57 protein-coding genes (1 of these 57 only partly in view) are annotated in these 56,822 nt (G+C 67.9%); 5 read left to right on the top strand and 52 right to left on the bottom strand.

From position 1 onward, the window contains the following. The 4 genes from glgX to glmS form a co-directional block, all read right to left on the bottom strand. On the bottom strand, positions 1-563 hold the 5' end (the start) of the coding sequence (gene glgX / locus Q0747_RS11965; RefSeq protein ID WP_298254920.1) for a glycogen debranching protein GlgX. Its footprint begins 1,624 nt before the window's first position; only the first 563 of its 2,187 coding nucleotides appear in the window; the start codon lies at positions 561-563; its stop codon lies off the left edge, out of view. 138 nt (positions 564-701) lie between these two features. Next, complete coding sequence (locus Q0747_RS11960; RefSeq protein ID WP_298254918.1) at positions 702-2,255, bottom strand: bifunctional ADP-dependent NAD(P)H-hydrate dehydratase/NAD(P)H-hydrate epimerase; 1,554 nt, start codon at positions 2,253-2,255, stop codon at positions 702-704. A gap of 44 nt (positions 2,256-2,299) precedes the next feature. Further along, positions 2,300-2,671, bottom strand: a complete 372-nt coding sequence (locus Q0747_RS11955; RefSeq protein ID WP_298254916.1) for a holo-ACP synthase — start codon at positions 2,669-2,671, stop codon at positions 2,300-2,302. Between the two features lie 51 nt (positions 2,672-2,722). Continuing rightward, on the bottom strand, positions 2,723-4,663 hold the full coding sequence (gene glmS / locus Q0747_RS11950; RefSeq protein WP_298254914.1) for a glutamine--fructose-6-phosphate transaminase (isomerizing): 1,941 nt from the start codon (positions 4,661-4,663) through the stop codon (positions 2,723-2,725). A gap of 61 nt (positions 4,664-4,724) precedes the next feature. Here glmS and coaA point away from each other — a divergent pair, with 61 nt between their 5' ends. Then, the gene (gene coaA, locus Q0747_RS11945) at positions 4,725-5,702 is read left to right on the top strand and encodes a type I pantothenate kinase (protein ID WP_298254913.1); all 978 of its coding nucleotides are present in this window, start codon (positions 4,725-4,727) and stop codon (positions 5,700-5,702) included. Positions 5,703-5,704: 2 nt separating this feature from the next. Continuing rightward, the gene (locus Q0747_RS11940; protein WP_298254911.1) at positions 5,705-6,526 is read left to right on the top strand and encodes a D-alanyl-D-alanine carboxypeptidase family protein; all 822 of its coding nucleotides are present in this window, start codon (positions 5,705-5,707) and stop codon (positions 6,524-6,526) included. 563 nt (positions 6,527-7,089) lie between these two features. On the opposite strand, the gene glmM is transcribed toward Q0747_RS11940, so the two are convergent. The 5 genes from glmM to Q0747_RS11915 form a co-directional block, all read right to left on the bottom strand. Continuing rightward, complete coding sequence (gene glmM, locus Q0747_RS11935) at positions 7,090-8,448, bottom strand: phosphoglucosamine mutase (RefSeq protein ID WP_298254909.1); 1,359 nt, start codon at positions 8,446-8,448, stop codon at positions 7,090-7,092. 212 nt (positions 8,449-8,660) lie between these two features. Further along, positions 8,661-9,158 (bottom strand): 30S ribosomal protein S9, encoded by a 498-nt coding sequence (gene rpsI / locus Q0747_RS11930; RefSeq protein ID WP_298254906.1) that lies wholly within the window; start codon positions 9,156-9,158, stop codon positions 8,661-8,663. 37 nt (positions 9,159-9,195) lie between these two features. Then, entirely contained in the window at positions 9,196-9,639 is a 444-nt protein-coding gene (gene rplM, locus Q0747_RS11925) for a 50S ribosomal protein L13 (protein WP_148600020.1), read from the bottom strand. A 222-nt stretch (positions 9,640-9,861) separates the two neighbouring features. Beyond that, positions 9,862-12,099, bottom strand: a complete 2,238-nt coding sequence (locus Q0747_RS11920) for a bifunctional diguanylate cyclase/phosphodiesterase (RefSeq protein ID WP_298254904.1) — start codon at positions 12,097-12,099, stop codon at positions 9,862-9,864. Positions 12,100-12,239: 140 nt separating this feature from the next. Beyond that, the gene (locus tag Q0747_RS11915) at positions 12,240-13,016 is read right to left on the bottom strand and encodes a response regulator transcription factor (protein WP_298254902.1); all 777 of its coding nucleotides are present in this window, start codon (positions 13,014-13,016) and stop codon (positions 12,240-12,242) included. A 196-nt stretch (positions 13,017-13,212) separates the two neighbouring features. On the opposite strand from Q0747_RS11915, the gene Q0747_RS11910 reads away from it, so the two are divergent. Beyond that, a complete protein-coding gene (locus Q0747_RS11910) occupies positions 13,213-14,883 on the top strand; it encodes a cell wall metabolism sensor histidine kinase WalK (protein WP_298254900.1) in 1,671 nt (556 codons plus the stop codon). Here the strand turns inward: Q0747_RS11910 and Q0747_RS11905 are convergent. The 40 genes from Q0747_RS11905 to Q0747_RS11710 all read right to left on the bottom strand — a co-directional run bounded on the left by Q0747_RS11905 (position 14,880) and on the right by Q0747_RS11710 (position 52,535). After that, positions 14,880-15,845, bottom strand: a complete 966-nt coding sequence (locus Q0747_RS11905; RefSeq protein WP_298254898.1) for a tRNA pseudouridine(38-40) synthase TruA — start codon at positions 15,843-15,845, stop codon at positions 14,880-14,882. The two genes, Q0747_RS11910 and Q0747_RS11905, sit on opposite strands and share 4 nt — an antisense overlap. 7 nt (positions 15,846-15,852) lie before the next feature. Then, positions 15,853-16,479, bottom strand: a complete 627-nt coding sequence (gene rplQ / locus Q0747_RS11900) for a 50S ribosomal protein L17 (RefSeq protein WP_298254896.1) — start codon at positions 16,477-16,479, stop codon at positions 15,853-15,855. Positions 16,480-16,541: 62 nt separating this feature from the next. Then, complete coding sequence (locus tag Q0747_RS11895; protein ID WP_148599313.1) at positions 16,542-17,552, bottom strand: DNA-directed RNA polymerase subunit alpha; 1,011 nt, start codon at positions 17,550-17,552, stop codon at positions 16,542-16,544. Positions 17,553-17,697: 145 nt separating this feature from the next. Beyond that, positions 17,698-18,099 carry a 30S ribosomal protein S11 gene (gene rpsK / locus Q0747_RS11890; RefSeq protein WP_049829160.1) on the bottom strand — a complete coding sequence of 134 codons (402 nt, stop codon included), beginning with the start codon at positions 18,097-18,099 and terminating at the stop codon, positions 17,698-17,700. A gap of 163 nt (positions 18,100-18,262) precedes the next feature. Then, positions 18,263-18,640 (bottom strand): 30S ribosomal protein S13, encoded by a 378-nt coding sequence (gene rpsM / locus Q0747_RS11885; RefSeq protein WP_298254891.1) that lies wholly within the window; start codon positions 18,638-18,640, stop codon positions 18,263-18,265. A 165-nt stretch (positions 18,641-18,805) separates the two neighbouring features. After that, positions 18,806-18,919: a 50S ribosomal protein L36 gene (gene rpmJ, locus Q0747_RS11880; RefSeq protein WP_026531446.1), complete on the bottom strand. Its 114-nt coding sequence runs from the start codon at positions 18,917-18,919 to the stop codon at positions 18,806-18,808. 17 nt (positions 18,920-18,936) lie between these two features. Further along, positions 18,937-19,158, bottom strand: coding sequence for a translation initiation factor IF-1 (gene infA / locus Q0747_RS11875; protein ID WP_019481515.1), 222 nt, complete (start codon positions 19,156-19,158; stop codon positions 18,937-18,939). 219 nt (positions 19,159-19,377) lie between these two features. Then, complete coding sequence (map, locus tag Q0747_RS11870; RefSeq protein ID WP_298254886.1) at positions 19,378-20,205, bottom strand: type I methionyl aminopeptidase; 828 nt, start codon at positions 20,203-20,205, stop codon at positions 19,378-19,380. A 9-nt stretch (positions 20,206-20,214) separates the two neighbouring features. Next, positions 20,215-20,778: an adenylate kinase gene (locus tag Q0747_RS11865; RefSeq protein ID WP_298254937.1), complete on the bottom strand. Its 564-nt coding sequence runs from the start codon at positions 20,776-20,778 to the stop codon at positions 20,215-20,217. Positions 20,779-20,783: 5 nt separating this feature from the next. Further along, positions 20,784-22,094, bottom strand: a complete 1,311-nt coding sequence (gene secY / locus Q0747_RS11860) for a preprotein translocase subunit SecY (RefSeq protein ID WP_148599316.1) — start codon at positions 22,092-22,094, stop codon at positions 20,784-20,786. 201 nt (positions 22,095-22,295) lie between these two features. Next, positions 22,296-22,778, bottom strand: a complete 483-nt coding sequence (rplO, locus tag Q0747_RS11855; RefSeq protein ID WP_298254934.1) for a 50S ribosomal protein L15 — start codon at positions 22,776-22,778, stop codon at positions 22,296-22,298. A 14-nt stretch (positions 22,779-22,792) separates the two neighbouring features. Then, positions 22,793-23,011, bottom strand: coding sequence for a 50S ribosomal protein L30 (gene rpmD, locus Q0747_RS11850; protein ID WP_298254884.1), 219 nt, complete (start codon positions 23,009-23,011; stop codon positions 22,793-22,795). Continuing rightward, complete coding sequence (gene rpsE / locus Q0747_RS11845) at positions 23,011-23,742, bottom strand: 30S ribosomal protein S5 (protein ID WP_298254882.1); 732 nt, start codon at positions 23,740-23,742, stop codon at positions 23,011-23,013. The genes rpmD and rpsE overlap by 1 nt, the downstream gene beginning before the upstream one ends. After that, on the bottom strand, positions 23,739-24,122 hold the full coding sequence (gene rplR / locus Q0747_RS11840) for a 50S ribosomal protein L18 (RefSeq protein WP_298254880.1): 384 nt from the start codon (positions 24,120-24,122) through the stop codon (positions 23,739-23,741). The genes rpsE and rplR overlap by 4 nt, the downstream gene beginning before the upstream one ends. A 2-nt stretch (positions 24,123-24,124) precedes the next feature. Continuing rightward, positions 24,125-24,661: a 50S ribosomal protein L6 gene (gene rplF, locus Q0747_RS11835; RefSeq protein WP_298254878.1), complete on the bottom strand. Its 537-nt coding sequence runs from the start codon at positions 24,659-24,661 to the stop codon at positions 24,125-24,127. Between the two features lie 18 nt (positions 24,662-24,679). After that, positions 24,680-25,078: a 30S ribosomal protein S8 gene (rpsH, locus tag Q0747_RS11830; RefSeq protein ID WP_136453991.1), complete on the bottom strand. Its 399-nt coding sequence runs from the start codon at positions 25,076-25,078 to the stop codon at positions 24,680-24,682. An 84-nt stretch (positions 25,079-25,162) separates the two neighbouring features. After that, positions 25,163-25,747, bottom strand: coding sequence for a 50S ribosomal protein L5 (rplE, locus tag Q0747_RS11825; protein WP_298254876.1), 585 nt, complete (start codon positions 25,745-25,747; stop codon positions 25,163-25,165). Continuing rightward, positions 25,747-26,121 (bottom strand): 50S ribosomal protein L24, encoded by a 375-nt coding sequence (rplX, locus tag Q0747_RS11820; RefSeq protein WP_298254874.1) that lies wholly within the window; start codon positions 26,119-26,121, stop codon positions 25,747-25,749. The genes rplE and rplX overlap by 1 nt, the downstream gene beginning before the upstream one ends. Positions 26,122-26,124: 3 nt before the next feature. After that, a complete protein-coding gene (rplN, locus tag Q0747_RS11815) occupies positions 26,125-26,493 on the bottom strand; it encodes a 50S ribosomal protein L14 (RefSeq protein WP_026549116.1) in 369 nt (122 codons plus the stop codon). Between the two features lie 306 nt (positions 26,494-26,799). Continuing rightward, positions 26,800-27,111 (bottom strand): 30S ribosomal protein S17, encoded by a 312-nt coding sequence (gene rpsQ, locus Q0747_RS11810; RefSeq protein WP_298254870.1) that lies wholly within the window; start codon positions 27,109-27,111, stop codon positions 26,800-26,802. Beyond that, positions 27,108-27,452 carry a 50S ribosomal protein L29 gene (gene rpmC, locus Q0747_RS11805; protein ID WP_298254868.1) on the bottom strand — a complete coding sequence of 115 codons (345 nt, stop codon included), beginning with the start codon at positions 27,450-27,452 and terminating at the stop codon, positions 27,108-27,110. The genes rpsQ and rpmC overlap by 4 nt, the downstream gene beginning before the upstream one ends. Positions 27,453-27,454: 2 nt before the next feature. After that, positions 27,455-27,871 carry a 50S ribosomal protein L16 gene (rplP, locus tag Q0747_RS11800; protein ID WP_298254866.1) on the bottom strand — a complete coding sequence of 139 codons (417 nt, stop codon included), beginning with the start codon at positions 27,869-27,871 and terminating at the stop codon, positions 27,455-27,457. Then, complete coding sequence (rpsC, locus tag Q0747_RS11795; RefSeq protein ID WP_298254864.1) at positions 27,872-28,708, bottom strand: 30S ribosomal protein S3; 837 nt, start codon at positions 28,706-28,708, stop codon at positions 27,872-27,874. Beyond that, positions 28,709-29,074: a 50S ribosomal protein L22 gene (gene rplV / locus Q0747_RS11790; protein WP_087030095.1), complete on the bottom strand. Its 366-nt coding sequence runs from the start codon at positions 29,072-29,074 to the stop codon at positions 28,709-28,711. A 36-nt stretch (positions 29,075-29,110) separates the two neighbouring features. Next, the gene (gene rpsS, locus Q0747_RS11785) at positions 29,111-29,392 is read right to left on the bottom strand and encodes a 30S ribosomal protein S19 (RefSeq protein WP_136453998.1); all 282 of its coding nucleotides are present in this window, start codon (positions 29,390-29,392) and stop codon (positions 29,111-29,113) included. A 12-nt stretch (positions 29,393-29,404) separates the two neighbouring features. Continuing rightward, the gene (rplB, locus tag Q0747_RS11780; RefSeq protein WP_148599328.1) at positions 29,405-30,244 is read right to left on the bottom strand and encodes a 50S ribosomal protein L2; all 840 of its coding nucleotides are present in this window, start codon (positions 30,242-30,244) and stop codon (positions 29,405-29,407) included. Between the two features lie 31 nt (positions 30,245-30,275). After that, a complete protein-coding gene (gene rplW, locus Q0747_RS11775; protein ID WP_298254858.1) occupies positions 30,276-30,581 on the bottom strand; it encodes a 50S ribosomal protein L23 in 306 nt (101 codons plus the stop codon). Beyond that, the gene (rplD, locus tag Q0747_RS11770; protein ID WP_298254856.1) at positions 30,578-31,198 is read right to left on the bottom strand and encodes a 50S ribosomal protein L4; all 621 of its coding nucleotides are present in this window, start codon (positions 31,196-31,198) and stop codon (positions 30,578-30,580) included. The genes rplW and rplD overlap by 4 nt, the downstream gene beginning before the upstream one ends. A gap of 4 nt (positions 31,199-31,202) precedes the next feature. Further along, positions 31,203-31,859, bottom strand: coding sequence for a 50S ribosomal protein L3 (rplC, locus tag Q0747_RS11765; protein WP_298254854.1), 657 nt, complete (start codon positions 31,857-31,859; stop codon positions 31,203-31,205). A 16-nt stretch (positions 31,860-31,875) separates the two neighbouring features. Beyond that, positions 31,876-32,184, bottom strand: coding sequence for a 30S ribosomal protein S10 (gene rpsJ, locus Q0747_RS11760; RefSeq protein ID WP_026531952.1), 309 nt, complete (start codon positions 32,182-32,184; stop codon positions 31,876-31,878). A 372-nt stretch (positions 32,185-32,556) separates the two neighbouring features. Next, on the bottom strand, positions 32,557-36,198 hold the full coding sequence (locus Q0747_RS11755) for a hypothetical protein (protein ID WP_298254850.1): 3,642 nt from the start codon (positions 36,196-36,198) through the stop codon (positions 32,557-32,559). A gap of 147 nt (positions 36,199-36,345) precedes the next feature. Next, the gene (tuf, locus tag Q0747_RS11750) at positions 36,346-37,536 is read right to left on the bottom strand and encodes an elongation factor Tu (RefSeq protein ID WP_298254848.1); all 1,191 of its coding nucleotides are present in this window, start codon (positions 37,534-37,536) and stop codon (positions 36,346-36,348) included. 201 nt (positions 37,537-37,737) lie between these two features. Continuing rightward, positions 37,738-39,852: an elongation factor G gene (gene fusA, locus Q0747_RS11745; RefSeq protein ID WP_298254846.1), complete on the bottom strand. Its 2,115-nt coding sequence runs from the start codon at positions 39,850-39,852 to the stop codon at positions 37,738-37,740. An 87-nt stretch (positions 39,853-39,939) separates the two neighbouring features. Next, complete coding sequence (gene rpsG, locus Q0747_RS11740; protein WP_087076905.1) at positions 39,940-40,410, bottom strand: 30S ribosomal protein S7; 471 nt, start codon at positions 40,408-40,410, stop codon at positions 39,940-39,942. A gap of 1 nt (position 40,411) precedes the next feature. Further along, positions 40,412-40,786 carry a 30S ribosomal protein S12 gene (gene rpsL, locus Q0747_RS11735; protein ID WP_136454006.1) on the bottom strand — a complete coding sequence of 125 codons (375 nt, stop codon included), beginning with the start codon at positions 40,784-40,786 and terminating at the stop codon, positions 40,412-40,414. A 286-nt stretch (positions 40,787-41,072) separates the two neighbouring features. Next, positions 41,073-44,963, bottom strand: coding sequence for a DNA-directed RNA polymerase subunit beta' (locus Q0747_RS11730; protein ID WP_298254841.1), 3,891 nt, complete (start codon positions 44,961-44,963; stop codon positions 41,073-41,075). A gap of 185 nt (positions 44,964-45,148) precedes the next feature. Beyond that, positions 45,149-48,658: a DNA-directed RNA polymerase subunit beta gene (gene rpoB / locus Q0747_RS11725; protein ID WP_298254839.1), complete on the bottom strand. Its 3,510-nt coding sequence runs from the start codon at positions 48,656-48,658 to the stop codon at positions 45,149-45,151. Between the two features lie 296 nt (positions 48,659-48,954). Beyond that, positions 48,955-50,577: a phytoene desaturase gene (locus Q0747_RS11720; RefSeq protein WP_298254836.1), complete on the bottom strand. Its 1,623-nt coding sequence runs from the start codon at positions 50,575-50,577 to the stop codon at positions 48,955-48,957. Further along, complete coding sequence (locus tag Q0747_RS11715) at positions 50,574-51,473, bottom strand: phytoene/squalene synthase family protein (protein ID WP_298254834.1); 900 nt, start codon at positions 51,471-51,473, stop codon at positions 50,574-50,576. Before Q0747_RS11715 ends, Q0747_RS11720 begins: the two co-directional genes overlap by 4 nt. Beyond that, positions 51,474-52,535: a polyprenyl synthetase family protein gene (locus Q0747_RS11710; protein WP_298254832.1), complete on the bottom strand. Its 1,062-nt coding sequence runs from the start codon at positions 52,533-52,535 to the stop codon at positions 51,474-51,476. It lies immediately after the preceding gene. 135 nt (positions 52,536-52,670) lie between these two features. Here Q0747_RS11710 and idi point away from each other — a divergent pair, with 135 nt between their 5' ends. Then, positions 52,671-53,270 carry an isopentenyl-diphosphate Delta-isomerase gene (gene idi, locus Q0747_RS11705; RefSeq protein ID WP_298254830.1) on the top strand — a complete coding sequence of 200 codons (600 nt, stop codon included), beginning with the start codon at positions 52,671-52,673 and terminating at the stop codon, positions 53,268-53,270. Positions 53,271-53,341: 71 nt separating this feature from the next. Further along, positions 53,342-54,541 (top strand): acetyl-CoA C-acetyltransferase, encoded by a 1,200-nt coding sequence (locus Q0747_RS11700; protein WP_298254828.1) that lies wholly within the window; start codon positions 53,342-53,344, stop codon positions 54,539-54,541. Positions 54,542-54,652: 111 nt separating this feature from the next. Here the strand turns inward: Q0747_RS11700 and rplL are convergent, their stop codons facing one another. The 3 genes from rplL to rplA form a co-directional block, all read right to left on the bottom strand. Further along, positions 54,653-55,030 carry a 50S ribosomal protein L7/L12 gene (gene rplL, locus Q0747_RS11695; RefSeq protein WP_298254826.1) on the bottom strand — a complete coding sequence of 126 codons (378 nt, stop codon included), beginning with the start codon at positions 55,028-55,030 and terminating at the stop codon, positions 54,653-54,655. A 57-nt stretch (positions 55,031-55,087) separates the two neighbouring features. Next, on the bottom strand, positions 55,088-55,684 hold the full coding sequence (gene rplJ / locus Q0747_RS11690) for a 50S ribosomal protein L10 (protein ID WP_298254824.1): 597 nt from the start codon (positions 55,682-55,684) through the stop codon (positions 55,088-55,090). Between the two features lie 325 nt (positions 55,685-56,009). Next, positions 56,010-56,714: a 50S ribosomal protein L1 gene (gene rplA / locus Q0747_RS11685; protein WP_298254822.1), complete on the bottom strand. Its 705-nt coding sequence runs from the start codon at positions 56,712-56,714 to the stop codon at positions 56,010-56,012. Positions 56,715-56,822: the final 108 nt, after the last annotated feature.

Here is a 56,822-nt window from a genome sequence, read left to right as displayed (position 1 = left end):
ATCACCGAGGGGTGGGAGATACCGGCGTACGTGCCGCGCTGTTCCTCGGGCACGTCCGGATGCAACTGCGTGAGGCCCTTCACGTGCGCCTCGTAGATCACGGACTGGTGGTAGGGCGTCCGCGGCATGCGGTCGCCGTCCCAGTTGAAGAAAGGGTTCACGACGACGCCGAGCATCATGTGCGCGGCGGAGTCCTCGTTGTTGACGGAGTGCTCGTCGCCGAAGTTGTAGCCGAAGAGTGCCTGGTCCCAGTCGAGGTCGCCGGAGATGGCCTTCGCGTAGGGATCGAGCAGCAGCTTGTTCGGGTTGCAGCGGTGCCCCTCGGACGGGTTGTTCGGTCCGTGGACGCGGTAGCCGTACTTCTGCCCGGGCGTCACGTGCGGCAGGTAGCCGTGCCAGACGTACCCGTCCACCTCCTTGAGCTCCACCTGCGTCTCGGTGCCGTCGTCGTCGAACAGGCACAGGACCACGAGGTCCGCGATCTCGCTGTACAGCGCGAAGTTCGTTCCCGTGCCGTCATAGGTCGCTCCCAGGGGATACGCGTCGCCGGGCCATAATTCCATCAGGTCTCCTTGGTGTTCTCTGCTGCGGACGCCCCGATGGGCGCCCGCGGATGTGCTCGTCGGCTTCGCGGACTGGTGCCGCGGCCGATTGATCCGTGTCTAGCGTATTCAGGTCAGGGCCCTGGCACCGCGCGCGGCTCACATGGCCGGGCGACGCTCCTCGAGGAGGTCTGCGATGACCGGGCCGATGTCGGCCGGGAGTTCGGACACGACGACGGGTCCCCGCGCCGCTGCCCTCCGGCCGGCCCGCCCGTGGATCAGGGCCCCGGCGGCCGCCACGACCGCCCACAGGTCCTCGCGGGCCACGCCCGCCCGATCCGCTGCCCGGTCGTCCTCGGCGAGGCTCGCGGCCAGGGCTCCGACGATACCCGACAGGGTGTCGCCGGACCCCGCCGCGGCGAGCCAGGGGGTGGCGTCCCGCTGCACGAAGAGTGCACCCGAGGGCGCGGCGACCGTGGTGGCGAATCCCTTGAGCAGCACCGTCGCTCCCGTGGCCTCCGCTGCCTGCAGCGCGTACCGCGCCGGTTCCGCCTCGATCTCCGCCCGCTCGGCGTCGATGCCGCGAGCCGCCAGGAGCCGGCTGAGCTCCCCGGCGTGCGGGGTCAGGATCACGTGCGGTCCGACCCTCTCCGGCAGCTGGGTCAGTGCTTCGGCATCGACCACCACGGGCAGGCCCGACCCGATGGCGTCCGTGGCGCGCTGCCGCTGCTCGTCGTCGTCCACGGCTCCCGGGCCGACGAGCCAGGCCTGGGACCGCGCACCGGAGACGGGGCCGGTGGAGGCGACCGCCTCCGGGCTCCGCTGGTGGACGAGCGCAGCGACCGCGCCGGGTCCGAGGTACCGCACCATGCCGATGCCCGTGGCGAGTGCTGCGCCGACGGCGAGGACTGCGGCGCCCGGGTAGCGGGCGGACCCCGCGGCGACGCCCAGCACGCCGCGCGAGTACTTGTGGTCCTGCGCGGTGGGACGCCGGATCAGCGCCGCGACGTCCGCGTCGAGCAGGGAACGGACGGAGGGGCGGGTCCGGAGGGCGAGACCGAGGTCCACCACGGTCAGCTCGCCGGCCGCCGCGGCGCCGTCGCCGAGGAGGAGCCCGGCTTTCGGGGCACCGAAGGTGACGGTCGCGTCGGCGGCGAGGACCGGCCCGGTCACCCGACCGTCGTCGACGCCGATCCCGCTCGGCAGATCGCAGGCGACGACGACGGCGGAGCGCGTACCACGCGGGCCGGCTGCTGCTGTGAAGGTCTGCACGAAGCGCAGGGCGCGCCCGCGCAGACCGCCGTCGGCGCCGATACCGAGGATGCCGTCGATGACGACGTCGGCTGCTGCCGTGTGCTCCGCGAGCTGGGTGGGGTCGGCGTCGTCGTCGACCCTCACGCCTGTGCCCCCGGCGCGTTCGAGCGCATGGAGGGATGCCTCGTGGACGCGGTCGGCCAGGACGAGGGCCGTGACGCTCGCACCGCGGCGCGCCAGGCGCTCCCCCGCGTACAGTGCATCCGCCCCGTTGTTGCCGCTGCCCGCGAGGACGACGATGGTGGCCCCGTAGGTACCGCGACCGCTCTCGCGCAGCAGGCCCACGACGACGCCAGCCAGGGCGTGCGCCGCGCGCTGTATCAGGGCATTGCCCTGCCCGGCGTCGAGGAACGGGGCCTCCGCAGCGCGGACGTCGGACCCGGAAAAGGCTTCAAGCACATGGTCGAGCTTAGCGGCAACGCGGGCGATGATCAGTACGGTTACTATCCGGCGCCCGTCGGCGACGCGCCTTCCGCCACAGCCATGGCCGTGGCGAGACCGCCGTCGTGGCTCATGGAGAGGTGCCACGCCCGCACTCCGCGGGCGCGTGCAACCTCGGCCACGGTCCCGTCGAGGACCACGGAGGGCGCGCCGGCAGCATCGAGCGCGATGGTGCAGTGCTGCCAGTTCATGCCGACGGGGGCCCCGAGGGCCTTGGCGATGGCCTCCTTCGCGGCGAAGCGCGCCGCGAGGGACTGCGTGCTCAGGCCACGCTCCGACGGCACGAAGAGCCTCTCGCGGAGCCCGGGGGTCCGCTCGAGCTGCCCCCGGAACCGCGCGATGTCCACCACGTCCATCCCGATCCCGACGATCATGCCGGGGTGTCCCCCCGCGGGGCGCCTGCCCCCCGGGGCCGGTCCGTGGCTCTACTCAACCGTGACCGACTTCGCCAGATTGCGGGGCTGGTCGACGTCGTAGCCCTTCGCGCTGGCGAGGGCGAGGGCGAAGATCTGCAGGGGCACGGTGGTCAGCAGGGGGGCCAGGAGCGTCGGGGACGCCGGGACGTAGAACACGTGCTCGGAGTAGGCCTCCACCGAGGTGTCGCCCTCCTCGGCGATGACGATGGTGATGGCCCCGCGTGCGCGGATCTCCTGCACGTTGGAGACCACCTTGGCGTGCAGGGAGTCGCGCGCGCTCTGGGAGGGCATGACCACGACCACGGGCTGGCCCTGTTCGATCAGTGCGATGGGTCCGTGCTTCAGCTCGCCGGCCGCGAAGCCCTCCGCGTGGATGTAGGCGAGCTCCTTGAGCTTCAGGGCCCCCTCCATGGCCACCGGGAATCCCACGTGGCGGCCGAGGAACAGCACCGACTTGGCGTTCGCCATGTCGGCGCCCAGGGCCTTGATGGCGTCCGCACCGTCGAGGATGGTCTGGATCTTGGCGGGGATCGCCGTGAGATCCGCCATGACGTCGGCGATCTCGTCGCGGTACTTGTTGCCGCGCAGCTGGGCGAGGTAGAGCCCCAGCAGGTAGGCGGCGGTGATCTGGGCCAGGAACGCCTTGGTCGAGGCGACGGCGATCTCGGGACCGGCGTGGGTGTAGAGCACGGCGTCGGACTCGCGCGGGATGGTGGAGCCGTTGGTGTTGCAGATCGCCACGACCTTCGCGCCCTGCTCCCGCGCGTACCGGACTGCCATGAGGGTGTCCATGGTCTCGCCGGACTGCGAGATCGCCACCACGAGGGTCTTCTCGTTCACGATCGGATCGCGGTACCGGAACTCGTGGGACAGCTCCACCTCTGTGGGGATGCGGCACCAGTGCTCGATCGCGTACTTGGCCACCTGACCGGCGTAGGCCGAGGTGCCGCAGGCCAGCACCACGATCTTGTCCACGGACCGCAGGATCGACTCGTCGATCCGCAGCTCGTCGAGCACGAGGTTGCCCGCGGTGTCGGAGCGCCCCAGCAGGGTCTGGCCGACGGCGTCGGGCTGGTCGTGGATCTCCTTCTCCATGAAGGACTCGAAGCCGCCCTTCTCCGCGGCGGCGGCATCCCAGTCCACGTGGAACTCGGTACCCTCGGCGGGCGTCCCGTAGAAGTCGGTGATGACGACGTCGTCAGGCGTGATGGTGACGATCTGGTCCTGGCCGAGTTCCACCGCGCGGCGCGTGAAGTCGATGAAGCCGGAGACGTCGGAGCCGAGGAAGTTCTCCCCGTCACCCAGTCCCACGACGAGGGGCGAGTTGCGCCTGCCCGCGACGACCGTGCCGGGCTGGTCCTCGTGGATCGCGAGGAGGGTGAACGCTCCTTCGAGCCGCTGGCAGGCCTGCTGCAGGGCGAGGGTGAGCAGATCGCCCTCGGCGCCCTGGTCCCGCAGGGTGCGGTAGAGGTGGCCGACGAGGCCGGCGGCGATCTCGGTGTCGGTGTCCGAGACGAAGGTGAGCCCCTCACCGGTCAGCTCGGCCTTCAGCTCCGCGTAGTTCTCGATGATGCCGTTGTGGATCAGGGCGAGTCGCCCCTCGTCCGCCAGGTGGGGGTGGGCGTTCTGGTCAGTGGGCCCGCCGTGGGTGGCCCAGCGGGTGTGGCCGATGCCCGTCAGCGAGCGCGGCAGCGGATGGGCCGCGAGCTCCCCCACCAGGTTGGTCAGCTTGCCGGCCTTCTTGCGGGACTCGATGCCCTGCTCAGAGATGACGGCGACGCCGGCGGAGTCGTACCCGCGGTACTCGAGGCGCCGCAGCCCCTCCATGACGACGTCGAGCGCGCCGTGCGCGGCCTCGGCCGACTCCCCTCCGGCGGCCCCGGCAACCGCATCGGACGCCAACGATCCCCGGCCGTGCTCCCGGCCCACATATCCCACGATTCCACACATGGGCTCCAGCTTACCGGTGGCCGTGTTTGTTAATGTGCACCCCACCATGCAGAATCATCGGGTGAGTGACAGAGGCACGGGCCCGCAGCAGACCTCGGGTGCCGAGACCTTCACTCCCTTCGTCGAACTGGACCGCCAGATGTGGTCCCGCCTCTCCCACGAGATCGAGAGTCCGCTGAACGTCGAGGACGTGCAGCGCCTGAAGGGTCTCGGCGACGCCCTGAATCTCGACGAGGTACGCGAGGTCTATCTGCCGCTCTCCCGGCTGCTGAACCTCTACATCGCCGCGGCCGGGCAGCTGCACAGGGCCACCAACACCTTCCTCGGTGAGACGACCACCAGGACGCCCTTCGTGATCGGCGTCGCCGGTTCCGTGGCGGTGGGCAAGTCCACCACGGCGCGGGTCCTCCGCGAACTGCTGCGGCGCTGGCCCGGCACGCCCCGTGTGGATCTGGTCACCACGGACGGCTTCCTCTACCCGAACGCGGAACTCGAACGGCGCGGCCTGATGCAGCGCAAGGGCTTCCCGGAGTCCTACGATCGGCGCCGGTTGCTGCGTTTCGTCAGCGAGGTCAAGAGCGGGGCCGCCGAGGTGCGGGCGCCGTGGTACTCCCACCTCACCTACGACATCGTGCCCGGCCGCGAGGTGGTGGTGCGTCGTCCCGATGTCCTGATCGTGGAGGGGCTCAATGTCCTGGCGCCGGCCCGGCCGCGCTCCGACGGCATCACCGGCCTCGCGCTGAGCGACTTCTTCGACTTCTCCATCTTCGTGGACGCCAAGACCGCCCATATCCGGCAGTGGTACGTCCGTCGCTTCCAGTCGCTGCGCACCAGCGCCTTCGCCGACCCGGACTCGTACTTCCACCGCTACGCGGGCCTCACGGACGACGAGGCCCGCGAGACGGCCACCGGCATCTGGGAGCGGATCAACGAACCCAACCTGCTGATGAACGTCCTGCCCACGCGCGGGCGCGCGCAACTGGTCCTGACGAAGGACGCCGATCACTCCGTCCGGCGCATGCTCCTCCGGAAGACGTGACGATGCGCGTGCGTCGGCTCGCAGCGGTGCTGGCCGTCCTGGTCCTCCCGGCGTGTGCGTCGCCGGGGTCGACGGCACCCGCCGCCCCGGGGGTGGCACCTCCGCCCCCTGCCGTGGAGCGCCCGCTGCCGTCCCCGTCGTCACTGCAGTCCCCGTCGGGTGCGACGACGCCTGCTCCTGCTCCGGCTCCGGCTCCGGCTCCGACCAGCGCGCCCGCTGCCCCTCCGTCGCCCGGAGCCCATGCCGATCCGGCGGCTCCGGACGTCGTGGTGAACAAGCAGCGCCCCCTGCGCCCCCTCGATTTCGAGCCGGCCGAGCTCCGTCCGCTCGACGTCGCTGCCGGTCCCGGCATCCGGCTGCGACCCGATGCGGCGGCGGCCGTGGAGAGGATGGTCGACGCGGCGGGCCGCGAGGGCGTCGGCCTGGTGATCGTCAGCGGGTACCGTTCCTACGCCGAGCAGCAGTCCACCTATGCCCACTGGGTGGCCCAGTACGGAAGTGCCACAGGAGCCGACGCGGTGTCCGCCCGGCCCGGCTACTCCGAGCACCAGACCGGGCTCGCCTTCGACATCGCCCAGGACGACGGCGCCTGCACGCTCGTCTCGTGCTTCGCCCAGACCCGGGCCGCCCGGTGGACGGCGCTCCACGCGCCGGAGTACGGGATCATCCTGCGCTATCCCCTCGGGTTCGATCACGTGACCGGCTTCTTCGCGGAGCCGTGGCACTTCCGCTACGTGGGCCCGGAGGTGGCCCTGGCGATGAAGGACGCAGGTCGGGAGACGCTCGAGGAGTACTTCGGGCTCCCCGCGGCGCCGTCGTACTGAGTTCGGGCCATCCCGATCGGTTCACTGTCGCCGTCGCGCCCAGGCCCTGTACGGGTCAGGGGCACTGCGGCTTCAGGGGCACTGCGTCTTCAAGCCACCGGGCGCCCAGGTTCTGTACAGATCCGGTGACATCGACGCCGGCAGCAGCGTGTCGCGGCAGGACACGCCGCCGAAACGCCACCGGGTCGGCCGAAGTCCCCGGACCAGTGCACCCGGTCGGCCGAACTCCCCGAACAGGTACCACCCGGTGGACGAAACCTCAGGGAGTTGCGGCTTCAGGGCACCGGGCGCCCGGGTTCTGTACAGATCCGGGGACATCGACGCCGGCAGCAGCGTGTCGCGGCAGGACACGCCGCCCAAACGCCACCGGGTCGGCCGAAGTCCCCGGACCAGTCCACCCGGTCGGCCGAAGCCCCCGGACCGGTACCTCCCGGTCGGCCGAAGCCCCCGAACAGGTACCACCCGGCGACGCCGAGCCCGGCATGGTCTCGGCCCCTCGGTACGGCCGAGGGATGCCGTACCCGGGCGTCTGTGCGGCCTGGGCCCGTGCCCGGCCGCAAAGGTCAGGCGACCGGCTCGAGGGCGAGGCGTTCCTGTACCGTCGCGGCGAGGTCCTCGGCCACCCGCTGCGCCGTGGCGGTGTCCGCCGCCTCGACCATGACCCGCACCACCGGTTCGGTGCCGGAGGGGCGCAGCAGCACTCGGCCCGTGTCCCCCAGCAGCGACGTGGCCCGACGCACGGCGTCCTGCACGCCCTCGTCCGACCGGACGGCGGCCCGGTCCACGCCCTTCACATTGATGAGTACCTGCGGGAGCTTCGTCATCACGCCGGAGAGCTCCTTCAGGCTCTTGCCCGTCTCCGCCATCCGCGCGGCGAGCTGCAGCCCCGTGAGCACACCGTCACCTGTGGTCGCGTACTCGGCGAAGATGACGTGGCCGGACTGCTCGCCACCGAGGCTGAAGCCTCCGGCGTTCATGCCCTCCAGCACGTAGCGGTCCCCCACCCCGGTCTCCTGCAGCGTGATGCCCGCCTCGGCCAGCGCGATCTTCAGGCCGAGATTGCTCATGACCGTGGCCACCAGGGTGTTGTCCGCCAGCTTCCCGGCGTCCTTCAGCGCGAGCGCCATCACGGCCATGATCTGGTCGCCGTCCACGACCGACCCCTCGTGGTCTACCGCGAGGCAGCGATCGGCGTCGCCGTCGTGGGCTATCCCGAGGTCGGCGCCGTGCTCGAGCACCGCGGCCTGCAGGAGCCCCAGGTGGGTGGAGCCGTATCCGTCGTTGATGTTGATGCCGTCCGGCTCCGCGCCGATGACCACGATCTCGGCGCCCGCGTTCCTGAAGACCTCGGGGGAACAGCCGCTGGCGGCGCCGTGGGCGCAGTCGAGCACCACCTTGATGCCGTCGAGGCGGCGCGGGAGTGTCTGCAGCAGGTGCACCACGTAGCGGTCCTCCGCATCGGCGAAGCGCTGGATGCGTCCGACGTCGCCGGCCAGGGGCCGTCGACTCGGCCTGTCCATCTCCGCCTCGATGGCATCCTCGAGCGCGTCGCTGAGCTTCTTGCCGCCGCGGGCGAGGAACTTGATGCCGTTGTCGGGGGCGGGGTTGTGCGAGGCGGAGATCATGACACCGAAGTCGGCATCGAGATCGGCGACCAGGAAGGCGGCTGCAGGTGTCGGCAGTACGCCGGCGTCGAACACGTCCACGCCCGCACTCGCCAGGCCCGCCTCGACGGCCGCGGCGATGAACTCTCCGCTGATGCGGGGGTCGCGGGCGATGACGGCGGTGGGCCGACGTCCGCCCTCGACGGCATTGTGGCCGAGGACCACGGCGGCCGCCTGAGCCAGGTGGAGGGACAGTTCGGCGGTGATCAGACCGTTGGCCAGACCGCGCACACCGTCGGTGCCGAATAACTTGCTCATCGTTGACATCCTAGGAGAGGAACATTAGACCGCCGGGGTACGGACCCCATCAGGTTAAAGCACGATGCCCGTCCGAGGAGCATGGACGGGCATCCGAGCGTGTCCCGGCGGATTTCCGCCGGACGGACAGCGCGTGGAGCCAAGAGGCAGTTGTCGCCGCCGGGACCCGACAGAAATCGCCCCGGGACGATTTCTGTCGGGGAGGGCGAGGATTACCTCTTGGAGTACTGCGGTGCCTTGCGCGCCTTCTTGAGACCGGCCTTCTTGCGCTCGATCACGCGGGCGTCGCGGGTGAGGAAGCCTGCCTTCTTGAGGGCGGGCCGGTTGTTCTCGCGGTCGATCTCGTTCAGCGTGCGAGCCACTCCGAGGCGCAGTGCCCCGGCCTGGCCGGACTGTCCGCCGCCGTGGATCCGGGCGATGACGTCGTAGGCGCCGTCGAGCTCGAGGAGCTTGAACGGGTCGTTGACTTCCTGCTGGTGCAGCTTGTTCGGGAAGTAGTCGGCGAGCTCGCGGCCGTTGACGATCCACTTGCCCGTCCCGGGGACGAGGCGCACCCGGGCGATCGCTTCCTTGCGGCGCCCTACGGCTCCGCCGCCGACGGTCAGTGCGGGACGTTCCTTGACGGTCGTCTCGGCACCCTCGGTCGACTCTGAGGTGTAGCTGGTGAGCTCCTCAGTCGGTTCATTCATCTCTTCAGTGTTCTGAGCCACGGTTCTCCTTGAAGCTGATTAGTGTCGGTGGCCAGGACTACTGGGCGACCTGGGTGATTTCGTATGTCACGGGCTGCTGTGCCGCGTGGGGGTGCTCGGCGCCGCGGTAGACCTTGAGCTTGCCGATCTGCTGGGCCGCGAGGGAGTTCTTGGGGAGCATGCCGCGAATGGCCTTCTCCACCGCACGCTCGGGGTTCTTCTCCAGGAGCTCGGCGTAGTTGGAGGACTTGAGGCCGCCCGGGAAACCGGAGTGACGGTAGGCGCGCTTCTGCTCGAGCTTGGCTCCGGTGAGCGCGACCTTGTCAGCGTTGATGATGACCACGAAGTCGCCCATGTCCATGTGCGGAGCGAAGGTCGGCTTGTGCTTCCCGCGCAGCAGGATGGCGGTCTGGCTGGCAAGCCGGCCGAGGACGACGTCGGTTGCATCGATTACGTGCCATTGGCGGGTGATGTCGCCTGGCTTCGGGGTGTACGTACGCACGGTTATGGCCTTCGTTTCTGTTTCGGTGTCGCTCACGGGAACGGTGACCCTGATCCGCGAACTCAGCTGACTCATGCGCTACCGGAACTTCAGGTGAGGGCTGAAATACGGCCAGGGATCCCGTGGATCTCGGCTCCGTCCCCGGGCCAGGTGGTTCTGCAACTGAACCGCTCCGAAGAACGAAGACGTATCGAGATGGGATACGCACGACGACTGCCAACTTTAGCGTGCCACGCTGCTATATGGCAAAACCCGCGACGACGGCGACGGGTCGTGCGGGCGCCTGTCCACGGAGCCCGCCCGGGCCGACAGCCACGGGACGACGTCGTCGACCCGCAGTGGTTCGGCCCAGAGAAAGCCCTGGGCCGAACCGACGTCGAGTGCGTCCAGTTGCTCGAGCTGGTTCGGCGTCTCGACGCCCTCCGCGACGACGTCCAGGCCGAGGGCCGCGGCCATCATCGTGACCGCAGCGATGATGGGGCGGGCGTGTTCGTCCCTGCCGTCCAGTTCCTCCACGAAGGACCTGTCGACCTTCAGCGTGGTCACCGGGAACCGGCTCAGATAGCTCAGGGAGGAGTAGCCGGTCCCGAAGTCGTCCACCGACAGCCCCACCCCGAGGCCGCGGAGCTGCGTGAGCGTCGCCATGGATCGCTCCACGTTCTTCATGAGGGTGGACTCGGTGATCTCGAGCTCGACGGCGGACGGGTCGATCCCGGCGCGCCCGATCGCGTCCGCGACGGAGGCGCACAGGTCGGGATCCACGAGCTGGCGGGCGGACAGATTGACGGCGATCCGCAGTCCGGCGGCGCCGGGGACGTCCGCACGCCAGCGCTGCGCCTGCGCGAGCGCCTGGACGAGCACCCACCTCCCGATCGGCACGATCAAGCCCGTCTCCTCCGCGATCGGGACGAACTCGCACGGTGACACGAGCCCGTGCTTGGGGTGCCTCCAGCGCAGGAGCGCCTCGACACCGACGGGCCGCTGATCGGCCACCCCGACGATGGGCTGGTAGTAGATCTCGAGCTCGCCCCGTTCGAGGGCACGCGGCAGCTGGGAGCCGATGTCGAGGCGGACCTCGGCACGACGATGCATCGACTCGTCGAACACCACGCCGTCGATCCGCTCGGTCTCCTTCGCCACGTACATCGCGGCGTCCGCCTGATGGAGCAGGGAGGCCGCGGTGTCGTCCCCGGAGGACAGGGCGATGCCGATACTGACGGTGACGAACAGTTCCTGCCCCAGCAGGTCGAACGGAGCCTGCACCGTGGCCGCGATGCGCCCTGCCAGCTCATGGGCGTCGTCGAGCCCCATACCACCGCACACGATCACGAACTCGTCCCCGGCGAACCGGGCCAGGGTGTCCGAGGGACGCACCGCCCCGCGCAGGCGCGCGGCGAGCTGGACGAGCAGGCTGTCCCCGGCGGCGTGGCCGAGCCCGTCGTTGACCACCTTGAACCGGTTGACGTCGAGGAAGAGTACGCCCACGCGGGTCCCGGACCCGGCAGCGTCCTCGAGGGCGACGTCGATGCAGTTCGCCAGCAGCGCCCGGTTGGCCAGGCCGGTCAGCGGGTCCTGGAAGGCGAGGCGTTCGAGGGCCTCGTCGGCGAGCTTGCGTTCGGTGATGTCCACCACCGTCTCGAGCAGCCGGATGAGCACTCCGTCGCTGTGCTCGGCGGCGGCCCGCGTATGGACCCAGCGCACCTCGCCGTTGGGGCGCATGATTCGGTGGACCAGCTTCAGCGGCGGTCCGCCGGACTCGAGTTCGCCCCAGACCCGCCGGACCATCTCGCGGTCCTCGGGGTGCAGCACCGAGTGCCACAGCTCCTCCGTCGGGATCGCGTCGAGCGGCAGACCGTGGATCCGGAAGTACTCGTCGGACCACCACCGGTGCCCCGTCACCATGTTCACCTCGACGGAGCCCACGTGGGCGATCTCCTGCGCGAAGGTCAACCGGTCGCGCTCGTGGATGGCATCGGCCCGCTGCTGCTCGACGTCGGTGAGCTCCCGCGCGATCGCCGATGCACCGATCACCGTGCCGTCGCTGCCGAAGACCGGGGAGACGGTCAGCGAGATCTCCACGAGTGAGCCGTCCCGGCGCCTGGCGACCACCGGAGCGCCGGACAGTCCCCCGCCCTCGGCGATCCTCGACCGCAGCGCGCGTCCTGCACCACCCGAATCGCCGGCCGTGAGCATCTCGAAACTGCTCCCGATCGCCTGCTCCGCGCTGTACCCGTAGATCCGCTCGGCACCGGTGTTCCAGCTGGTGATGATGCCGTCCCGGTCCGTCCCGTTGATCGCGTCGCGGGAGGCTTCCACCAGGGCGGCCAAGCGGCGGAGGTAGCGGATCTCCTCCGCCCCGGGTCCGGGCTGCCCGGGCACCCCGGACCCGACTCCCGCCGGACACGACGGCGTGCGCGGGTCGTGCCGGGCGACACCGATCGGGGACGGGGAGGCGGTCATTGCGACAGTGTAGGGCCGGCACGTCCGACCGTCGTCTCGGACGTGCTTCCTGCGCAATCGCACAGTATTTCCGCGCGTTCCCCGCAGGATCTCGGGCGTGATGCTCCCGTCCGTCGCTCGGCCGGAGCGCCTGCCCGGTGCTAGCCGGAGCGGGGTGTCAGGCGGTACCCCACACCGCGCACCGTCTGGATCCACCGCGGGGTCTTCGGGTCCTCGTCGAGCTTGCGCCGGAGATTGCCGACATGGACCTCGATGGCCCTCTCGTCCGAATCGCTGATGTAGGTGTCGCGGTCGTAGCGGTCCCCCCGCACCACCCTCACCAGATCCGCCTTGGTCCTGACGGCTCCCACGCTCCTGAGCATCTCGCTGAGCAGATCGAACTCACTGCGGGTCAGGGGCAGCTCGCGCCCCTCCACGGCGACGAAGCGCGTGGAGGTGTCGAGCTCCAGGCCGTTGTGCTCCAGGATCGATGACGGCGCAGGCGTCTGCGTCGGCGTCATCGGGGGCTCCTGTTCGGCCGGTACGTTCGCCGGGGGCGGCGGGACGGCGCGGGGTCGCCGCAGCATCGCCGCGATCCGCGCCCTGAGCTCGCGGGGCCGGAACGGCTTGGTGAGGTAGTCGTCGGCTCCGGACTGCAGGGCCGTGAGCGTGTCGAGTTCGTCGCCGTGGGAGGTCAGCATGACCACATAGCAGGTGCTGAAACTGCGGAGGCGTCGAAGCACCTCGTAGCCGTCGATGTCCGGCAGCCCCACGTCCACGGTGACCACCGTCGCATCGTGGGTCCGGACCAGCTCGACGCCGGCCCGACCGTCCGGCGCGACATGAACCTCGAACCCCGATTGCCTCAGGACGGCGCCGACGAGGTTCCGCACATCGGCGTCGTCCTCGATCACTACTGCCACTCCCGGATCGCTCACCCGCAGTCCCCCTTCTCCCTCGTCCCCGAGCACGTTGCGGCTCGTCGTCAGTCACATTGTGCCCGACTCCACCACCGACTCCCCGCCCGAGGTCCGGGCCGGACACGGATTCCGGGACATACTGATAGCCAGTACGTAGGTCTCAGCGTCGGAAAGATTGTCAGAATGCAGTATTTCCCCTTGCCCGCGGCGGCACATGTCTAGGGTCGGACACGCGGCGCCCGCCCCCGGAACACGGTCCCGCCCGTCGCTCGACCGGTCGGTGCCGATCTGCCAGCTCCCGCTGGCCCTCATAGCCCTGGCTCTCGCGGTGTCCGCGGCGGTCCGCCCGGGTGCAGCGGGGACGGGTTTCGTGCTCGGCGTCTCGACCATCCTCGGGCTGCTGGTCGTCTCCCTGCTGGTCCCCGGGCTCCGGCTGCCCGCCGGCGTGATCGTGGTCGTGCCGGTGCTGGACTTCGTCGCCATCGGCCTGCTGCGCTCCGGGCCGGTGGAGAACCAGCCGGGCCTCGGCATCCTGGTGGTCTTCCCCGTGCTCTGGCTCGTACGGTCCAGGGTGCCCCTGTGGATGCTCCTCGGGCTGACGGTCCTGGGATCGCTGGTGGCCCAATGGCCGCTCCTGGTCGAACCGCGCGACGACCCGTACCGGGAGGCGCTGCTACCGATCGTGATGCTCTGCGTCGGTGTGGTCCTGCGCCTCACGAACGACGGGGCGCGGACGCGGGCGGTCGAGGCCCGGCGTCGTGACAGCGAACTGCAGGACCTCCTGCAGGCGGCCATCGACCGGGAGCGGGTCCTGACGGCGATCCTGAACACCGTCGACGTCGGCCTCACCGCCGTCGATGCGCACGGCACCACCACCCTCACGAATCGGCAGCAGGAGCTCTTCGACAGGCTGTCCGCCGGCCCTGATCACGAGCGGGAGCCCTACCCCCTCGTGTTCGCACCGGACGGCGTGACGCCGCTCCCACCCGAGCTGCGACCCGTCCCCCGTGCCCTCAGGGGCGAGACCTTCGCGGATCAGCTCCTGTGGGTGGGCGACGGCGACGCCCAGCGCGCGCTGTCCACTGCTGCGCGCCCCATCACCAACGCCGACGGCGACATCGCGGGGGCACTGATCGTCTGCAGCGACGTGACGGAGCTCGTGGAGGCGGTCTCCGCCAAGGACGCCTTCATCTCCAACATCTCCCACGAGTTCCACGCCCCGCTGACGTCGGTCCTCGGGTACCTCGAGCTGGTGCAGGAGGACGAGCATCCGCTGCCCGACCGGCTCCGGGATCACCTCGACGTCGCCGGGCGGAACGCCGAGCGCGTCCTGCACCTCGTCGCCGATCTGCTTTCCACGGCGGGCGACCGCGTCCGGGTGCATCCGCGTCCGGTGGACCTGGCGGCCCTGATCGAGATGAGCGTCAGATCGAACCGTCTGAAGGCCGAGAAGCACGGCGTGCAGCTGCGGACGGAGGTCCGCGCACCGCTGTGGACCCTCATCGATCCACTGCGGATCTCCCAGGTCCTCGACAACCTGCTCTCCAACGCCATCAAGTACACGGAGCACGGCGGCCCGGTCACCATCCGCGCGGACGAGACGCAGACCGCCATCACCCTCCAGGTCGAGGACCGGGGCATGGGGATGTCGGAGCAGGAGACGCGCCAGATCTTCTCGCGCTTCTACCGCACACCCGCGGCGCGGCGGTCGGAGATCGACGGCGCCGGTCTGGGCCTCGCCATCACACGAGCCATCGTGGAGGGTCACGGTGGGTCCATCGGATGCACCAGCTCACCCGGTGAGGGCAGCTGCTTCACGGTCACCCTCCCGGTCAACGGCGAGGTCGAGCGCATGCACCAGGAGACCTTCGAGGGCTCCGTCTAGACGGACCGCCCCGATCGGTCCTGCGTATCCGCCGTGGCGTCCGGGGTCCGGCGCGCCCTGGTCAGTGCAGCGCGGGCCGTCAGGTCCTCGTCCGGCGGGTAGGCAATCTCCTCGAGGACGAGGGGATGCGGTGCAGCCAGGATGGACCGGGCGTCCTTGGTCCGAGCAGCGAGACGACCGGCCAGCCACGCCGGCGGCATCTCCCCGGAGCCCACCCGCAGTGTGGAGCCGACCAGTGCCCGGACCATGGTGTGGCAGAACGCGTCGGCCTGGACGGTCGCGACGATCTCGCCGTCGGGCTCGCGGGCGAACTCGTAGCGCTGCAGGTCGCGGATGGTGGTCGCGCCCTCGCGCGGTTTGCAGAACGCCGCGAAATCCTGCATACCCAGCAGGTGGGTCGCTCCCTCGTTGAGCAGTCCGACATCCAGCGATGCCGGATACCAGAGTGTCGTCGCGCGGCGGAGCGGATCCTGCCCGGTCGCCGTGTCGGCGATGGTGTAGCTGTAGCGTCGCCAGAGTGCCGAGAAGCGTGCGTCGAACCCCTCCGGAGCACGCGCCGCGGAGCGCACGACGACGGCGGGCACCATGCTGCGCACCGTCCGGTCGGGACCGGTCGGGCCGCTGGTGAGGACACGGTTGATGGTGCCGGCGACGCGTCGCAGGAACGCCGTCGAGGGGTCGGCGTCGCGGCCGCGCGCCATGCCCTCCCACTCGGCGGGAGTCAGGTCCACGTGCGCCACCTGCCCGCGAGCGTGCACTCCTGCATCCGTCCGCCCCCCGACGGTCAGGCGCACCCTGCGGCGCAGGAGCGTGAAGAGGGCGTCCTCGAGGATGCCCTCCACGGTGGTCAGCCCGGGCTGGAGGGCCCAGCCGGAGAAGAGGCTGCCGTCGTAGGCGATGTCGAGCCGGATACGCAGGAGCCCGCCGTCCCCTCGGGGAGCGGCGGGCTCGAGCTGGATCAAGGGGAGACTACTTCTTCTCGTCCTCGACCGTGCCCTCGACGACGACGATCTCGTCGTCGGACCCTGCTTCGGCGTCGACCGTGGTGTCCTCGGCCTGCACCTCGACCGAGTCTGCGGAGTCGGCAGAATCTACGGAGTCCACGGAATCAGCGGAGTCGGCAGAATCCACGGAGTCCACGGAATCAGCGGAATCGGCAGAATCCACGGGCTCTGCTGCCGGTGCAGCGGGCGTCGTGGCCCGCTCGGCCTCTGCGACCACGGACTGCTTGGGCGACATGGGGTCGAGCACCAGTTCGATGACCGCCATGGGGGCGTTGTCGCCCTTGCGGTTGCCGATCTTGGTGATGCGGGTGTAGCCGCCCTCGCGGTTGGCGACAGCAGGGGCGATGTCCGTGAACAGCTCGTGGACGATGCTCTTGCTGCTGATGACGCCGAGGACGCGACGGCGCGAGGCCAGGTCACCCTTCTTGGCGAAGGTGATGAGACGCTCCGCGTAGGGCCGCAGCCGCTTGGCCTTGGTCACCGTGGTGGTGATGCGCTTGTGCTCGAACAGTGAGGCGGCCAGGTTGGCGAGCATCAGGCGCTCGTGCGCCGGACCGCCTCCGAGACGTGGGCCCTTGGTGGGTGTGGGCATGTTTCTTTCTCCTCATTAGAAGTTCTGGGACCGCTCTGCTGCGGGCCGGAACGGATAGCGTTCTAGACCTCTTCGGTGCCGAAGTCGGCGTCGTCCTCGTCGATGGCGGCCGCGCGGGCTGCGAGATCGAACCCGGGAGGGGAATCCTTCAGGGACAGCCCCAGCTCCACGAGCTTCGCCTTGACCTCGTCGATGGACTTGGCTCCGAAGTTGCGGATGTCCATGAGATCGGCCTCGGAGCGGACCACGAGTTCACCCACGGAGTGGATGCCCTCACGCTTCAGGCAGTTGTAGGACCTGACGGTCAGCTCGAGGTCCTCGATGGGCAGCGCCATGTCGGCCGCGAGAGCGGCGTCCGTGGGCGAGGGCCCGATCTCGATGCCCTCGGCAGCCACATTCAGTTCACGGGCGAGGCCGAAGAGCTCGACGAGCGTGGTACCGGCCGAGGCGACGGCGTCGCGGGGGGCGATGGCGTCCTTCGTCTCCACGTCCACGATGAGCTTGTCGAAGTCGGTGCGCTGCTCCACACGGGTGGCCTCCACACGGAAGGTCACCTTCAGGACGGGCGAGTAGATCGAGTCGACCGGGATGCGGCCGATCTCGGAGTCGCCCGACTTGTTCTGGGATGCCGAGACGTAACCGCGGCCGCGCTCGATGGTCAGTTCGAGCTCGAACTTGCCCTTCGAGTTCAGCGTGGCGATGTGCAGATCCGGGTTGTGGAACTCGACGCCGGCCGGCGGGGCGATGTCCGCCGCGGTGACGACGCCGGGACCCTGCTTGCGCAGGTAGGCGACGACGGGCTCGTCGTGCTCGGAGGAGACGGCGAGGTTCTTGATGTTCAGGATGATCTCGGTGACATCCTCCTTGACCCCGGGAACGGTGGTGAACTCGTGGAGGACACCGTCGATCCGGATGCTCGTGACGGCGGCACCGGGGATGGAGGACAGCAGCGTGCGGCGGAGGGAGTTGCCGAGGGTGTAACCGAACCCGGGCTCGAGGGGTTCGATGACGAACCGCGACCTGTTGTCGGCGACGACCTCTTCGGTCAGGGTGGGGCGCTGTGCAATGAGCACGTACATTTCCTTTCAGGAAGCATCCGCTATATGACACTTCGGAATGGGCGGAACTGCTGGTCAGCCTGCTCGGGCGGACAGGCCCCGGACGCCGCCCGGAGGATCCCACGGGATCCACCGGGCGGCGTCGTGACCTGGGGCCGACTCAGACGCGGCGGCGCTTCGGGGGGCGGCAGCCGTTGTGCGCGCTCGGGGTGACGTCCTGGATGGACCCGACCTCGAGGCCCGTGGCCTGCAGCGAGCGGATCGCGGTCTCGCGCCCCGAACCGGGGCCCTTCACGAACACGTCCACCTTGCGGACGCCGTGCTCCTGAGCACGCTTCGCCGCGGCCTCCGCGGCCATCTGCGCCGCGAAGGGCGTCGACTTGCGCGAGCCCTTGAAACCGACCTCACCGGCGGAGGCCCAGGAGATGACGGCTCCGCTGGGATCCGTGATGGACACGATCGTGTTGTTGAAGGTGCTCTTGATGTGCGCCTGGCCGAGCGCGATGTTCTTCTTGTCCTTGCGACGCGGCTTGCGCACCGCTCCACGAGTCTTGGGGGGCATTACTTCTCCTACGAAGGTATTGGGTAGAGCATTGATCGGCTGATCGGAGCTGCCGGGAGCCTGCGTCCAGGACCCCTGTCGGGGAACTGGTGGGTGGGCCCCTGATGGCTGGGTTCCCTGGCCGGGCGAGCCTTGGCGAGCCCGGTTAGGGTGCCATTAGGGACTAGCGTCCGACCTTCTTCTTGCCGGCGACGGTACGCTTCGGACCCTTGCGGGTACGCGCGTTCGTTTTCGTGCGCTGTCCGCGCACGGGAAGGCCGCGGCGGTGCCGAATGCCCTCGTAGCTGCCGATCTCGACCTTGCGGCGAATGTCGGCGGCAACCTCGCGTCGAAGATCGCCCTCGACCTTGAAGTTGTCCTCGATGTAGTCGCGGAGCTGGACCAGCTCGGCGTCGGAGAGATCCTTGACCCGGGTGTTCGCTGCGATCCCGGTGTCGACGATGGTCTTCTCCGCACGGGTTCTGCCCATGCCGTAGATGTAGGTGAGCGCGATGACGACCCGCTTTTCACGGGGGATGTCTACGCCGGCGAGACGTGCCATAGAGACGGTGCTCCTCTTGTATTACCGGAGGTCTTGAGCAGAACGATCCCGGAACGCTCGTTCCGGTCCCCGGCCTCCGAGCCGGGGGTGGACGCCCTCCGGGGAGGGCGCCGTGCTGCCGTTACAGGTACTTCTACGCGCGAGGAGGATCCCGTGGAGGGATCCCTAGCCCTGACGCTGCTTGTGGCGCGGGTTTTCGCAGATGACGAGAACGTTGCCCTTGCGGCGAACCACCTGGCACTTCTCGCAGATACGCTTCACGCTCGGCTGGACCTTCATGGTGTTCCTTTGCGTTCTTATTTGTAGCGGTAGACAATACGGCCCCGGGTGAGGTCGTACGGGCTGAGTTCCACCACGACCCGGTCCTCGGGGAGGATCCGGATGTAGTGCTGGCGCATCTTTCCCGAGATGTGAGCGAGAACAATGTGTCCGTTGGCGAGCTCAACGCGGAACATCGCGTTGGGCAGTGCCTCGTTCACAGTGCCTTCGATCTCAATGACACCGTCTTTCTTGGCCATATCCTCCGCTAACGTCTGTGCCCACCACACGTGCGGCGGGCCGGTTCAGGGTTTCGGTCGTCGGATCCCCCGTCGGCGCTGATACCACCGGGAGGGAGCGTGTAGAGGCCTAGAAGGGCACGGAAAACACAGACGACCAACAACGAATCCTACGCCACCGGCCGGTGATAGTTAAATTCCGCGGAGACAGATGGATCCCGCAGCCGCGGAGCCCCCGGCTCACCCCGCCGGCAGGACCGGCGTCACACCGAGGGGCTCCAGGCGTGAGGCTCCGCCGTCGGCCGCCGAGAGCACCCAGATACCGCCCTCGTGGACCGCCACGCTGTGCTCCCACTGCGACGCCCGACCCCCGTCGGTCGTGACCACCGTCCACTCGTCGTCGAGCACGGTGGTCTCGAGCCCGCCCTGCACGAGCATGGGTTCGATGGCCAGGCACAGACCGGCGCGGACCCTCGGGCCGCGCGCGGAGCTGCGGTAGTTCAGGACGTCGGGAGCCTGGTGCATCTCGGTGCCGATGCCATGCCCGACGTAGTCCTCCAGGATGCCCAGTGCGGGCCCGGGGACGGACGACACGTGGTCGTCGATAGCTGCGCCCACGTCACCGACGTACCGCGCCGAGGCCAGGGCCGCGATGCCGTGCCACATGGCGTCCTCGGTGACGCGGGAGAGGCGCTCGTCCTCCGGCCTGGCCGTACCGATGATGGTGGTACGCGCCGAATCGGAGTGCCAGCCGCGCACGACCGCGCCTCCGTCGATGGAGAGGATGTCGCCGTCCTGCAGAACGTGGTCGCCGGGTATGCCGTGCACCACCTCCTCGTTGACCGAGGTGCAGATACTCGCCGGGAAGCCGTGGTACCCGAGGAAGTTGGAGGTGGCCCCCGCCTCGCGGAGCACCGCCTCGAAGACCCGGTTCAGCTGGGCCGTCGTCACGCCCACCCGTGCGGCGTCGACGGTGGCGTCCAGGGCCCGGGTCAGGACCAGCCCGGCCTCCCGCATGACCAGCATCTGGTCCGCGGTCTTGTACTCGATCTTCGGTTGACGGAACATCGAAGCGCCCTAGCTCGGGACCTTGAGCGCGTCCATGATCCGCTCGGTGATCTCGTCGATGGGGCCGATGCCGTCGACCCTGACCACGATCCCCCGCTCGTCGTAGCGTGACACGACCACCACCGTCTGGTCGTGGTACAGGCCCAGCCGGTGGCGGATCACCTGTTCGGTGTCGTCGGAGCGGCCGTCGAGCTCGGCCCGGCCGCGGAGGCGCCGGACGAGTTCCTCGTCGTCCGCCGTCAGCTGCAGCACCACGTCCAGGTCGAGGGAGTTCTCCCGGAGGATGTCGTCCAGTTCGAGCACCTGGGCGGCCGTGCGGGGATATCCGTCCAGCAGGAACCCCTCACGGACGTCGTCCTCGGCGAGCCTGTCCCGCACCATGCTGTTGGTGACGCTGTCGGGCACGAAGTCGCCCGCGTCCATGAACTTCTTCGCCTCGACCCCCAGCGGCGTCTCGCGCCTGACGTTGTCGCGGAAGATGTCGCCCGTCGAGATGGCCGGGACGCCGAGGCGCTCCGAGATCCGGGCGGCCTGGGTTCCCTTGCCCGAGCCGGGCGGGCCGATGATCAGCATTCTCGTCAACGTAACAACCCTTCGTAATGACGCTGCTGGAGCTGCGCGTCGATCTGCTTGACGGTCTCGAGGCCCACACCGACCAGGATGAGGATGGACGTCCCTCCGAAGGGGAAGTTCTGGTTGGCGCCGATCGAGACCAGGGCGATCAGCGGGATCAGGGCGACGAGGCCGAGGTAGATGGCCCCGGGGAGTGTGATGCGCGAGAGCACGTACTGGAGGTACTCCGCCGTCGGGCGTCCGGCCCGGATCCCGGGGATGAAGCCGCCGTACTTCTTCATGTTCTCCGACACCTCGTCCGGGTTGAACGTGATGGCGACGTAGAAGTAGGTGAAGAACACGATCAGCAGGAAGTACAGCGCCATGTACAGGGGGTGGTCCCCGCTCGTGAGGTAGGTGGTGACCCAGTTGACCCAGGCGGCCGGCGGCGTCCCGTCCTGGGGGGTGTTGAACTGCGAGACCAGGCTCGGGAGGTAGAGCATGGACGAGGCGAAGATGACCGGGATGACTCCCGCCATGTTGACCTTGATGGGGATGTAGGTACTGCTGCCACCGAGGGTGCGGCGTCCGATCATCCGCTTGGCGTACTGGACCGGGATGCGGCGCTGCGACTGCTCCACGAAGATCACGAGGGTGACCACCACGATGCCCATGAGCAGGACGAGGGCGAACACCGTACCGCCCTGGGTGCGCAGGATCTCCCCGAGCGAGGTGGGGAAGCCCGCGGCGATGGCCGTGAAGATGAGCAGCGACATCCCGTTGCCCACGCCCCGCTCGGTGATGAGCTCTCCCATCCACATGATGAGGCCGGTGCCCGCGGTGAGCGTGATGATCAGCAGGACGATCATGATGAGCGAGTCGTCGGGGATGAGCGGGACGGGGCAGTCCCCGAGCAGGGCGCCCGTCCTCGCGAGGGAGACGAGGGTGGTCGCATTGAGGAGGCCGAGCGCGATGGTCAGGTAGCGCGTGTACTGGGTCAGCTTGGACTGCCCCTGGGCACCTTCCTGGTGCAGCTCCTGGAAGCGGGGGATGACCACCCGGAGGAGCTGCGTGATGATGCTCGCGGTGATGTAGGGCATGATCCCGAGGGCGAAGATGGACACCTGGAGGAGCGCGCCGCCGCTGAAGAGGTTGACGAACTGGTAGAGACCGCCGTCGGTGTTCCCGAGCTCCAGGCACTGCTGGACGTTCCCGTAGTCCACGCCCGGGGCGGGGATGAAGGCACCGAGACGGAAGATGGTGATGATTCCCAGCGTGAACAACAGCTTGCGCCGCAGATCCGGCGTCCGGAATGCCCGGCCAATAGCGCTAAGCAAGCGTCCTCCTGAAGATTCTTCGGTCCCGTCGCGGACCGCACACAACAATCGAGTGTAACGGGTGGTCGCCGGTGCCCTCGTACAGGCCCCCGGCGGGGTGAACGGAGAAGGACTCCCGGTGGACTGGTTCGATCCTGTCCACCAGGAGTCCTTCTCTGGAAAGCGTGGCTGCCGTTCCCCGTCAGGAGGACGGCCCATGCCCTAGGGCGTGGTAACCGATCCACCGGCTGCCGTGATCTTCTCGGCCGCGGAGGCCGAGAAGGCATCGGCGGTCACGTTGACCGCGACGGTGATCTCGCCGGTCCCGAGGACCTTGACGGGCTGGTTCTTGCGAACGGCCCCTCCGGCCACCAGGGAGGCGACGGTGACGTCCCCGCCCGACGGGAAGAGCTCGGAGAGCTTGTCCAGGTTCACGACCTGGAACTCCACCCGGAACGGGTTCTTGAACCCGCGCAGCTTGGGCAGCCGCATGTGCAGGGGCAGCTGGCCTCCTGCGAAGCCCGCCTTCACCTGGTAGCGGGCTGCGGTTCCCTTGGTGCCACGGCCGGCGGTCTTGCCCTTCGAGCCCTCACCACGGCCCACGCGGGTCTTCGCCGTCTTGGCGCCGGGTGCGGGGCGGAGGTGGTGGACCTTCAGTGCGTGCGTTCGCTCCGCTGCGGTCTTGGACGCGGCCGGGGCCGCCATGTCGTTCTCTGTCATTACTTGGCCTCCTCGACCTTCACGAGGTGCGGCACCGTGTTGACCATGCCGACGGTGACGGCGTCAGCCTCACGGACAACGGTGTGCCCGATCCGCTTGAGCCCGAGCGACCGCACCGTGTCCCGCTGGCTCTGCTTGCCGCCGATGACGGACTTGATCTGGGTGATCGAGAGCTTCGCGGAGCTCACGCGCACCTTCTTGGGAGTGATGGCGGTCATCACGCACCTGCCTTCTGAGCTGCGATCGCGCGCAGCATCTGGTGGGATGCGACTTCGTCGAGGGGCAGGCCGCGGCGTGCCGCGACAGCCTGTGGCTCCTCGAGCCGCTTCAGGGCGTCGACGGTCGCGTGGACGATGTTGATCGCGTTCGCGGAACCGAGCGACTTGGAGAGCACGTCGTGGATACCGACGCACTCCAGGACCGCACGCACCGGACCGCCGGCGATCACGCCGGTACCGGGAGATGCGGGACGGAGCAGGACCACGCCGGCCGCTGCCTCACCCTGTACCAGGTGCGGCACGGTACCGCCGATGCGCGGAACGCGGAACATCGTCTTCTTCGCTTCCTCGACACCCTTCTGGATGGCCGAGGGAACTTCCTTCGCCTTGCCGTAGCCGACGCCAACCATGCCGTTGCCGTCGCCCACCACCACGAGTGCGGTGAAGCTGAACCGGCGACCGCCCTTGACGACCTTCGAGACACGGTTGATGGCGACGACGCGTTCGATGAACTTGTCCTTGTCGTCGTTCCGTCCGCCGTCACGACCGCCGCGGCCGCCGCGCTCGTTGCGACCACCGCGCTGCTCACCGCCGCGGCCTGAACCACGAGCGTTGTTGCGATTGGCGTCGGCGGATCCGGTTCCGGTTGCAGCCGCAGCCGGAGCTTCCGCCGCTGGCTGCTCTGTAGCCGTATTCAATGGGGCTTCCTTTGCCTTGTTTTCCTCGGTCACAGTGACAGACCACCCGTCCGCGCACCGTCTGCGATTGCCGCGACACGACCGTGGTACTTGTTACCGCCACGGTCGAAGACGACTGCCTCGACGCCAACGGCCTTGGCACGCTCCGCGACGAGCTCGCCGACGCGCTTGGCCTTGGCCGTCTTGTCGCCGTCGAAGGCACGCAGATCGGCCTCGAGCGTGGAGGCCGAGGCGACGGTCATGCCCTTGGTGTCGTCGACGACCTGGACGAACACGTGACGTGCCGACCGGTTCACGACCAGGCGCGGTCGCGCCGCCGTCCCCGAGACGCGCTTGCGGACACGCAGATGACGACGTCCGCGGGAGGCGGACCTGCTCTTCGAGCTGCGCTTCTTGTTGATGCTCAGACCCATGGTTACTTACCAGCCTTTCCGACCTTGCGGCGGATGATCTCGCCTGCGTAGCGGATGCCCTTGCCCTTGTAGGGATCGGGCCTGCGCAGCTTGCGGATGGTTGCAGCGACCTCGCCGACGCGCTGCTTGTTGATGCCGGACACCGAGAGCTTGGTGGGGCTGTCGACCGTCAGCGTGATGCCCTCGGGAGCCTTGACGGCGACCGGGTGGCTGTAGCCCAGGGCGAACTCGAGGTCGCTGCCCTTGGCCTGGACACGGTAGCCCGTGCCCACGATCTCGAGGTTCTTCTTGTAGCCCTCGGTGACACCCACGATCATGTTGGAGATCAGCGTGCGGGTGAGCCCGTGCAGCGAGCGTGACTCACGCTCGTCGTTGGGCCGGGACACCGTGAGGGTGCCCTCGTCCAGCGAGACCTCGATCGGGTTCGGAACCGTGTGGCTCAGCTCCCCCTTCGAGCCCTTCACGGAAACGTCGTTGCCGTTGAGCGTGATCTCGACACCAGCGGGAACGGTGATGGGCAGACGTCCAATACGTGACATGTTTCTTTCCCTTTCCCGTTACCAGACGTAGGCGAGGACTTCCCCACCCACGCCCTTCTTGGATGCCTGGCGGTCCGTCAGCAGACCGGAGGAGGTGGACAGGATGGCGATACCGAGGCCCCCGAGAACGTGCGGGAGATTCGTGGACTTCGCGTAGACGCGCAGTCCGGGCTTGGAGATGCGGCGGATGCCGGCGATGGACCGCTGGCGGTCCGGACCGAACTTCAGGTCCAGGGTCAGCTTCTTGCCGACCTCGGCCTCCTCTTCCTTCCAGCCGGCGATGTAGCCCTCGGCCTTCAGGATGTCGGCCACGCGGGCCTTCAGCTTGCTGTACGGCATCGACACGGAGTCGTGGTACGCCGAGTTTGCATTGCGCAGACGCGTCAGCATGTCTGCGACAGGATCTGTCATTGTCATGTGGGCTCTTGCCCTTCCTCGAAACGGTTTCCCGGTTCCCGCCGGTAGGTGCGCCGGCGGGAGTGGACCTGAAACGTAGTCAGATTAATCTTCGGATTTGAACGGGAACCCGAGCGCCTTGAGGAGCGCGCGGCCCTCGGCGTCGGTCTTGGCGGTCGTCACGACGGTGATGTCCATGCCTCGGACACGGTCGATCCTGTCCTGGTCGATCTCGTGGAACATCGACTGTTCCGTGAGTCCGAAGGTGTAGTTGCCGTTGCCGTCGAACTGCTTGCCGTTGAGGCCGCGGAAGTCGCGGATACGGGGCAGCGCGAGCGAGACGAGCCGGTCGGTGAACTCCCACATGCGGTCCCCGCGCAGGGTGGCGTGGGCGCCGATGGGCATGCCCTCGCGGAGCTTGAACTGGGCGATCGACTTGCGGGCCTTGGTGACCTGCGGCTTCTGGCCGGTGATCGCGGTGAGGTCCTTGACCGCCCCGTCGATCAGCTTGGAGTCCTTCGCGGCGTCGCCGACACCCATGTTGACGACGACCTTCACCAGGCGCGGTACCTGGTTGACGTTGGAGTAGCCGAACTCCTCCTGGAGCTTGGACTTGATCTCCGAGGCGTAGCGAGCCTTGAGACGGGGAAGAACTGCGGCTTGCGTGGTACCTGTGGTCTCGGCAGTCATTACAGATCCTTCCCTGATGCCTTGGCGACGCGGATGCGGACCACGCGCTCGCGGCCGTCGCGCTCGACGGTCTCGGTGCGGTAGCCCACGCGGGTCGGCTTCTTGGTCTCGGGGTCGACGACGGCGACATTGCTGATGTGCACGGATGCCTCGACCACCTCGATGCCACCGGTCGTCGTGCCGCGCTGCGACTGCCCGGCCTTGGTGTGCTTCGTGACCCGGTTGATGCCCTCGACGAGGACGCGATTGGTCTCGGGGAAGACCTTCAGTACCTTGCCCTGCTTGCCGCGGTCTCCGCCGCGCTCCTGCTTGGCTCCCGTGATGACCTGGACGAGGTCACCCTTCTTGATCCTGAGCTTTGTCTTCTGTGCCATGGACTACAGCACCTCCGGCGCCAGCGAGATGATCTTCATGAAACGCTTGTCGCGCAGTTCGCGACCCACAGGACCGAAGATGCGGGTACCGCGGGGGTCGCCGTCGTTCTTCAGGATGACTGCTGCGTTCTCATCGAACTTGATGTAGGAACCGTCCGCTCGGCGGCGTTCCTTCTTGGTGCGGACGATGACGGCCTTGACCACATCGCCCTTCTTGACGTTGCCACCGGGGATCGCGTCCTTCACGGTGGCGACGATCACGTCACCGATACCTGCGTAGCGGCGTCCGGATCCTCCGAGCACGCGGATGGTCAAGATTTCCTTGGCCCCGGTGTTGTCGGCGATCTTCAGCCGCGATTCCTGCTGAATCACTGATTACTCCTGTCGTCGCGCCGGTTCTCTGCTCGAGCCTTGCGGAACGGATATGGGTTGGCCCCGTGATACTGGTACTCGGCACGAGCAGGAGGGGACGGGGTCCTCTGCAGGGAAGATTCGTGCCGAACAAGATCAGCGGGCTTTTGCCTATGTGCCTGGTGTGCCGAGCCCCTCAGGGCATGCGTCAGCCCACCGGACAGACAAGATTCTGATCATATCGCGGCAGTGCCCCGGACGCGAAATCGCGTCCGGGGCACTGGGTGCGGGAAGGCCGGGGCCGCTCCCGCGGATGATGCGGGAGGCCTACTTGGCCTTCTCGACGATCTCCACCAGGCGCCACCGCTTGGTCGCGGAGAGCGGGCGGGTCTCGCTGATCAGCACCATGTCGCCGACGCCGGCGGCGTCGAGCTCGTCGTGGGCCTTGACCTTGGAGCTCCGGCGCAGCACCTTGCCGTACAGCCCGTGCTTCACGCGGTCCTCGACCTCGACCACGATGGTCTTCTGCATCTTGTCCGAGACGACGTACCCGCGACGGACCTTGCGGTAGCCGCGCGATCCGGCGTCCTGCGCGGCCGTCTCGGGTACTGCCGTGGTCTCGCTCTGCTGCTCACTCATTTGGCGTCCTCCTCAGAAGCCTCGGTGCCGACGACGGGCTCGTCCGTCGTGGCGGCCTTCTTGGATTTCCTGGTCTTCTCGGCCTTCACGGGCTTCGCTTCCTCGACGGGAGCGACGACCTCGGGCCGGATGCCGAGCTCGCGTTCGCGGAGCACCGTGTAGATGCGCGCGATGTCACGCTTGACCGACTTGAGCCGACCGTGGCTCTCGAGCTGGCCGGTGGCCGACTGGAAGCGGAGATTGAACAGCTCCTCCTTGGCCTTGCGCAGTTCTTCCACCAGACGGTCCTTGTCGAAGCCGTCCAGCTGGTCTGTTGCCAGTTCCTTTGCACCCAGAGCCATAACTATTCACCACCCTCACGACGCACGATACGTGCCTTCAACGGCAGCTTGTGGATAGCCAGACGCATCGCTTCGCGCGCTACCTCTTCGGAAACACCGGACAGTTCGAACAGAACACGTCCCGGCTTGACGTTGGCCACCCACCACTCGGGCGAGCCCTTGCCGGAACCCATGCGGGTCTCGGCGGGCTTCTTGGTCAACGGACGGTCCGGATAGATGTTGATCCAGACCTTGCCGCCACGCTTGATGTGGCGGGTCATGGCGATACGGGCGGACTCGATCTGCCGGTTCGTGACGTATGCCGGGCTCAGAGCCTGGATACCCCACTCACCGAAGCTGACCTCGGTGCCGCCCGAGGCAGCGCCGGAGCGACCCGGGTGGTGCTGCTTGCGGAATCTGACTCGACGTGGGATCAGCATCTAGGCCTGTCCTCCTTCAGTCGCAGCTGTGGAAGCTGCGGCGGTCTCGGCGGGCGCCTGGGCACCCTGTCCCTCGGAGCGTTCCGGTGCCCGACGACGACGGTCGCCTCCACGGTCCGCGCCGGCCGGGCCGCGGCCCGGACGGTCTCCACTGCGACCACGCGAGGGGGCTGCGGCTGCCTGCGCCGCGAGCTCCTTCGCCGTGACGTCGCCCTTGTAGATCCAGACCTTCACCCCGATGCGGCCGAAGGTGGTCTTGGCCTCGAAGAACCCGTAGTCGATGTTCGCCCGCAGGGTGTGCAGGGGCACACGTCCCTCACGGTAGAACTCCGAGCGGCTCATCTCGGCTCCGCCCAGACGGCCGGAGCACTGGACGCGGATGCCCTTGGCGCCGGCACGCTGCGCGGACTGCATGGCCTTCTTCATCGCACGACGGAACGCCACGCGTGAGGAGAGCTGCTCGGCGATGCCCTGGGCCACCAGCTGTGCCTCGATCTCGGGGTTCTTGACCTCGAGGATGTTCAGCTGCACCTGCTTGCCGGTGAGCTTCTCGAGCTCTCCGCGGATGCGGTCGGCCTCGGCTCCGCGGCGGCCGATCACGATACCGGGGCGTGCCGTGTGGATGTCCACGCGGACACGGTCGCGGGTACGTTCGATCTCGACCTTCGCGATGCCCGCGCGGTCCATGCCGGTCGACATGAGCCGGCGGATCTTGATGTCCTCACGGACGAAGTCGCGGTAGCGCTGACCCGGCTTGTTGCTGTCGGCGAACCAGTGTGACCTGTGGTCGGTGGTGATGCCGAGTCGGAACCCGTGCGGGTTTACTTTCTGTCCCACTTAGCGGACCTCCACTTTCTCAGGGGTAGCGACGACAACCGTGATGTGGCTGGTCCGCTTGTTGATGCGGAACGCGCGGCCCTGGGCTCGCGGCCGGAACCGCTTCATCGTGGGGCCTTCATCAACGAATGCTTCACTGATGATGAGGTTGTCCTCGTCGAAGGCGACGCCGTCACGATCCGCGCGGACGCGGGCGTTGGCGACTGCCGACTGGACCACCTTGAAAACCGGCTCCGAAGCAACCTGTGGGGCAAACTTCAGAATAGCCAGAGCCTCATTCGCCTGCTTACCACGAACAAGGTTGACGACGCGCCGGGCCTTCATAGGCGTTACGCGGATGTGTCGCGCAATAGCCTTGGCTTCCATTGCTTTCCTTCTCTCGTCTTATCCGAAGAGCAGCGCCTAGCGGCGCTTGCCCTTGCGGTCGTCCTTAACATGGCCGCGGAAAGTCCGCGTGGGGGCGAATTCGCCGAGCTTGTGCCCGACCATCGACTCTGTGACGAACACCGGGATGTGCTTGCGCCCGTCGTGCACCGCGATCGTGTGCCCGAGCATGTCGGGGACGATCATGGAGCGGCGGGACCACGTCTTGATGACGTTCTTCTTGCCCGATTCGTTCTCGCGAGCGACCTTGACGTACAGGTGCTGATCGACGAAGGGGCCTTTCTTCAGGCTGCGTGGCATGTCTCCAGGCTCCTATCGCTTGTTCTTGCCGGAACGACGGCGACGCACGATGAGTGAGTCGCTCTCTTTGTTGGGGCGACGCGTGCGTCCCTCGGGCTTGCCGTTCGGGTTGACCGGGTGGCGTCCACCGGAGGTCTTGCCCTCGCCACCACCGTGGGGGTGGTCCACCGGGTTCATGGCCACGCCTCGCACCGTGGGGCGGATGCCCTTCCAGCGGTTGCGTCCGGCCTTGCCCCAGTTGATGTTCGACTGCTCGGCGTTGCCGACCTCGCCGATCGTGGCGCGGCAGCGGACGTCCACGTTGCGGATCTCGCCGGAGGGCAGACGCAACTGTGCGAAGCGTCCCTCCTTGGCGACGAGCTGCACCGATGCTCCGGCCGAGCGTGCCATCTTCGCGCCGCCACCGGGGCGGAGCTCGACGGCGTGGATGACGGTACCGACGGGGACGTTGCGCAGCGGCAGGTTGTTGCCGGGCTTGATGTCCGCTCCGGCTCCTGCCTCCACGAAGTCGCCCTGCTTGAGCTTGTTCGGGGCGATGATGTACCGCTTGGTGCCGTCCACGTAGTGCAGGAGGGCGATGCGCGCGGTGCGGTTGGGATCGTACTCGATCTCCGCGACGCGGGCGTCCACCCCGTCCTTGTCATGGCGACGGAAGTCGATCAGGCGGTACTGACGCTTGTGTCCGCCGCCCTTGTGGCGGGTGGTGATCTTACCGGTGTTGTTGCGCCCGCCGTTCTTCGGCAGGGGACGCACCAGCGACTTCTCCGGCGTCGACCGTGTGATTTCAGCGAAGTCGGCAACGCTCGAGCCGCGACGGCCCGGGGTTGTCGGCTTGTATTTACGGATTCCCATAACTCAATTCCTCGTTAAAGTGGTCTCCGCTCTAGGAGAGCGGACCGCCGAAGATGTCGATCGAGCCCTCTTTGAGGGACACGATGGCACGCTTGGTGCCCTTGCGCTGGCCCCAGCCGAACTTGGTCCGCTTGCGCTTCCCGATCCGGTTGATGGTGTTGATCGAGTCCACCTTCACGGAGAAGATCTTCTCGACCGCCAGCTTGATCTCTTCCTTGTTCGACCTCGGGTCGACCAGGAAGGTGTACTTGCCCTCGTCGATCAGCCCGTAGCTCTTCTCCGAGACGACGGGCGCGATCACGATGTCGCGTGGATCCTTTGCGATACTGCCGCTCACTTTGCGTCCTCCTCGGAGATGACATCGGCCGAACCGACGAACTGGTCGAACGCGGCCTTCGAGAAGATCACGTCGTCGGAGACGAGCACGTCGTAGGTGTTGAGCTGGTCCACGTACAGCACGTGGACCTCCGGGACGTTGCGCACGGACAGTGCTGCGACGTCGTTGTCCCGCTCGATGACGACGAGCAGCCTGGGCCGCTCGGACACCGCACGCAGGGTCTCGATCGCACCCTTGGTCGACGGCTTGCCGCCCTCGACCAGCGAGTCCAGCACGTGGATGCGGTTGTTGCGTGCCCGGTCGGAGAGAGCGCCGCGCAGTGCTGCGGCCTTCATCTTCTTTGGGGTCCGCTGGCTGTAGTCGCGCGGCGTCGGTCCGTGGACCACGCCACCGCCGGTCATGTGGGGTGCGCGGATGGAACCCTGACGGGCCCGGCCGGTGCCCTTCTGCTTGAACGGCTTGCGGCCTGCGCCACTGACCTCGGCGCGGGTCTTGGTCTTGTGCGTGCCCTGGCGGGCCGCAGCGAGCTGGGCGACGACGACCTGGTGCAGCAGTGCCACATTGGTCTGGGCGTCGAAGATCTCCGCGGGGAGATCTACCTGAACTGTGACAGCCATCTGGCTATGCTCCCTTCACGGCGGTGCGCACGAGGACGACCTGTCCACGGGCACCGGGGACGGCGCCCTTGATGAGCAGCAGCGACTTCTCGACGTCCACGGCGTGGACCCGGAGGTTCAGCGTGGTCTGACGAACGGCACCCATGCGGCCTGCCATCTTCATCCCACGGAAGACGCGGCCGGGGGTGGATGCACCACCGATGGAACCGGGCTTGCGATGGTTCTTGTGGGCACCGTGGGAGGCACCGACTCCGTGGAAGCCGTGACGCTTCATGACGCCGGCGAAGCCCTTGCCCTTGGTGGTGCCGATGACGTCGACCGTCTGGCCGGCGTCGAACATCTCCACGGAGAGCTCCTGACCGAGCGAGTAGGTGTCGGCATCGGAGGTGCGCAGCTCCACCACGTGACGGCGCGGCGTGACGCCCGCCTTCTCGAAGTGGCCGGCGAGGGGCTTGGTGACCTTGCGCGGGTCGATCTGGCCGAAGCCGATCTGCACCGCCGTGTAGCCGTCCTTGTCCTCGCTGAGCAGCTGCGTGATGACATTCGAGTCGGCCTGGATGACGCTGACCGGAATGAGGATGTTGTTCTCGTCCCAGACCTGGGTCATGCCGAGCTTGATGCCGAGCAGACCCTTGACCTGGCGCGTAAGTGAAGTAGACATGAGTATCCGCTCTCCCTTACAGCTTGATTTCGATGTTCACGTCCGCGGGCAGATCGAGACGCATCAGCGAATCGACGGCCTTGGGCGTGGGGTCAATGATGTCGATCAGCCGCTTGTGAGTACGCATCTCGAAGTGCTCACGACTGTCCTTGTACTTGTGCGGAGACCGGATGACGACGAAGACGTTCTTCTCCGTGGGCAGGGGCACGGGGCCCACCACCGTGGCGCCTGCGCGCGTCACCGTCTCAACGATCTTCCGCGCTGATACGTCGATGACCTCGTGGTCATACGACTTCAGCCGGATGCGGATCTTCTGTCCCGCCATGGCGTCTCGACTCTCTCTCTTACCTGTGGGTAACTGCCGGGGCAGTTCCGGAACGTACGTGCATCAATCGCGCCTGGTGCTCGGCGCTCCCCGCGCAGACTGAATCCGGACGGATCCGGGTTCCTCACCCTGCTCGGGTCCGACCCCCGCGCTCGGGCGTGTCGTCCTCGGCGGACGGTCACAGCCGGTTGGCTACGGCCGGTCGATAGGATCGATCATTCTGGGCCGTCGCGGCGGACCCGGCCCCTGCGTCAGGCATTATCCTGACCGGGACGACGTCTCATACCGCGAACCGGCACGTGAACAACTTGTCTAGTGTGGCAGATCCACGCAATGATTGCGAACCGCGCACCCGGCCACCCCGCGGTGGGCCTACGCGTCCTCGGTGTGGGTCACCGCGGAGGCACCGGGTGCCGCACGCGTTGCTCCCCGTGTCTGCCGGTTGAGCTTCCAGACCGCGAAGGCGATCAGGGCGACCGCCGCGAGCGTGAGCAGCACGAAGGTGTAGTCCCGCAGGAACCACAGCAGGGCCAGAGCGATGCCGACGGCACCCCACACGCTGAACAGCCTCCTCGAGAGGGCGACGCCGGCCGCGAGCAGAGCCACGTGCCCGAACAACGCCCAGATCTGGGTGCCAGGGGTACCGCCCGGAAGCGTCAGCAGCCCCGTCCCGGACAGGACGACTGCCGCCGCAGAGAGCCACAGCGGTCCACGTCCGCCGTGGCCCCGCGTGAAGGAGTGGAGGGACAGGAGCGAGAGGGCCACGACCCACCACTGGGCCGCCCAGTAGAAGCCCGGGCCGTCGAGCAGCAGCCAGGTGACACGCTGCGCACTCGCCGCCAGCACCAGGAACGCCCCTTCACGTGCGGGACCCCGCATCGTGGTGGGGAGCTCGCGTACCGTGAGGACCGCCACCGCGGCGAGGACCACCGAGCCGAGGACGGCCTGATCGTCGGGGACCATCGCCGCGGCGGCTGCCACCCCGCCCCATCCGAGCGCGACAGCGGTCAGGATCAGATGCCGGAGTGGCTCGTGCCCGGCCGGCGGGAGGACGCTGCGGGCGAGCTGGAGGAGTCCCCCGGCCAGCACGGCGCCGAGCAGGATCTGCTGGGTGCTGATGCCCGGTGTGCCTGTGACATCGGGGACCAACTGCTGGACGATGGTGGTGGAGAGGACCACGACCGCGACGGCGGCACCGGCATCGACCCAGGGCAGGCCGTCCCACCGTGAGACGGCGAAGCCGACGCCCGCGAGAACGGCCGCGACGACGACCCTGTCCCACCCGGTGCCGTCCTCGAAGGCGAAGGCGGCGGCCTCCGCCCCGAGGACCCCGATGCCGGCCCAGCCGGGCCGGACGATCCGTCGATCGTCGAGGCGAAGTCGCAACAGCGCGAGCACCAGCACCAATCCCGCTGCCACCAGGGCTCCCGCCCACGGGTCGAGAGGTGCCCGCGGCAGCCATCCGTCCGGGGCGGTCCGGAGGACTCCGGTCAGGGCCGCTACGAGGGCGGCAGCCGCGTACAGGGCCGGATACGCGGCGAGCTCCTCCCGCTGCAGGACGAACACGATCGCCGAGACGACCAGCAGGAGTGCCAGCTGGAGGACCACGACGCCGAGCCGCACGTCGGATCCCGCCAGCGCCCCGTAGAGCAGGGGGAGGGCTGCGAGGAGGGCAAGGCCCGACCACGCCGACCACGACTGCAGGCCGATCGCCCGGAGGCGGCGTCGCAGCAGACTGCGCACCACCTCCTGCGCGGCGACGGAGACGGCGGTGGCGGTCAGCACGCCGTGCACCGACAGCTCGAGATCCGCGGAGACGACGGCGGTCAGCGAAGTGAGGGCTGCCTGGGCCGCGAGCAGGTAGGCACCCCTGCGACCACGAGTGATGGAGCGACCGGCCATGAGCCCGGAGTAGAGGACGATCGCGCCGAGCAGCAGCTCGTAGGAGCGGAGGGAGGCTGTCGCGGCGAGGAACGCGAGGGCTGCGGCCAGGAACGAGAGCGGTCCGATCGCCTCGCCGGCCCGGGACTGCCGCACCGACCGGGCGATCCTCCCGCCTCCCTGTGTCGCGGTGCCCGGGTCGGACCGGAGCCGGCCGGCCCACCTGCTGCCCGGCCCCTCCTCGTCGGCGAGCGGCAGCAGCAGGGTTGTTGCGCAGCCGACGAGGACGCAGCTCCCCACGGCGGTGGCCGTGATCGCCCCGCCACCGGCACTGCCCGCCAGGAGGATGCTCGCCGGTAGTGAGACTCCGCTCGCGACACAGATCACCCGGGTGCCGTAGGGGCTGGTGGATCCTCGCCGCACGCGGACGGCCTCGACGAGCTGGTTCGCCACGGCGCCCAGGACGAGGGCCAGAGCCGCCAGGTCCCACAGCCTGCCGCCCGACGAACCAGGGGTCCGGGCGTGGACGAGGACGATGAGCGGGAGCAGGACCACCATGGCCGAGCGGGCAGCGAGGAGGAACCGCTCGCGGGTATCCCGCGAGGTTCGGCCGGCACGGGCAACGAAGTAGCCGAGGGACAGGATGATCACGACCTCCGCCCGCCAGGGGTCGGACCAGGGACCCAGGACGGCCAGGACGACACCGGGGAGGACGAGCAGTTCGGCTCCCCCACGGAGGCCGGTCGCCACGAAGGCCCCGACGAGGAGCACGAGCAGGGCGGGAAGGAGCGCATCGGGTCGAGCGCCACCGGTGCTGCCCGACGGCACCAGGGGTGCCAGTGTCACGACCGTCGCAGCGAGGGTCATGAGGCCGAAGGTGATGAGCACATCCAGCCGGTACCACTCCGGGACCCGTGGGCGCCGGTCCTCCCCCGGCCGCTCCGCGCCCGCCGGAAGCGCGGTACGCAGCATCCGCTGCAGGGGAAGGGGGAGAACGAGCAGCCCGGTCACCTGGAGGCCGAGGACGAGGCCGAGCACCAGCACTGCCCAGGCCGCCCCGGCACCCAGCGCGATCGTGACGAGGAACGCCGCCACCGCGGACACCAGGCGCAGGGCGTAGAGATTTTCGACCCGGCGGACGGGCAGCACGAGCAGCAGGGCCCCGTAGTAGCCGGCCCCCACCACCCACAACAGCGCACGATCCCTGTCGGCGAGGATCCCGCCCAGCACGAGGGACATGACGAGGGCCAGCGGCGCCAGGAACCGATGCGCATCGAGGACGGCCCGCGTCATGACGGCGGGCAGCCGGTGCGGGAACACCGCCGAGACCACCGCCAGGACGGCTGCCACGGCGATCGAGGAGGTGAAGTACCAGATCAGGGCTGCGCCGAGGAGGGCGGCGGACGACAGCGCGATCGAGAGGAAGAACGGAAGACTCAGGTAGGCCACCACGCGACTCTGCAGGCGGACGGCTGCGACCACATAGGCACCGCTGCCGAGCACCGCGCTGACGAACCACGCGAGGGCCCCCTCCCCCGTCAGTGCCCCGAAGAGCAGACCCCCTACGGGGAGGAGCGCGAGTCCGGTGCCGGCGAACGCGACGGCGGCCGGGCGGAGCCGTGGAAGGTGCGTGTGCAGCACGAGACCGCCGACGTAGAACAGCATCACGACCACGCTGATGGTGACCGCTCGCGCCGGACCAGGCAGCCCGGCCCCGATGAAGAGGCCTCCGGCAGCCACGAGCAGCAGGCTGGCCGAGTAGAGGGCGATGTTGACGGTGCGCACGTCCCGTGCCGCCTTCTCAGCCGCCAGCTCCTCGGGCGATCGCGCCGGCTGCAGCACCGGGAGCGGCTCCGACGTGCGATCGGGCGACACGACGACCCGCTGCAGGGTGGCTCGACCGGCGGCGGGATCCTGGGCATGCGGCGCCGGAGCGGTCTGCGGGATTCGCGGATCGGCATCACGTCCGGCGCGGAAACCTGCGTCGAAGGCTTCGTCGTAGGCCGTCGGGGACCGCACGACACCCTCGGCGGCTCGGCCCTGCCTCCGGCGCGCGCTCCGGAAGCCCAGGAACCAGCCGGCCCCGAAGACCAGCCCCAGGAACCCCAGGACCACTATCAGAACCTCTGCCATCGAAACCCCCGGAGCGGAACTCCCCGATGAGTTCTCCCGCCAGTGTAGGGTGCGGGCCCGGCGGAACGCCGGAGGGCCCGTACCGCTGGTCGCGATACGGGCCCTCCGGGTGTCACCGGCGCGCGCCGGTGTCGGGTGGTGCTGGTGCTACTTCAGGATCTTCGTGACACGTCCCGAACCGACGGTGCGGCCGCCTTCGCGGATCGCGAAGCCGAGACCGTCTTCCATGGCGATCGGCTGGATCAGCTCGACCGTCATCTCGGTGTTGTCGCCCGGCATGACCATCTCGGTGCCCTCGGGCAGCGTGATGACACCGGTGACGTCCGTGGTGCGGAAGTAGAACTGGGGCCGGTAGTTCGAGTAGAACGGGTTGTGACGCCCGCCCTCGTCCTTCGCCAGGATGTAGACGTTGGCCTCGAAGTCGGTGTGCGGGGTGATGGAGCCCGGCTTCACGATGACCTGTCCACGCTCCACGTCCTCACGCTTGATACCGCGCAGGAGCAGGCCACAGTTCTCGCCGGCCCAGGCCTCGTCGAGCTGCTTGTGGAACATCTCGATGCCGGTGACCGTGGTCTTCTGGACCGGACGGATACCGACGATCTCGACCTCGGAGTTGATGGCGAGGGTTCCACGCTCGGCGCGGCCCGTGACGACGGTTCCACGACCGGTGATCGTGAAGACGTCCTCGACCGGCATCAGGAAGGGCTTGTCCCTGTCACGCACCGGATCGGGAACGCTCTCGTCGACGGCTTCCATCAGGTCCTCGACCGACTTGACCCACTCGGCGTCGCCCTCCAGGGCCTTCAGACCGGAGACGCGTACCACGGGGGCATCGTCACCCTCGAAGCCCTGCGAGCTGAGCAGCTCACGGACCTCCATCTCGACCAGGTCCAGGAGCTCCTCGTCGTCGACCATGTCGGACTTGTTCAGTGCGACCAGCAGGTAGGGGACGCCGACCTGACGGGCGAGCAGCACGTGCTCGCGGGTCTGGGCCATGGGTCCGTCCGTCGCGGCGACGACCAGGATGGCCCCGTCCATCTGCGCGGCACCGGTGATCATGTTCTTGATGTAGTCGGCGTGACCGGGGGCGTCCACGTGGGCGTAGTGACGCTTCTCGGTCTGGTACTCGACGTGCGAGATGTTGATGGTGATGCCGCGCTGCTTCTCCTCGGGGGCCGAGTCGATCGACGCGAAATCACGCTTCTCGTTGAGAGTGGGGTACTTGTCGTACAGCACCTTGGAAATGGCAGCCGTCAACGTGGTCTTCCCATGGTCTACGTGACCGATGGTACCGATGTTAACGTGCGGCTTAGTCCGCTCGAACTTTGCCTTCGCCACGGGTTCCTCCTAGAACGTTTCAGATTTGCTTCCCAGCCGCGCTTTTCGCGACCGAAACTGTTGCAAGTCTACTGGGGGCTTTTGATTTTGATGAAACTGAACTGCACTGCCGGTCCGGTCGGACCGGGTGGGGGGTCAGGGCCTGCATGCCCTCGGGCAGACCCGGCACCGACCTCCCGCTTCCCGTCTCCGGGCTGGCTACTACTCGCCGCGCGTCTTCTGGATGATCTCGTCGGCGACTGCCCGCGGGACCTCCGAGTAGCTGTCGAACTTCATGGAGTAGACGGCGCGGCCCTGGGTCTTCGACCGCAGGTCCCCGATGTAGCCGAACATGCCGGAGAGGGGCACATGGGCGGTGATGACCTTCACACCGCTCGCGTCCTCCATGGACTGCATCTGGCCACGTCGCGAGTTGATGTCGCCGATGACCTCACCCATGTACTCCTCGGGGGTGCGGACCTCGACCTCCATCAGCGGCTCGAGCAGCACGGGCTTCGCCATCCGCGCGGCTTCCTTGAAGGCCATGCGTCCGGCGATCTTGAACGCCATCTCCGAGGAGTCGACATCGTGGTACGCACCGTCGAGGAGCGTCGCCTTGATGCCCACCACCGGATACCCTGCCAGCACGCCGTCGTTCAGCGCGTCCTGGATGCCGGCATCCACGCTCGGGATGTACTCGCGGGGAACGCGGCCACCGGTGACCTTGTTCTCGAACGAGTAGAGCACGCCCTCCTCGACCTCCATCGGTTCGATGGCGATCTGGATCTTGGCGAACTGGCCGGAGCCACCCGTCTGCTTCTTGTGGGTGTAGTCGTGCTTGGCCACCGTGGACTTGATGGTCTCGCGGTAGGCGACCTGGGGCTTGCCCACGTTCGCCTCGACGCGGAACTCGCGCCGCATGCGGTCCACCAGGATGTCCAGGTGCAGCTCGCCCATGCCCGCGATGATCGTCTGGCCGGTGTCCTCGTTGAGGGACACCTGGAACGTGGGGTCCTCGGCCGAGAGCTTCTGGATGGCCGTGGACAGCTTCTCCTGGTCGCCCTTGGTCTTCGGCTCGATGGCCACCGAGATCACCGGCTCGGGGAAGCTCATGGACTCGAGCACGATCTGGTTGCCCGCATCCGAGAGCGTGTCTCCCGTGGTGGTGTCCTTCAGGCCGATCGCCGCGTAGATGTGCCCTGCCGAGGCGTCGTCGACGGGGATCTCCTTGTTGGCGTGCATCTGGAAGAGCTTCCCGATGCGCTCCTTCTTGTTCTTGGTCGAGTTGACCAGCTGCGTCCCGGAGGTGATGTGCCCGGAGTAGACGCGGATGAACGTCAGCTGCCCGAAGAACGGGTGCGTGGCGACCTTGAACGCGAGGGCCGAGAACGGCTCCTCCGTCGACGGAGCGCGCGTGAGCTCGATCTCCTCGTTCCGCGGGTCGTGCCCGACCATCGGCGGCACGTTCAGGGGCGAGGGGAGGTAGTCGATGACGGCGTCGAGCATCGGCTGGACCCCGCGGTTCTTAAAGGCGGAGCCGCAGAGAACCGGGTAGAGCTCGGAGTTGACCGTCATCTTGCGGATGCCGGCCTTCAGCTCCTCGATGGAGATCTCCTCGCCCTCGAGGTACTTGTCCATGAGCTCGTCGGACGCTTCCGCGACGGTCTCCACGAGGGTGGCACGGTACTGCTCGGCCTTCTCCTTGAGATCGTCGGGGATCTCCTGGATCTCGTACTTGGCGCCCATGGTCACGTCGCCCTTGGAATCGCCGGGCCAGACCAGCGCGCGCATGTAGAGCAGGTCCACGACGCCGATGAAGTCGTTCTCGGCCCCGATGGGGAGCTGCAGCACGAGCGGCTTCGCGCCGAGGCGGCTGACGATGGTGTCCACCGTGTAGTAGAAGTCCGCGCCCAGCTTGTCCATCTTGTTGACGAAGCAGATGCGGGGCACCTCGTACTTGTCGGCCTGGCGCCAGACGGTCTCGGACTGCGGCTCGACACCCTCCTTGCCGTCGAAGACGGCGACGGCGCCGTCGAGGACGCGCAGTGAGCGCTCAACCTCGACCGTGAAGTCCACGTGGCCGGGGGTGTCGATGATGTTGATCTGGTTGTTCTCCCAGAAGCAGGTCACGGCGGCAGACGTGATCGTGATGCCGCGTTCCTTCTCCTGCTCCATCCAATCGGTGGTCGAGGCGCCGTCGTGCGTCTCGCCGATCTTGTGGTTGACACCCGTGTAGAACAGGATGCGCTCGGTCGTTGTCGTCTTGCCGGCATCGATGTGGGCCATGATGCCGATGTTGCGGACCTTGTTGAGGTCGGTAAGCACGTCCTGTGCCACGGTGTCTCCCTTTTTACGAAGATGGAGTTCTGCCGGTCGCCCGGCCGGACCGCCCCGATCGGGGTGATGGTCCGGCCGACAGCGGTGTTACCAGCGGTAGTGTGCGAAGGCCTTGTTCGACTCGGCCATCTTGTGCGTGTCCTCGCGGCGCTTCACTGCGGCACCGAGGCCGTTGGACGCGTCGAGGATCTCGTTCTGCAGGCGCTCCGTCATGGTCTTCTCGCGACGGGCCTTGGAGTAGCCGACGAGCCAGCGCAGCGCCAGGGCGGTGGACCGTCCCGGCTTCACCTCGACGGGCACCTGGTAGGTGGCGCCACCGACGCGCCGCGAACGGACCTCGAGGGTCGGCTTGACGTTGTCCATGGCCTTCTTCAGCGCGGCGACCGGATCTCCGCCGGACTTGGCACGGGCACCCTCGAGTGCGCCGTAGACGATCCGCTCCGCGGTCGACTTCTTGCCGTCCACGAGCACCTTGTTGATCAGCTGCGTGACCAGGGGTGAACCGTAGACGGGATCCAGGACGAGCGGCCGCTTGGGGGCCGGACCCTTGCGAGGCATATTACTTCTTCTCCATCTTCGCTCCGTAGCGGCTGCGAGCCTGCTTGCGGTTCTTCACACCCTGCGTGTCCAGCGCGCCGCGGACGATCTTGTAGCGGACGCCGGGCAGGTCCTTCACGCGACCACCACGGACGAGCACGATGGAGTGCTCCTGCAGGTTGTGGCCCACTCCGGGGATGTAGGCCGTGACCTCGACGCCGCCGTTGAGCCGCACGCGGGCCACCTTGCGGAGGGCCGAGTTCGGCTTCTTCGGGGTGGTCGTGTAGACGCGGGTGCAGACGCCGCGCTTCATGGGGCTGCCCTTCAGGGCGGGGGCCTTGGTCTTGACGACCTTGGGTGTCCGGCCCTTACGGACCAGCTGTTGAATAGTTGGCACTTCTGATTTCTCCGTAATGTCTAGAGATGGTGGCCGTCGTTTGCGCCAGGCCCACAGGCCGGAGCCGTTCGCTTCGGTCGGTAGGCGTGAAAAAATGTGGCATTCGTTGTACACGATACGTACAACGCGGAGATGCACCCATGACGGCGCCGATCCTCTGCCACACAAACAATTACCCCTACCATACCAGAGGTCGGCAGGCACACCCGAACGGGGTCGGGTCGGGGCCCTGGGACGGGTGAGTCCCGCACACCCGGCAGGCGTGCGGGACTCACCGGGGATCCGCTCAGCGGAACTCGGACCCCATGTCGTAGTCGTCCAGCGGGATGGCGTGGAACTCGGGACTCAGCCCGCTCTCCACTCCGGCGTAGTCGAAGTCGCTGAAAGCGCTCGGACCGGTGAAGAGGTTGGCCTTCGCCTCCTCGGTGGGCTCGACCGTCACCTTGGTGTACCGGTCGAGACCGGTACCGGCGGGGATTAGCTTGCCGATGATGACGTTCTCCTTGAGACCCAGCAGCGGATCGCTCTTGCCTTCCATGGCAGCCTGCGTGAGGACACGCGTGGTCTCCTGGAAGGAAGCGGCCGACAGCCACGACTCCGTCGCGAGCGAGGCCTTGGTGATGCCCATGAGCTCGGGACGGCCCGAGGCCGGCTTCTTGCCCTCGGACACCACGCGCCGGTTCTCGTCCTCGAAGCGGCGACGCTCCGCGAGCTCACCCGGGAGCAGGTCCGATTCCCCGGACTCGATCACGGTGACCCGTCGCAGCATCTGCCGGACGATGACCTCCACGTGCTTGTCGTGGATGCCGACACCCTGGCTGCGGTACACGCGCTGCACCTCGTCGACCAGGAACTCCTGGGCCTTGCGGGGGCCGAGGATCCGCAGGATCTGCTTCGGGTCCACCGCACCGAAGACGAGCTGCTGCCCGACCTCCACGTGGTCGCCGTCGGACACCAGGAGGCGTGCGCGCCGCAGGACCGGGTACGCGATCTCCTCGGAGCCGTCGTCGGGGGTGACCACCAGGCGGAGCTGCTTCTCGGCATCCTCCACCGTGACCCGCCCTGCGACCTCGGAGATCGGTGCCACACCCTTGGGGGTGCGGGCCTCGAAGAGCTCCTGGATACGGGGCAGACCCTGGGTGATGTCCTCCGCCGAGGCGATACCACCCGTGTGGAAGGTACGCATCGTCAGCTGGGTCCCCGGCTCACCGATGGACTGCGCCGCGATGATGCCGACCGCCTCGCCGATGTCCACCGTCTTGCCCGTCGCGAGCGACCGGCCGTAGCAGAGGGCACAGGTTCCCACGCTGGACTCGCAGGTGAGCACGGAGCGGACCTTGATCTCCGCGATGCCCGCCTCGAACAGCTGGTCGATGAGCACGTCCCCGACGTCGGAGCCCGCAGGAGCGAGCACCGTTCCCTCCGAGTCGACGACGTCGGTGGCCAGGGTGCGCGAGTAGGCCGAGTTCTCGACCTCCTCGTGCAGCACCAGCTCGCCGTCGGCGTTCGGCACGGCGATGGTGACCTTCAGGCCCCGCTCCGTACCGCAGTCGTCCTCGCGGACGATGACGTCCTGCGAGACGTCGACCAGGCGACGGGTGAGGTAGCCCGAGTTGGCGGTACGCAGCGCGGTGTCGGCAAGACCCTTGCGGGCACCGTGGGTCGCGATGAAGTACTCCAGGACCGACAGGCCCTCGCGGTACGAGGACTTGATCGGACGCGGGATGATCTCGCCCTTCGGGTTGGCCACCAGACCACGGATACCGGCGATCTGCCGGACCTGCAGCCAGTTGCCTCGCGCTCCGGAGGACACCATGCGGTTGATGGTGTTGTCCTTCGGCATGGCCTCGCGCATGGAGGCGGCCACCTCGTTGGTCGCCCTGTTCCAGATGTCGATGAGCTCCTGGCGGCGCTCCTCGTCGGCGATCAGGCCCTTGTCGAACTGCGACTGGACCTTGGCGGCCTGCGTCTCGTAGCCCTCCATGATGCCGGCCTTGTTGATCGGCGCCGAGATGTCCGAGATGGCGACGGTGACGCCCGAGCGGGTGGCCCAGTAGAAACCGGCATCCTTCAGGTTGTCGAGGGTCGCCGCCGTGACGACCTTCGGGTAGCGCTCCGCGAGATCGTTGACGATCGTGGAGAGCTGCCCCTTGTCCGCGACCTTCTCCACCCACGGGTAGTCGTCGGGGAGGGTGTCGTTGAAGAGCACCTGCCCGAGCGAGGTCTCGATGAGCGCCGGAGCACCCGGCTCCCAGCCCTCGGGCGCCGCGATGTCGGAACTCGGCACGAACGTGGTCACACGGATGCGCACGATCGAGTTGAGGTGCAGCTCACCGGCGTCGTAGGCCATGACGGCCTCGGCCGGGCTCGTGAAGACCCGACCCTCGCCGGCACTGCCCTCGCGCTTCGTGGTGAGGTGGTGCAGCCCGATGATCATGTCCTGCGAGGGCAGGGTGACGGGGCGACCGTCCGAGGGCTTGAGGATGTTGTTCGAGGAGAGCATCAGGATGCGCGCCTCGGCCTGGGCCTCGGGACTCAGCGGCAGGTGCACTGCCATCTGGTCGCCGTCGAAGTCGGCGTTGAACGCGGCACAGACCAGCGGGTGGAGCTGGAGGGCCTTGCCTTCGACGAGCTGCGGCTCGAACGCCTGGATGCCGAGCCGGTGCAGGGTGGGGGCACGGTTCAGCAGCACGGGGTGCTCGGTGATGATCTCCTCGAGGACGTCCCACACCTGGGGGCGGTAGCGCTCGACCATGCGCTTGGCACTCTTGATGTTCTGCGCGTGGTTGAGATCCACGAGCCGCTTCATGACGAACGGCTTGAAGAGTTCCAGCGCCATCTGCTTGGGCAGACCGCACTGGTGCAGCTTCAGCTGCGGGCCGACGACGATGACCGAACGGCCCGAGTAGTCCACGCGCTTGCCGAGCAGGTTCTGGCGGAACCGGCCCTGCTTGCCCTTGAGCATGTCGGAGAGGGACTTCAGGGGTCGGTTGCCCGGTCCGGTGACCGGACGTCCGCGACGACCGTTGTCGAACAGCGAGTCGACGGCCTCCTGGAGCATGCGCTTCTCGTTGTTGACGATGATCTCGGGAGCCCCGAGATCGAGCAGGCGCTTGAGCCGGTTGTTCCGGTTGATCACGCGACGGTAGAGGTCGTTGAGATCGGACGTGGCGAACCGGCCGCCGTCGAGCTGCACCATGGGGCGGAGCTCCGGCGGGATCACCGGTACGGCGTCCAGCACCATGCCCAGGGGACTGTTGGTGGTGGTCAGGAACGCGTTGACGACCTTCAGACGCTTCAGGGCGCGCGTCTTGCGCTGGCCCTTGCCGTTCTGGATGATGTCGCGCAGCATCTCGGCCTCGGCCGGCATGTCGAAGTTCTCGAGGCGCTTCTTGATCGCCTCGGCACCCATGGAGCCCTCGAAGTACAGGCCGTAGCGGTCCCGCAGCTCACGGTAGAGACCCTCGTCACCCTCGAGGTCGGCGACCTTCAGGGTCTTGAAGCGCTCCCACACCTGCACGAGCCGCTCGATGTCGGCGTCGGCACGCTTGCGCACGTTGGCCATCTGGCGGTCCGCGGAGTCGCGGGCCTTCTTCTTGTCCGCTGCCTTGGCGCCCTCGCCCTCGAGGCGAGCGAGCTCGTCCTCGAGATCCTTGGCGATGTCGGCGATGTCGGAGTCGCGCTGGTCCGTCATCTGCTTCTTCTCGAGGTCGTGCTCGGCCTGGAGGTTCGGCAGTTCGGCGTGGCGGTTCTCGTCGTCGACCGACGTGATCATGTAGGCGGCGAAGTAGATGACCTTCTCGAGGTCCTTCGGCGCGAGGTCCAGCAGGTAGCCCAGGCGTGAGGGAACACCCTTGAAGTACCAGATGTGGGTCACGGGAGCGGCGAGCTCGATGTGTCCCATGCGCTCACGGCGCACCTTGGCGCGGGTGACCTCGACGCCGCAGCGCTCGCAGATGATGCCCTTGAAGCGCACGCGCTTGTACTTGCCGCAGTAGCACTCCCAGTCGCGGGAAGGGCCGAAGATCTTCTCGCAGAAGAGGCCGTCCTTCTCGGGCTTGAGCGTGCGGTAGTTGATGGTTTCCGGCTTCTTGACCTCGCCGTAGGACCAGCCACGGATTTCGTCCGCGGTGGCAAGGCCGATTCGCATGAGGCCGAAGGAGGATTCGCTGGACATAGGGTCCCTGTTCTCTCTTTGTTCTCTAAATTCGTGAAGTCTTGGGGGGTGCGGCGGAAAGTCAGGTGCGCACCGGTTCGGGGAGGTGCCCGGAGGAAGGCGGCTTTAATATTTCAAGGCCGTCCGCGGCCGCCAGAAATTTCGTTGCCGCCGTTCCGGGCACCGGACCGAACCGGTACGGAAACCTACACTTCCTCGACAGAACTCGGCTCGGCCCGTGAGAGGTCGATGCCCAGCTCCTCCGCGGCCCGGAAGACTTCTTCATCCGAGTCACGCATTTCAATCGTGGTGCCGTCGGTGGAGAGGACTTCCACGTTCAGGCACAGCGACTGCATTTCCTTGATGAGCACCTTGAAGGACTCGGGGACACCCGGCTCGGGGATGTTCTCGCCCTTGACGATGGCCTCGTACACCTTGACGCGTCCGTGGATGTCGTCCGACTTGATGGTCAGGAGCTCCTGCAGCGTGTACGCCGCTCCGTAGGCCTCCAGGGCCCAGACCTCCATCTCACCGAAGCGCTGCCCGCCGAACTGCGCCTTGCCGCCCAGGGGCTGCTGGGTGATCATCGAGTACGGCCCGGTGGAACGCGCGTGGATCTTGTCGTCCACCAGGTGGTGGAGCTTCAGGATGTACATGTAGCCCACGGAGATCGGGTCCGGGAACGGCTCGCCGGAGCGGCCGTCGAACATGCGTGCCTTGCCGGTCTCGCCGATCAGGCGGTCCCCGTCGCGGGTCACGTTCGTGGAGCCGAGCAGGCCGACGATCTCGTCCTCGGTGGCGCCGTCGAACACGGGTGTCGCCACGGTGGTCGTCGCGATCTCCCGGGGGAGGTTCGGCAGGTTGCGGACCCACTCCGGCTCGCCCTCGATCTTCCAGCCCTGCTTGGCCGCCCACCCGAGGTGGATCTCGAGGACCTGGCCGACGTTCATCCGGCCCGGCACGCCGAGGGGGTTCAGGACGATGTCCACGGGGGTCCCGTCCTCGAGGAACGGCATGTCCTCGATGGGCAGGATCTTGGAGATGACGCCCTTGTTGCCGTGGCGGCCCGCCAGCTTGTCACCGTCGGTGATCTTGCGCTTCTGTGCCACGTAGACGCGCACCAGCTGGTTGACGCCCGGGGGCAGCTCGTCGTCGTTGTCGCGATCGAAGATCCGTACGCCGATGACCGTTCCGGACTCGCCGTGGGGGACCTTCAGCGAGGTGTCGCGGACCTCGCGGCTCTTCTCGCCGAAGATGGCGCGGAGGAGCCGCTCCTCGGGGGTCAGCTCCGTCTCGCCCTTGGGCGTGACACGCCCGACGAGGATGTCGCCGGCCTCGACCTCGGCACCGATGTAGATGATGCCGCGCTCGTCGAGCGCCCCGAGGACCTCCTCGGAGACGTTCGGGATGTCACGCGTGATCTCCTCGGCACCGAGCTTGGTGTCGCGGGCATCCACCTCGTGCTCCTCGATGTGGATCGAGGTCAGGACGTCGTCGGAGACGATCCGCTGCGACAGGATGATCGCGTCCTCGAAGTTGTGACCCTCCCAGGACATGAACGCGACGAGCATGTTCTTGCCGAGCGCGAGCTCCCCCTGGTCCGTGGACGGACCGTCGGCGATGATCGTGTTGTACTCGACGCGGTCGCCGTCGGAGACCAGGACGCGCTGGTTGTACGCGTTGCCCTGGTTCGAGCGGGCGAACTTCATGATCGGGTAGTTCGTCTCCGTGCCGTCGTCGTTGAGCACGCTGACGAGATCGGCCGAGACCTCCTTGACCACACCCGCCTTCGTCGCGGTGACCGCGTCACCGGCGTCGACGGCCGCGTTCTTCTCCATGCCGGTGCCCACGAGGGGACGCTCGGAACGGAGCAGCGGCACGGCCTGGCGCTGCATGTTCGCTCCCATGAGGGCGCGGTTGGCGTCGTCGTGCTCCAGGAACGGGATCATCGCGGTCGCGACGGACACCATCTGGCGCGGGGAGACGTCCATGTACTCGACCTCGCCGGGCTCGACGAGCACGGGTTCGCCGGAACCACCGCGGGTACGGACGAGGACCATGTCCTCCGTGAAGGTGTTCTTCTCGTTCAGCGGTGCGTTCGCCTGGGCGATGAGCCGCTCCACCTCGTCGTCGGCCGTGAGGTAGTCGATCTGGTCGGTGACGACGCCGTCGACGACCTTGCGGTACGGCGTCTCGATGAAGCCGAACGCGTTGATGCGGCCGTAGGAGGCCAGGGAGCCGATCAGGCCGATGTTCGGGCCCTCGGGGGTCTCGATGGGGCACATGCGGCCGTAGTGCGAGGGGTGGACGTCGCGGACCTCCATGCCCGCGCGGTCACGGGACAGGCCACCCGGGCCCAGCGCGGAGAGACGCCGCTTGTGCGTCAGGCCGGCCAGCGGGTTGTTCTGGTCCATGAACTGCGAGAGCTGGGACGTTCCGAAGAACTCCTTGATCGCGGCCACGACGGGGCGGATGTTGATCAGCGTCTGCGGCGTGATGGCCTCGACGTCCTGGGTGGTCATGCGCTCGCGGACGACGCGCTCCATCCGGGACAGGCCGGTGCGCACCTGGTTCTCGATGAGCTCGCCGACGGCGCGGATGCGGCGGTTGCCGAAGTGGTCGATGTCGTCGACCTCGACACGGAGATCGACGTCGCCGCCGTCGCGCTTGCCGCCGAGGGTCGTGTCGCCCGCGTGCAGGGCCACGAGGAACTTGATCATCGCGACGATGTCGTCGATGTTCAGGACCGACGCGTCGGGATCGGTCAGCGCCTTGTCGATGCCGAGCTTCCGGTTGATCTTGTACCGGCCGACCTTCGCGAGGTCGTAGCGCTTCGGGTTGAAGTAGAGGTTGTCGAGCAGCGTCTGCGCCGCCTCGACCGTGGGGGGCTCCCCCGGGCGGAGCTTGCGGTAGATGTCGAGGAGTGCGTCCTCGCGGGTCTCCGTGGCGTCCTTCTCCATGGTGGCGCGGATGGAGTCGTACTGCCCGAACTCCTCGAGGATCTGGCCCTCGGTCCAGCCGAGTGCCTTCAGGAGCACGGTGACCGACTGCTTGCGCTTGCGGTCGAGGCGGACACCCACCTGGTCGCGCTTGTCGATCTCGAGCTCGAACCAGGCACCGCGCGAGGGGATGATCTTCGCGCTGAAGATGTCCTTGTCACTGGTCTTGTCCGCGGTGCGCTCGAAGTACGCTCCGGGCGACCGGACGAGCTGCGACACGACGACACGCTCGGTGCCGTTGATGACGAAGGTGCCCTTGTCCGTCATGAGGGGGAAGTCGCCCATGAACACGGTCTGCTGCTTGATCTCACCCGTGTTGTTGTTCATGAACTCGGCCTTGACGTACAGCGGTGCCGAGTAGGTCGCGTCGCGGTCCTTGCACTCGGCCATCGTGTACTTGGGGTCGGCGAACTCGGGCTCGGAGAAGCTCAGGGACATGGTGCCCTGGAAGTCCTCGATCGGGGAGATCTCCTCGAAGATGTCGGCCAGCCCGGAGGTTGTCGCGATGCCCTGGATCCCGTTCTCGAGGGCTTCCTCGACCCGGGCCTTCCAGTGCTCGTTGCCGATCAGCCAGTCGAAGCTGTCCGTCTGGAGCGCGAGGAGATTGGGGACATCAAGCGGTTCGTGAATCTTTGCGAATGAGAGCCGTGGTGCGGCGCCGTCGGCGTCGACCTGGCTGGGAGCGGTTGCATTATTAGAGGTGCTCGAGGCGACCAAGAGGGATCCTTCCACAGACCGTCAGGCTTGTCAGCGCTTCCGCCTCGGCACCGCCACCGCAGGATGCTGCAGGGATCTCAGTGCCCACCGATATCTGTCCGCGTGGATCCCAACCAGGTGGCCAGATCGAACGACGAGAGCAGAGCAAAGCCCACCGCTATATGAAGGCTGAGGTTCAGAGGGAAGACGCAAGGATCCACACTACGGGACGAACGGCGGGAAGTCCAATAACCTGTATCCGCTGCGGCGTCAAGCCCGGCGCTCCCCCGCAATGGCGCGTCCCCCGCGGGAACGGCCTACCCGCGGACCGGCTCCGGTAGCGGGCCGGTGCTGATGTCGCCGCGGAGCCGCTTGACGATCAGCTCCGCGCTGATGAGGCACATGGGGATGCCGATGCCCGGCACGGTCGAGCTTCCCGCGTACAGCAGATTCTCCACCCTGGCGCTCCGGTTCGAGCCGCGGAAGAAGGCGCTCTGCCGCAGGATGTGCGCCGGGCCCAGGGAGGTGCCCCGCCATGCGTTGAGGTCCTCGGCGAAGTCCTGGGGGCCATAGCTGCGGCGTACCACCACGCGCTCGGCGAGATCGGGGATGCCGGCCCACGCGGAGATCTGGCCGATCACCTCGTCGGCGAGCGCCTCGACCCGCGCGTCCCCCCCGCGCTCCACGCCGCCCCTGCCGATCCCCACGTCCGCCGGGATCGGCACGAGCACGAAGACGTTCTCGTGGCCCTCCGGTGCCACCGAGGGATCGGTGGCGCTGGGACGGCACACGTAGAGCGACGCCGGTGACGGGACGGAGGTCTCCCTGCCGAAGATCCTGCCGAAGTTCTCGCGCCAGTCCGTGGTGAACAGCAGGGTGTGGTGCTCGAGCTGCGGCAGCCCGCCCCGCACCCCGAGGTAGAGCAGGAGCGCGCTCGGACCCGGCACGCGCTTCTGCCAGTACTTCTCCGGATAGGTCTGCAGGTCCCCGGGCAGCAGTGTGGTCTCCGTGTGATGGAGGTCAGCCGCGGAGACCACGAGATCGGCCGGGACGGAGGACTCCCGGTCCCCCGTCCGGTAGCGGACACCGCGGACCGATGCCGTCCGGCGGTCCAGGGGTGATCTCCCGGGAGTGCGCGCGTCGGTGTCGATCGAGACGACGTCGGCCCCGGTCCGGATCTCCACGCCGGCCTCGACCGCGACGCGGCGCATCGCTGCGATGAGCGTGGTGAACCCGCCTATCGGGTAGAGCACGCCGTCGTCGAGGTCCAGGTGGCTCATGAGGTGGTACATGCTCGGCGCGTCGAACGGGGAACTGCCGAGGAAGACCGCGGGGTAGCCGAGGATCTGCCGGATCCGGGGGTCCGTGAAGCGCCTGGCGACGAAGGAGTGCAGGGACTGCAGGAGCAGGGCGCCGATCCGTGGGAGCCGCCTGAGCACGTCCGCCCTGAGGAACGGCACGAAGGATTCGAAGGTGGAGTAGAGGAAACGCTTCTTGGCCATCTCGTAGGCGTCCTCGGCCGAGTCGAGATACCGCGAGAGCTGCTCGCCCGCCCCGGCCTCCATCGACTCGAAGAGCTTCGTGACGGCCTCGCGGTCGGCCGGCACGTCCACGGTGTCGAGCCCGTCCTCGAAGACCACCCGGTAGCCGGGATCCAGTTTCCGGAGGTCGAGCTGCTCGGACGCACTCGTGCCCATCAACTTGAAGAAGTGGTCGATCACCTCGGGCATCAGGTACCACGACGGCCCCGTGTCGAAGCGGAAGCCGTCCTGCTCCCACGACCCCGCGCGGCCACCGACCTCGTCCCGCTTCTCCAGCAGGGTCACCCGGTGGCCCTCCCGCGCCAGCAGGGCCGCGGTGGCGAGGCCACCGATCCCGGCGCCGATCACCACGACCTCCTGCGCACCCGCCCGGACCTGCCCGCTCTGCTCTGACGTCATGCCGTCCTCTCCTGCGCGGCGAGTTCCGGTACCGCGCGACCGGTGAAGGCTTTCGCCATGATGCGGAGCTTGACCGGGTTGGGCACCCGGATCCTCGCCCTGAGGAGCTCCTCGGCGGGGGTACGCCGCAGTCTGGTGGCGAGCTCGGCGAACAGACCCTGGGCGAGGGAGACCGCACGGCGCGCGTTCGCGGGCAGCCCTGGCAGCGCGGCGGCGGAGATCCGCAGGTCCTCGTCGATGTCGTCCAGCAGGCGGAGCTTGTCCGCCTCGGAGAAGCTCCCGGGGCTGATGCCGGGGAAGTAGCTGCGCCCGAGGACGGAGAAGTCCTCGGCCAGGTCGCGCAGGAAGTTGATCTTCTGGAAGGCCGCGCCCAGGTGCCGGGCACCGTCGGAGAGGACGGCGTCCTGGCGGTCGGTCACGCGCCGTCCCACCAGGAAGGCCCGCAGGCACATCAGGCCGACGACTTCGGCGGACCCGTAGACGTACAGCTCGAAGGACTCCTGGGTGTGCTCGTTCCGGACGATGTCCGCGCGCATCGAGGCGAAGAAGGGCTGCGTGAGCTCGGTGCCGATACCCGTGGTGCGTGCCGTCACGGCGAACGCGTGGACCACGAGGTTGGTGCTGTAACCGGTGCGCAGCGCCGTCTCGGTGTCGCGCTCGAGGTCGTCGAGGAGGCGGGCGACGTCGTCCGGCGTGAGGCCGGCCCCGGCCGCCGCGCCGTCGACGATCTCGTCCGCGATGCGCACGAGCGCGTACACCGCCTCGATGTGTCCCCGGGTGGTCCGGTCCAGGATGCGCGAGGCCATCCCGAAGGACGTGGAGTAGCAACGGATGACCTCCGCGGAGGTCTTCAGGGCGGCAGCACTGTAGCGCTGCAGCGAGTCGTCGATACCCACTCAGTGCACCCTGTCGACGACGGCGGACACCACGGGATCGAGGACCGTACGCAGGGCGGGCGGCACGGCGTCGGACTCGAGGTGCGTGCGGGCTCGTGCCGCGTAGTCGGCGGCCAGGTCCGCCGAGTAGTCCCTGGCGCCGGAGTCCACGAGGATGCGCCGCACGTAGTCGGCGTCCGCCGCGGACATGGCCGGGTTGCCGACGAGGGACGAGATGCTCTCCCACTCGGGGCGCGTGGACACGAAGGACATCAGCGCCGTGCGCTTGCCCTCGCGGAGGTCTCCCCAGTTCGTCTTGCCCGTGCGGGTCTCGTTCCCGAAGACCCCGAGGATGTCGTCGGCCACCTGGTAGGCGATCCCGGCGTCCCGGCCGAAGTCACCCAGCCGGGTGATGACGTCCTCCTCCGCACCCGCGAGCACCGCTCCGGCCTGCAGCGGGCCCTCGAAGGAGTAGACCGAGGTCTTCAGGCGTGCCATGTGGACGATGTCCTCGAGGGGCGGGACGGCGGTGTCGAAGGAGGTCTCGATGTCGAGGAACTCCCCCGCCGCCGAGGCGAACACCGCTTCGTCGAGGATCTCTCCCAGCCGGCGCCGGATCCCGGCCGTGGTCTCCACCCGCTCCAGCAGGCGGTGGGCATTGGACAGCGCGAGATCGCCGGCGATGACTCCCGCGGAGAATCCGACATGCCGCGCTTCCCCGGGGCTCAGGCCGGCCTTCTCGGCGATCATGCGGTACCGGCCGGACACGTTCGGGATCCCACGGCGGACGAAGTCCCTGTCGATGACGTCGTCGTGCACGATCAGGGCGGTGTGGAGCAGCTCGAACGCGGCGCCGACCTCGGCCGCGTTGCCGACGTCGGACCCGCCGAGCATCTGGTGGGCGGACATCACCAGGCGGGGGCGGAAGCGCTTCCCGCCTGCGGTGCACTGCTCCAGGGTCTCCCACAGGCCGTGGTATCCGGGACTGATCCTGACCGCGCGCTGCTTGGACTCCTCGAAGAACCGCCCGAGTGCACTCTCGACCTGCTCCAGCCCGGCGGGCTCGACCAGCAGAGTGTCCATGTCCATAGGTAAAGTAAACAACGGATAGGGCGCCCCTGACGAAACGTCGGGCGGTGGTAGCCGGACCACTCGACCGTGCCACGACGACCCACCCGGGCGGACGATCAGCGAGCAGATCAGCGAGAAGGTGTCACGATGGCGAGCGGAGCAGGAACCATGGAACTGGGTGCGACCGAGGGGCCCGGGGGCGCGGAGGTGGTGGTGCTGCTCGCCGAGGACGGGACCCCGATCGGCACCCAGGACAAGGCGACGGTACACACGAGCGAGACGCCCCTCCACCTGGCCTTCTCCACCCACGTCTTCGACGACACCGGGCGGATCCTCGTGACACGCCGGGCCCTGGACAAGAAGGCCTGGCCGGGCGTCTGGACCAATTCGTTCTGTGGGCACCCTGCCCCCGGCGAGACCTTCGAGGACGCCGTGCGGCGCCGCGCCGCGCAGGAGCTCGGCTTCACGGTCCGCGACATCCGACCGGCGCTGCCCGACTTCAGGTACCGCGCCGTCGACGCCTCGGGGATCGTCGAGAACGAGATCTGCCCGGTCTACACCGCGATCGCCGAGACCCCGGTGGATCCGCTGCCCGCCGAGGTCATGGACCTCCACTGGGTGCACCCGGCCGATCTCGTCCCGGCCGTCACGAGCACGCCGTGGGCCTTCAGCCCGTGGCTCACGCTCCAGCTGCCGTTGCTGTACCCGCAGGGCGCCGACGGACCGGGTCCGCGGGACGCCTCCTGAGCTCCAGCGGCGGCACGGCCACGGAACCCCTAGTCTGATAGCACCATTCGACGACGAAAGAGAGTTCCGCCATGGCAACACCCACGCCATCCCCCGACGACGTCGTGATCGTCGGAGGCGCCCGCACTCCGCTCGGGCGGCTCAACGGACAGCTGGCCTCCTTCACCGCCGTGGAACTGGGCGCGCGGGCCGTCACAGGTGCGCTGGAGCGCTCGGGCGTGGAGGCCGGAGCGGTCGACGCCGTCATCATGGGGCACGTGGTCCAGGCCGGTTGCGGCCAGAATCCCGCCCGGCAGACCGCCGTCGAGGCGGGGATCCCCTGGAACGTCCCGGCGGTCACCCTGAACAAGGTCTGCCTGTCCGGCCTCACCGCCGTGATCGACGCCGCCCGGCTGATCCGCAGCGGTGAGGCACGCGTGGTCGTGGCCGGCGGCCAGGAGTCCATGACGCGCGGGCCGCACCTGCTGCCCGGCTCACGCCAGGGATGGAACTACGGCTCCATCCAGGCACTCGATTCCGTGGCCCACGACGGCCTCACCGACGCCTTCGACCACGACTCCATGGGAGCCTCGACCGAGCGCGGGAACGTCCGGCTCGAGATCGACCGCACCGCACAGGATTCGGTGGCCGCCGCGTCGCACCGGCGCGCGGCCGAGGCCACCGAGAACGGCGTCCTCGGTGAGGAGATCGTCCCGGTCACGGTGAAGCAGCGGAAGGGTGACGACATCGTCCTCACCGCCGACGAGGGGATCCGCCCGACGACCACCGTCGAGTCGCTCGCCAGGCTGCGACCGGCCTTCAACCCGGACGGTGCGATCACCGCGGGCAATTCCTCCCCGCTCTCGGACGGCGCCGCGGCTCTGGTGGTCACCACACGCGCCTACGCCGAGGAGAAGGACCTCCGGGTGCTGGCCGTCCTCGGGCAACCAGGCCAGGTGGCCGGACCCGACAATTCACTGCACTCCCAGCCGTCGGAAGCCATCAAGCACGCCCTCGCTCGCGCGGACTGGCTCGTGGGAGATCTCGACTTCATCGAGATCAACGAGGCCTTCGGCTCGGTGGCATGCCAGTCGCTGAAGGACCTCGACTACCCGCTGGAGCAGTGCAACCTCCACGGCGGAGCCATCGCCCTGGGACACCCGATAGGCGCCTCGGGTGCCCGGCTCGCGCTCCACGCCGCCATGGAGCTCTCCCGCCGCGGGAGCGGACGATCGGCCGTGAGCCTCTGCGGCGGCGGAGGTCAGGGTGAGGCACTGCTGCTCTGGCGCTGAGCGGAACACCGCCGAACCGGCTCCGGACGTGGAAGAGCCCCGCTTCGGGTGAAGCGGGGCTCTTCTGCTGCTGTGTCGCGTGCGTGATGCACCGCGACGGGGCAGCTGATGCTACTTGAGGGTGACGGTGGCGCCGGCAGCCTCGAGGGACTCCTTGGCCTTGTCCGCAGCTTCCTTGGTGGCACCTTCGAGGACGGCCTTGGGGGCGCTGTCCACGACGTCCTTGGCCTCCTTCAGGCCCAGCGAGGTGAGCGCGCGGACCTCCTTGATGACGGCGATCTTCTTGTCGCCGGCAGCCTCGAGGATGACGTCGAACGCCGTTTGCTCCTCTTCCTCCGCGACGGCTCCGCCGCCTGCGGGGCCTGCAACTGCTACCGCAGCGGCAGTGACGTCGAACGTCTCCTCGAACAACTTCACGAAGTCCGAGAGTTCGATGATCGACAGTTCCTTGAAAGCTTCGATGAGCTCTTCGTTGCTGAGCTTCGCCATGGGAGGCGTCCTTCCTTTAGTGGTGCACGGCACCTTCAGTGTGTGGAACGGGAGAAGCTAGTTCTCCTCGGGTGCTGCGACTTCCTCGACCGGGGCCTCCGTGGCAGCTTCTGCTGGCGCGTCGGCTTCCTCGGTGGCTGCAGGAGCGTCCGCTACGGGCGCAGCGCCGTTCGTCTCCTCGAGCTTGACGCGCAGCGCGTCGACGGTACGCGCCAGGCTGGACATCGGTGCCTTGAGGACACCGGCCACCCGGGCGAGCTGGAGTTCGCGCGATTCCAGGGCCGCGAGTGCGGCCACGGCGGCAGCGTCGAGGGCCTTGCCCTCGAAGATGCCGGTCTTGATGATGAGCTTCGGGTTGGCTTTCGCGAAATCCGTGAGGCTCTTGGCCGCTGCAACCGCGTCACCCTTGATGAAGGCGATCGCGGTGGGACCGGAGAGCTGGCCATCGAACGCGTCGATGCCGGCTTCCTTCGCCGCGATGCCGGTCAAGGTGTTCTTGACGACGGAGAACTTGGTGTCGGCGCCCAGGGCGCGACGCAGTTCCTTGAGCTGTGCAACGGAGAGCCCGCGGTATTCGGTCAGGACAGCGGCGGTGGAATCGTTGAAATCTGTGGTGATCTCGTCCACTGCAGAAACCTTTGTCGGCGTTGCCATAACCCTCCTTCCGGGGATTGTGCGCCGGTTGTTCCCGCCCCAATAAAAAACGCCCCGCGCAGATGCACGGGGCTTGGCCCACCGGGAGGTCGTCCCGGGGAGGAGCTTCGTTCACCTGCGTAGGCCGCTCCTTCTCGGAGCTTTCGGACCCAGCCCCTTCTCCTGTGCGACATGCGTGCGTGGAGTGGGACCTGGTCGACCGACGGTCTTTGGTACCACCAGCCTACGTGAGGTGCCCAGCCCCGCCAAATCACGTACAGCACCCGGGATCGCCCCGAACGTGGAAGAGCCCCGCAGCGGGCGCTGCGGGGCTCTTCGACGTCGGTCAGCTCGCGAAGACCTTCGTGACGTTCGGGTCCACGGGGATGCCCGGACCGAACGTGGTGGAGACGGTGGCCTTCTGGATGTACCGGCCCTTCGACGCGGACGGCTTCAGGCGGAGGATCTCCTCGAGCGCAGCGGCGTAGTTCTCGCCGAGCTTCTGCTCCTCGAAGGAGACCTTGCCGATGATGAAGTGCAGGTTGGAGTGCTTGTCCACCCGGAAGTCGATCTTGCCGCCCTTGATGTCCGTCACGGCCTTCGCGACGTCCGCGGTGACGGTGCCGGTCTTCGGGTTCGGCATGAGGTTGCGGGGGCCGAGGATCTTGCCCAGGCGGCCCACCTTGCCCATCAGATCCGGTGTGGCCACGGCGGCGTCGAAGTCGGTCCAGCCGCCCGAGACCTTCTCGATCATGTCGTCCGACCCCACGAAGTCGGCACCCGCGGCGATGGCCGCCTCGGCCTTCTCGCCGGTCGCGAAGACGAGGACGCGGGCGGTCTTGCCCGTGCCGTGCGGCAGGTTCACGGTGCCGCGGACCATCTGGTCCGCCTTGCGGGGGTCCACTCCGAGACGGAAGGACACCTCCACCGTGGCGTCGAACGAGGAGGGATTCGTGTCCTTCGCCAGACCGACCGCCTCGAGGGGTGCGTACTGCTTGTCCGCGTCGATCTTCGCCGCGGCTCCTCTGTATGCCTTGCTGCGCTGTGCCATCTGCCTGTTCTCCTTATGCAGTCGTGGTCGTCGGACCGCGCTCGGCCCTGCCACTGACGAGCGGCGCCGCTCCGGCGCCTCTCGTCTGATGAATGGTGGTGCGCAGAC

Origin of the sequence: uncultured Arthrobacter sp., from assembly GCF_947493765.1 — a bacterium.
Classification (GTDB): Bacteria; Actinomycetota; Actinomycetes; order Actinomycetales; family Micrococcaceae; genus Arthrobacter_D.
The sequence above is the reverse complement of the archived record's forward strand: the minus strand, read 5'-3'. Positions and strand labels throughout refer to the sequence as shown.

Coding starts and splice junctions, on each gene's coding strand:
- Q0747_RS11955 (WP_298254916.1), bottom strand. CDS start 2,671: ATGATCGTCGGGATCGGGATGGACGTGGTGGACATCGCGCGGTTCCGG.
- glmS (WP_298254914.1), bottom strand. CDS start 4,663: ATGTGTGGAATCGTGGGATATGTGGGCCGGGAGCACGGCCGGGGATCG.
- Q0747_RS11940 (WP_298254911.1), top strand. CDS start 5,705: ATGCGCGTGCGTCGGCTCGCAGCGGTGCTGGCCGTCCTGGTCCTCCCG.
- glmM (WP_298254909.1), bottom strand. CDS start 8,448: ATGAGCAAGTTATTCGGCACCGACGGTGTGCGCGGTCTGGCCAACGGT.
- Q0747_RS11920 (WP_298254904.1), bottom strand. CDS start 12,099: ATGACCGCCTCCCCGTCCCCGATCGGTGTCGCCCGGCACGACCCGCGC.
- Q0747_RS11910 (WP_298254900.1), top strand. CDS start 13,213: ATGTCTAGGGTCGGACACGCGGCGCCCGCCCCCGGAACACGGTCCCGC.
- rplQ (WP_298254896.1), bottom strand. CDS start 16,479: ATGCCCACACCCACCAAGGGCCCACGTCTCGGAGGCGGTCCGGCGCAC.
- rpsK (WP_049829160.1), bottom strand. CDS start 18,099: ATGCCCCCCAAGACTCGTGGAGCGGTGCGCAAGCCGCGTCGCAAGGAC.
- rpsM (WP_298254891.1), bottom strand. CDS start 18,640: ATGGCACGTCTCGCCGGCGTAGACATCCCCCGTGAAAAGCGGGTCGTC.
- rpmJ (WP_026531446.1), bottom strand. CDS start 18,919: ATGAAGGTCCAGCCGAGCGTGAAGCGTATCTGCGAGAAGTGCCAGGTG.
- infA (WP_019481515.1), bottom strand. CDS start 19,158: ATGGCCAAGAAAGACGGTGTCATTGAGATCGAAGGCACTGTGAACGAG.
- map (WP_298254886.1), bottom strand. CDS start 20,205: ATGTTCCGTCAACCGAAGATCGAGTACAAGACCGCGGACCAGATGCTG.
- Q0747_RS11865 (WP_298254937.1), bottom strand. CDS start 20,778: ATGCTGATCATCGGCCCGCCCGGCTCGGGCAAGGGAACCCAGGCCGCC.
- rplO (WP_298254934.1), bottom strand. CDS start 22,778: ATGGCGGCCCCGGCCGCGTCCAAGACCGCAGCGGAGCGAACGCACGCA.
- rpmD (WP_298254884.1), bottom strand. CDS start 23,011: ATGACCGCCATCACTCCCAAGAAGGTGCGCGTGAGCTCCGCGAAGCTC.
- rplR (WP_298254880.1), bottom strand. CDS start 24,122: ATGGGTCTGAGCATCAACAAGAAGCGCAGCTCGAAGAGCAGGTCCGCC.
- rplF (WP_298254878.1), bottom strand. CDS start 24,661: ATGTCACGTATTGGACGTCTGCCCATCACCGTTCCCGCTGGTGTCGAG.
- rpsH (WP_136453991.1), bottom strand. CDS start 25,078: ATGACAATGACAGATCCTGTCGCAGACATGCTGACGCGTCTGCGCAAT.
- rplE (WP_298254876.1), bottom strand. CDS start 25,747: ATGACTGCCGAGACCACAGGTACCACGCAAGCCGCAGTTCTTCCCCGT.
- rplX (WP_298254874.1), bottom strand. CDS start 26,121: ATGGCACAGAAGACAAAGCTCAGGATCAAGAAGGGTGACCTCGTCCAG.
- rpsQ (WP_298254870.1), bottom strand. CDS start 27,111: ATGAGTGAGCAGCAGAGCGAGACCACGGCAGTACCCGAGACGGCCGCG.
- rpmC (WP_298254868.1), bottom strand. CDS start 27,452: ATGGCTCTGGGTGCAAAGGAACTGGCAACAGACCAGCTGGACGGCTTC.
- rplP (WP_298254866.1), bottom strand. CDS start 27,871: ATGCTGATCCCACGTCGAGTCAGATTCCGCAAGCAGCACCACCCGGGT.
- rplV (WP_087030095.1), bottom strand. CDS start 29,074: ATGGAAGCCAAGGCTATTGCGCGACACATCCGCGTAACGCCTATGAAG.
- rpsS (WP_136453998.1), bottom strand. CDS start 29,392: ATGCCACGCAGCCTGAAGAAAGGCCCCTTCGTCGATCAGCACCTGTAC.
- rplB (WP_148599328.1), bottom strand. CDS start 30,244: ATGGGAATCCGTAAATACAAGCCGACAACCCCGGGCCGTCGCGGCTCG.
- rplD (WP_298254856.1), bottom strand. CDS start 31,198: ATGGCTGTCACAGTTCAGGTAGATCTCCCCGCGGAGATCTTCGACGCC.
- rplC (WP_298254854.1), bottom strand. CDS start 31,859: ATGTCTACTTCACTTACGCGCCAGGTCAAGGGTCTGCTCGGCATCAAG.
- rpsJ (WP_026531952.1), bottom strand. CDS start 32,184: ATGGCGGGACAGAAGATCCGCATCCGGCTGAAGTCGTATGACCACGAG.
- Q0747_RS11755 (WP_298254850.1), bottom strand. CDS start 36,198: ATGGCAGAGGTTCTGATAGTGGTCCTGGGGTTCCTGGGGCTGGTCTTC.
- rpsG (WP_087076905.1), bottom strand. CDS start 40,410: ATGCCTCGCAAGGGTCCGGCCCCCAAGCGGCCGCTCGTCCTGGATCCC.
- Q0747_RS11730 (WP_298254841.1), bottom strand. CDS start 44,963: ATGTCCAGCGAATCCTCCTTCGGCCTCATGCGAATCGGCCTTGCCACC.
- Q0747_RS11720 (WP_298254836.1), bottom strand. CDS start 50,577: ATGACGTCAGAGCAGAGCGGGCAGGTCCGGGCGGGTGCGCAGGAGGTC.
- Q0747_RS11710 (WP_298254832.1), bottom strand. CDS start 52,535: ATGGACACTCTGCTGGTCGAGCCCGCCGGGCTGGAGCAGGTCGAGAGT.
- idi (WP_298254830.1), top strand. CDS start 52,671: ATGGCGAGCGGAGCAGGAACCATGGAACTGGGTGCGACCGAGGGGCCC.
- Q0747_RS11700 (WP_298254828.1), top strand. CDS start 53,342: ATGGCAACACCCACGCCATCCCCCGACGACGTCGTGATCGTCGGAGGC.
- rplL (WP_298254826.1), bottom strand. CDS start 55,030: ATGGCGAAGCTCAGCAACGAAGAGCTCATCGAAGCTTTCAAGGAACTG.
- rplJ (WP_298254824.1), bottom strand. CDS start 55,684: ATGGCAACGCCGACAAAGGTTTCTGCAGTGGACGAGATCACCACAGAT.
- rplA (WP_298254822.1), bottom strand. CDS start 56,714: ATGGCACAGCGCAGCAAGGCATACAGAGGAGCCGCGGCGAAGATCGAC.